This window comes from Varibaculum sp. (assembly GCF_008661855.1).
In the GTDB taxonomy this organism is placed as follows: domain Bacteria; phylum Actinomycetota; class Actinomycetes; order Actinomycetales; family Actinomycetaceae; genus Varibaculum; species Varibaculum timonense_A.
Window position 1 is genome coordinate 57672 of sequence record NZ_RPZY01000055.1, and the last position, 57671, is coordinate 115342.

General features: G+C 50.7%; 57 protein-coding genes and 5 tRNA genes (2 of these 62 cut by a window edge). 20 read left to right on the forward strand and 42 right to left on the reverse strand.

The genetic code is table 11. The features are described from left to right. The 18 genes from rpsM to QZT94_RS07090 form a co-directional block, all read right to left on the reverse strand. Positions 1–146: the beginning of a 30S ribosomal protein S13 gene (gene rpsM / locus QZT94_RS07005; RefSeq protein WP_072510292.1), read on the reverse strand. It extends 232 nt beyond the left edge of the window; the window shows 146 of its 378 coding nt (coding positions 1–146); its start codon is at positions 144–146; the stop codon falls past the left edge of the window. A gap of 119 nt (positions 147–265) precedes the next feature. Continuing rightward, positions 266–379, reverse strand: a complete 114-nt coding sequence (gene rpmJ / locus QZT94_RS07010) for a 50S ribosomal protein L36 (protein ID WP_072510293.1) — start codon at positions 377–379, stop codon at positions 266–268. Positions 380–422: 43 nt separating this feature from the next. Next, positions 423–644, reverse strand: coding sequence for a translation initiation factor IF-1 (gene infA, locus QZT94_RS07015; RefSeq protein ID WP_072510294.1), 222 nt, complete (start codon positions 642–644; stop codon positions 423–425). 188 nt (positions 645–832) lie between these two features. Then, entirely contained in the window at positions 833–1726 is an 894-nt protein-coding gene (gene map, locus QZT94_RS07020) for a type I methionyl aminopeptidase (protein WP_296760843.1), read from the reverse strand. 29 nt (positions 1727–1755) lie between these two features. Next, complete coding sequence (locus QZT94_RS07025) at positions 1756–2319, reverse strand: adenylate kinase (protein WP_270626632.1); 564 nt, start codon at positions 2317–2319, stop codon at positions 1756–1758. Beyond that, entirely contained in the window at positions 2319–3611 is a 1293-nt protein-coding gene (gene secY, locus QZT94_RS07030; protein ID WP_072510297.1) for a preprotein translocase subunit SecY, read from the reverse strand. The genes QZT94_RS07025 and secY overlap by 1 nt, the downstream gene beginning before the upstream one ends. Positions 3612–3844: 233 nt before the next feature. Further along, complete coding sequence (locus QZT94_RS07035) at positions 3845–4486, reverse strand: hypothetical protein (RefSeq protein ID WP_296760845.1); 642 nt, start codon at positions 4484–4486, stop codon at positions 3845–3847. A gap of 365 nt (positions 4487–4851) precedes the next feature. Then, complete coding sequence (gene rplO, locus QZT94_RS07040; RefSeq protein ID WP_296760846.1) at positions 4852–5349, reverse strand: 50S ribosomal protein L15; 498 nt, start codon at positions 5347–5349, stop codon at positions 4852–4854. Beyond that, entirely contained in the window at positions 5349–5531 is a 183-nt protein-coding gene (gene rpmD / locus QZT94_RS07045; protein WP_072510300.1) for a 50S ribosomal protein L30, read from the reverse strand. The genes rplO and rpmD overlap by 1 nt, the downstream gene beginning before the upstream one ends. Then, positions 5531–6220: a 30S ribosomal protein S5 gene (gene rpsE / locus QZT94_RS07050; protein ID WP_270626570.1), complete on the reverse strand. Its 690-nt coding sequence runs from the start codon at positions 6218–6220 to the stop codon at positions 5531–5533. Before rpsE ends, rpmD begins: the two co-directional genes overlap by 1 nt. 15 nt (positions 6221–6235) lie before the next feature. Beyond that, on the reverse strand, positions 6236–6607 hold the full coding sequence (gene rplR, locus QZT94_RS07055; protein WP_072510302.1) for a 50S ribosomal protein L18: 372 nt from the start codon (positions 6605–6607) through the stop codon (positions 6236–6238). Further along, complete coding sequence (gene rplF, locus QZT94_RS07060; RefSeq protein WP_072510303.1) at positions 6608–7144, reverse strand: 50S ribosomal protein L6; 537 nt, start codon at positions 7142–7144, stop codon at positions 6608–6610. A gap of 15 nt (positions 7145–7159) precedes the next feature. Continuing rightward, entirely contained in the window at positions 7160–7558 is a 399-nt protein-coding gene (gene rpsH, locus QZT94_RS07065) for a 30S ribosomal protein S8 (RefSeq protein ID WP_270626566.1), read from the reverse strand. Between the two features lie 60 nt (positions 7559–7618). After that, positions 7619–7804: a type Z 30S ribosomal protein S14 gene (locus tag QZT94_RS07070; protein WP_072510305.1), complete on the reverse strand. Its 186-nt coding sequence runs from the start codon at positions 7802–7804 to the stop codon at positions 7619–7621. After that, complete coding sequence (gene rplE, locus QZT94_RS07075) at positions 7804–8370, reverse strand: 50S ribosomal protein L5 (protein ID WP_072510306.1); 567 nt, start codon at positions 8368–8370, stop codon at positions 7804–7806. The genes QZT94_RS07070 and rplE overlap by 1 nt, the downstream gene beginning before the upstream one ends. After that, the gene (gene rplX, locus QZT94_RS07080; protein WP_072510307.1) at positions 8370–8789 is read right to left on the reverse strand and encodes a 50S ribosomal protein L24; all 420 of its coding nucleotides are present in this window, start codon (positions 8787–8789) and stop codon (positions 8370–8372) included. The genes rplE and rplX overlap by 1 nt, the downstream gene beginning before the upstream one ends. Further along, positions 8789–9157, reverse strand: coding sequence for a 50S ribosomal protein L14 (gene rplN / locus QZT94_RS07085; RefSeq protein WP_024059755.1), 369 nt, complete (start codon positions 9155–9157; stop codon positions 8789–8791). Before rplN ends, rplX begins: the two co-directional genes overlap by 1 nt. Positions 9158–9385: 228 nt before the next feature. Then, positions 9386–9571 (reverse strand): hypothetical protein, encoded by a 186-nt coding sequence (locus QZT94_RS07090; RefSeq protein ID WP_296773320.1) that lies wholly within the window; start codon positions 9569–9571, stop codon positions 9386–9388. Positions 9572–9870: 299 nt separating this feature from the next. On the opposite strand from QZT94_RS07090, the gene QZT94_RS07095 reads away from it, so the two are divergent. Both QZT94_RS07095 and QZT94_RS07100 read left to right on the forward strand, forming a co-directional pair. Next, positions 9871–10059, forward strand: a complete 189-nt coding sequence (locus QZT94_RS07095; RefSeq protein ID WP_270626560.1) for a hypothetical protein — start codon at positions 9871–9873, stop codon at positions 10057–10059. A gap of 49 nt (positions 10060–10108) precedes the next feature. Continuing rightward, on the forward strand, positions 10109–10357 hold the full coding sequence (locus QZT94_RS07100; RefSeq protein WP_296760849.1) for a hypothetical protein: 249 nt from the start codon (positions 10109–10111) through the stop codon (positions 10355–10357). A gap of 24 nt (positions 10358–10381) precedes the next feature. On the opposite strand, the gene QZT94_RS07105 is transcribed toward QZT94_RS07100, so the two are convergent. The 4 genes from QZT94_RS07105 to QZT94_RS07120 are packed head-to-tail and all read right to left on the reverse strand — an operon-like array spanning position 10382 to position 11471. Continuing rightward, the gene (locus tag QZT94_RS07105) at positions 10382–10666 is read right to left on the reverse strand and encodes a hypothetical protein (protein ID WP_270626557.1); all 285 of its coding nucleotides are present in this window, start codon (positions 10664–10666) and stop codon (positions 10382–10384) included. 6 nt (positions 10667–10672) lie between these two features. After that, the gene (locus QZT94_RS07110; RefSeq protein WP_270626555.1) at positions 10673–10912 is read right to left on the reverse strand and encodes a hypothetical protein; all 240 of its coding nucleotides are present in this window, start codon (positions 10910–10912) and stop codon (positions 10673–10675) included. Between the two features lie 24 nt (positions 10913–10936). After that, the gene (locus QZT94_RS07115; RefSeq protein ID WP_296760851.1) at positions 10937–11200 is read right to left on the reverse strand and encodes a Txe/YoeB family addiction module toxin; all 264 of its coding nucleotides are present in this window, start codon (positions 11198–11200) and stop codon (positions 10937–10939) included. A 4-nt stretch (positions 11201–11204) separates the two neighbouring features. Then, positions 11205–11471 carry a type II toxin-antitoxin system RelB/DinJ family antitoxin gene (locus tag QZT94_RS07120; protein ID WP_024059767.1) on the reverse strand — a complete coding sequence of 89 codons (267 nt, stop codon included), beginning with the start codon at positions 11469–11471 and terminating at the stop codon, positions 11205–11207. Between the two features lie 288 nt (positions 11472–11759). On the opposite strand from QZT94_RS07120, the gene QZT94_RS07125 reads away from it, so the two are divergent. Next, on the forward strand, positions 11760–11942 hold the full coding sequence (locus QZT94_RS07125) for a hypothetical protein (protein ID WP_296760853.1): 183 nt from the start codon (positions 11760–11762) through the stop codon (positions 11940–11942). Between the two features lie 31 nt (positions 11943–11973). Here QZT94_RS07125 and QZT94_RS07130 read toward each other — a convergent pair whose 3' ends face one another. From QZT94_RS07130 to argS, 5 genes are all read right to left on the reverse strand, one after another. After that, positions 11974–15963: a ZmpA/ZmpB/ZmpC family metallo-endopeptidase gene (locus tag QZT94_RS07130; RefSeq protein WP_296760855.1), complete on the reverse strand. Its 3990-nt coding sequence runs from the start codon at positions 15961–15963 to the stop codon at positions 11974–11976. A gap of 356 nt (positions 15964–16319) precedes the next feature. Continuing rightward, a tRNA-Arg gene (locus tag QZT94_RS07135) sits at positions 16320–16395 on the reverse strand. A 918-nt stretch (positions 16396–17313) separates the two neighbouring features. Further along, entirely contained in the window at positions 17314–17466 is a 153-nt protein-coding gene (locus QZT94_RS07140) for a hypothetical protein (protein ID WP_296761695.1), read from the reverse strand. A gap of 324 nt (positions 17467–17790) precedes the next feature. Next, positions 17791–18285 (reverse strand): hypothetical protein, encoded by a 495-nt coding sequence (locus tag QZT94_RS07145; RefSeq protein WP_296761697.1) that lies wholly within the window; start codon positions 18283–18285, stop codon positions 17791–17793. A gap of 15 nt (positions 18286–18300) precedes the next feature. Continuing rightward, the gene (gene argS / locus QZT94_RS07150; protein WP_296773321.1) at positions 18301–19971 is read right to left on the reverse strand and encodes an arginine--tRNA ligase; all 1671 of its coding nucleotides are present in this window, start codon (positions 19969–19971) and stop codon (positions 18301–18303) included. Between the two features lie 83 nt (positions 19972–20054). On the opposite strand from argS, the gene QZT94_RS07155 reads away from it, so the two are divergent. The 3 genes from QZT94_RS07155 (at position 20055) to QZT94_RS07165 (ending at position 23552) form a co-directional block, all read left to right on the forward strand. Continuing rightward, positions 20055–20915: a fructosamine kinase family protein gene (locus QZT94_RS07155; protein WP_296773322.1), complete on the forward strand. Its 861-nt coding sequence runs from the start codon at positions 20055–20057 to the stop codon at positions 20913–20915. A gap of 187 nt (positions 20916–21102) precedes the next feature. Beyond that, positions 21103–21648 carry a hypothetical protein gene (locus tag QZT94_RS07160; RefSeq protein ID WP_270626547.1) on the forward strand — a complete coding sequence of 182 codons (546 nt, stop codon included), beginning with the start codon at positions 21103–21105 and terminating at the stop codon, positions 21646–21648. Between the two features lie 140 nt (positions 21649–21788). Next, positions 21789–23552, forward strand: coding sequence for a trypsin-like peptidase domain-containing protein (locus QZT94_RS07165; RefSeq protein ID WP_296761704.1), 1764 nt, complete (start codon positions 21789–21791; stop codon positions 23550–23552). An 84-nt stretch (positions 23553–23636) separates the two neighbouring features. On the opposite strand, the gene QZT94_RS07170 is transcribed toward QZT94_RS07165, so the two are convergent. From QZT94_RS07170 to QZT94_RS07195, 6 genes are all read right to left on the reverse strand, one after another. After that, a complete protein-coding gene (locus tag QZT94_RS07170; protein WP_296761706.1) occupies positions 23637–24731 on the reverse strand; it encodes a hypothetical protein in 1095 nt (364 codons plus the stop codon). Between the two features lie 240 nt (positions 24732–24971). Further along, on the reverse strand, positions 24972–28871 hold the full coding sequence (locus QZT94_RS07175) for a DNA-directed RNA polymerase subunit beta' (RefSeq protein WP_296761930.1): 3900 nt from the start codon (positions 28869–28871) through the stop codon (positions 24972–24974). A 27-nt stretch (positions 28872–28898) separates the two neighbouring features. Then, positions 28899–32387: a DNA-directed RNA polymerase subunit beta gene (locus QZT94_RS07180; protein ID WP_270626544.1), complete on the reverse strand. Its 3489-nt coding sequence runs from the start codon at positions 32385–32387 to the stop codon at positions 28899–28901. A gap of 92 nt (positions 32388–32479) precedes the next feature. Beyond that, complete coding sequence (locus QZT94_RS07185) at positions 32480–32617, reverse strand: hypothetical protein (RefSeq protein ID WP_296761709.1); 138 nt, start codon at positions 32615–32617, stop codon at positions 32480–32482. Positions 32618–32649: 32 nt separating this feature from the next. Continuing rightward, complete coding sequence (locus tag QZT94_RS07190) at positions 32650–34602, reverse strand: ABC transporter ATP-binding protein (RefSeq protein WP_296761711.1); 1953 nt, start codon at positions 34600–34602, stop codon at positions 32650–32652. Further along, complete coding sequence (locus tag QZT94_RS07195) at positions 34595–36385, reverse strand: ATP-binding cassette domain-containing protein (protein WP_296761713.1); 1791 nt, start codon at positions 36383–36385, stop codon at positions 34595–34597. Before QZT94_RS07195 ends, QZT94_RS07190 begins: the two co-directional genes overlap by 8 nt. A 106-nt stretch (positions 36386–36491) precedes the next feature. On the opposite strand from QZT94_RS07195, the gene QZT94_RS07200 reads away from it, so the two are divergent. Next, complete coding sequence (locus QZT94_RS07200; protein ID WP_296761715.1) at positions 36492–37154, forward strand: LytR C-terminal domain-containing protein; 663 nt, start codon at positions 36492–36494, stop codon at positions 37152–37154. Between the two features lie 73 nt (positions 37155–37227). Here the strand turns inward: QZT94_RS07200 and QZT94_RS07205 are convergent, their stop codons facing one another. Then, positions 37228–38709: a solute carrier family 23 protein gene (locus tag QZT94_RS07205; RefSeq protein WP_079985921.1), complete on the reverse strand. Its 1482-nt coding sequence runs from the start codon at positions 38707–38709 to the stop codon at positions 37228–37230. A gap of 222 nt (positions 38710–38931) precedes the next feature. Between QZT94_RS07205 and QZT94_RS07210 the strand changes: the two genes are divergently transcribed. Next, positions 38932–39426, forward strand: a complete 495-nt coding sequence (locus QZT94_RS07210) for a PaaI family thioesterase (protein ID WP_296761721.1) — start codon at positions 38932–38934, stop codon at positions 39424–39426. Positions 39427–39530: 104 nt separating this feature from the next. Here QZT94_RS07210 and QZT94_RS07215 read toward each other — a convergent pair. Further along, positions 39531–39619 (reverse strand) — tRNA-Leu (locus QZT94_RS07215). 273 nt (positions 39620–39892) lie between these two features. Between QZT94_RS07215 and QZT94_RS07220 the strand changes: the two genes are divergently transcribed. The 7 genes from QZT94_RS07220 (at position 39893) to pknB (ending at position 48835) form a co-directional block, all read left to right on the forward strand. Further along, complete coding sequence (locus tag QZT94_RS07220) at positions 39893–40591, forward strand: DUF3662 and FHA domain-containing protein (protein ID WP_072510322.1); 699 nt, start codon at positions 39893–39895, stop codon at positions 40589–40591. 9 nt (positions 40592–40600) lie between these two features. Further along, positions 40601–41095, forward strand: a complete 495-nt coding sequence (locus tag QZT94_RS07225; RefSeq protein WP_270626535.1) for an FHA domain-containing protein — start codon at positions 40601–40603, stop codon at positions 41093–41095. Continuing rightward, positions 41092–42306 (forward strand): PP2C family serine/threonine-protein phosphatase, encoded by a 1215-nt coding sequence (locus QZT94_RS07230; RefSeq protein ID WP_296761729.1) that lies wholly within the window; start codon positions 41092–41094, stop codon positions 42304–42306. Before QZT94_RS07225 ends, QZT94_RS07230 begins: the two co-directional genes overlap by 4 nt. Positions 42307–42369: 63 nt before the next feature. Further along, the gene (locus QZT94_RS07235) at positions 42370–43791 is read left to right on the forward strand and encodes an FtsW/RodA/SpoVE family cell cycle protein (protein WP_270626532.1); all 1422 of its coding nucleotides are present in this window, start codon (positions 42370–42372) and stop codon (positions 43789–43791) included. Continuing rightward, complete coding sequence (locus QZT94_RS07240) at positions 43775–45247, forward strand: penicillin-binding transpeptidase domain-containing protein (RefSeq protein ID WP_296761737.1); 1473 nt, start codon at positions 43775–43777, stop codon at positions 45245–45247. Before QZT94_RS07235 ends, QZT94_RS07240 begins: the two co-directional genes overlap by 17 nt. Continuing rightward, a complete protein-coding gene (locus QZT94_RS07245; RefSeq protein WP_296761740.1) occupies positions 45240–47060 on the forward strand; it encodes a serine/threonine-protein kinase in 1821 nt (606 codons plus the stop codon). Before QZT94_RS07240 ends, QZT94_RS07245 begins: the two co-directional genes overlap by 8 nt. After that, on the forward strand, positions 47036–48835 hold the full coding sequence (gene pknB / locus QZT94_RS07250; RefSeq protein WP_296761744.1) for a Stk1 family PASTA domain-containing Ser/Thr kinase: 1800 nt from the start codon (positions 47036–47038) through the stop codon (positions 48833–48835). The genes QZT94_RS07245 and pknB overlap by 25 nt, the downstream gene beginning before the upstream one ends. Before the next feature lie 48 nt (positions 48836–48883). Here pknB and QZT94_RS07255 read toward each other — a convergent pair whose 3' ends face one another. Together QZT94_RS07255 and QZT94_RS07260 are read right to left on the reverse strand one after the other, a co-directional pair. Next, positions 48884–49075: a hypothetical protein gene (locus tag QZT94_RS07255; protein WP_270626527.1), complete on the reverse strand. Its 192-nt coding sequence runs from the start codon at positions 49073–49075 to the stop codon at positions 48884–48886. Beyond that, positions 49063–49812: a class E sortase gene (locus QZT94_RS07260; protein ID WP_072510330.1), complete on the reverse strand. Its 750-nt coding sequence runs from the start codon at positions 49810–49812 to the stop codon at positions 49063–49065. Before QZT94_RS07260 ends, QZT94_RS07255 begins: the two co-directional genes overlap by 13 nt. A gap of 152 nt (positions 49813–49964) precedes the next feature. On the opposite strand from QZT94_RS07260, the gene QZT94_RS07265 reads away from it, so the two are divergent. From QZT94_RS07265 to QZT94_RS07275, 3 genes are all read left to right on the forward strand, one after another. Continuing rightward, positions 49965–50234, forward strand: a complete 270-nt coding sequence (locus tag QZT94_RS07265) for a cell division protein CrgA (RefSeq protein WP_296761752.1) — start codon at positions 49965–49967, stop codon at positions 50232–50234. 193 nt (positions 50235–50427) lie between these two features. Further along, positions 50428–51420, forward strand: a complete 993-nt coding sequence (gene iolG / locus QZT94_RS07270) for an inositol 2-dehydrogenase (protein WP_270626523.1) — start codon at positions 50428–50430, stop codon at positions 51418–51420. A 161-nt stretch (positions 51421–51581) separates the two neighbouring features. Continuing rightward, positions 51582–52442 carry a sugar phosphate isomerase/epimerase gene (locus tag QZT94_RS07275; RefSeq protein ID WP_270626522.1) on the forward strand — a complete coding sequence of 287 codons (861 nt, stop codon included), beginning with the start codon at positions 51582–51584 and terminating at the stop codon, positions 52440–52442. 295 nt (positions 52443–52737) lie between these two features. On the opposite strand, the gene rpmG is transcribed toward QZT94_RS07275, so the two are convergent. From rpmG to QZT94_RS07300, 5 genes are all read right to left on the reverse strand, one after another. Beyond that, positions 52738–52908 carry a 50S ribosomal protein L33 gene (gene rpmG / locus QZT94_RS07280; RefSeq protein WP_072510334.1) on the reverse strand — a complete coding sequence of 57 codons (171 nt, stop codon included), beginning with the start codon at positions 52906–52908 and terminating at the stop codon, positions 52738–52740. Positions 52909–52976: 68 nt separating this feature from the next. Next, positions 52977–53050 (reverse strand) — tRNA-Met (locus tag QZT94_RS07285). Between the two features lie 29 nt (positions 53051–53079). Then, positions 53080–53152, reverse strand: a tRNA-Thr gene (locus tag QZT94_RS07290). Positions 53153–53239: 87 nt separating this feature from the next. Beyond that, positions 53240–53321, reverse strand: a tRNA-Tyr gene (locus QZT94_RS07295). A gap of 138 nt (positions 53322–53459) precedes the next feature. Further along, positions 53460–55661: a hypothetical protein gene (locus tag QZT94_RS07300; protein ID WP_296761759.1), complete on the reverse strand. Its 2202-nt coding sequence runs from the start codon at positions 55659–55661 to the stop codon at positions 53460–53462. A gap of 227 nt (positions 55662–55888) precedes the next feature. Here QZT94_RS07300 and QZT94_RS07305 point away from each other — a divergent pair, with 227 nt between their 5' ends. Together QZT94_RS07305 and QZT94_RS07310 are read left to right on the forward strand one after the other, a co-directional pair. Continuing rightward, the gene (locus tag QZT94_RS07305) at positions 55889–56806 is read left to right on the forward strand and encodes an ABC transporter substrate-binding protein (protein ID WP_296761762.1); all 918 of its coding nucleotides are present in this window, start codon (positions 55889–55891) and stop codon (positions 56804–56806) included. 16 nt (positions 56807–56822) lie between these two features. Then, positions 56823–57671, forward strand: partial view of an amino acid ABC transporter permease gene (locus QZT94_RS07310; protein ID WP_072510337.1) — the 5' portion only. It continues 114 nt past the right edge of the window; 849 of the gene's 963 nt are visible here — the first part of the coding sequence; the start codon lies at positions 56823–56825; its stop codon lies beyond the right edge, outside the window.

Sequence of the window (57671 nt, forward strand, 5' to 3'; positions counted from 1 at the left end):
ATGTCTTTTACGCGCACATCCGGGCTAACCCCGGTCTCTTCCAGCGTTTTTTGAGCGCGAGTACGCCCAACGCCGTAAATATAAGTTAGTGCTACTTCCAAACGCTTCTCGCGGGGAAGATCAACACCGGCAATACGTGCTGCCATTACTTTTCTCTCCACATTGTTCCCGGAGGCCGTCGCGCTACCTTCCGTTCCCGGCCCAGGCCTCCGGACCTGGGGTCACCATCTATTTCAGAGGTGCCGGTAGCGCGCTGTCATCTCAGCTAGCCTTGACGCTGCTTATGCCGAGGGTTCTCACAAATCACCATGACAACGCCGTGGCGACGAATCACCTTGCATTTCTCACAGATCTTCTTAACGCTAGGTTTAACCTTCATAATTTTCCTCTACGCAGTGGGAATATCCACCGCCAATACTGTTTTACTTGTATCGGTAGACGATTCGACCGCGCGACAAATCGTAGGGACTAAGCTCTACTACCACGCGATCTTCCGGTAAGATTCGGATATAATGCTGACGCATTTTGCCCGAAATGTGCGCAAGCACTTTGTGACCATTCTCGAGCTCTACCCGAAAATAAGCATTCGGAAGTGCCTCTACAACGGTGCCTTCGACCTCTACAACGCCTTCTTTTTTAGCCATTTATCCTTCACTAACCTTGTCCACACAGGATGACCAGCGGGTATAATATACCCTTTAGCCACAAACCCAATAAACAACTTTACGTTAGTAACAGGACAAAGCTAAAGCTGACAGAGGGTTAAATCCGTCACGCAAAGGGCGCTTAGCGCCTGTCTATTTGCAATGTTCACAAAAAGACAACCCTTACCCTAAATCCGTACAGGTTTAACCCCAAAAGGCGCCAATGCGTCCTCGCCACAATCCGGTTGGTTAAGGACACAGATTCCCTCCTCAAGTACCGCAACCTGCGCCTCCCAGTGGCACGCCAATGAGTGATCAATTGTTTTAACCGTCCAACCATCGGCAAGAGTAGTGACCTGATTAGAACCACAAGTCAAAATCGGCTCCACACACAACACCATTCCGGGTTTTATGGCCGCTGAACGTCCCGCAGCCCGAAAGTTAAACACATCGGGCGGCTGATGCATGGCAGTACCGATTCCATGCCCAGTGAACTCTTCAACTATTCCCGCAGTCCAGCCGGAAGTTTCCGCAAAGGCATCAACCTCGTCCTCTATCGCTGCCCCAATATCATTCACCCGGGCACGAGGACGAGCCATAGCTGCTACCCCTGCCCAGGTACTCCTCCGGGTGATTTCCAATAGCTGCTCTTTTTTAGAGGACGTGGGGTAGCTGTGTGCCGAGATTGAGGGTGCTGGCTTCGGGGCTGGTTCTTCCCCGATAATCACCGAAAAGGCAGAATCCCCGTGCCACTGCTTACCATCTTTTTCCAGGTAGCATCCGCAATCAAAACTGACCAAATCGCCAACTTCAAAGGGAATGCTATCCGGAATACCATGCACTACCGTGTCATTTACCGAGATACAGATAGTTGCGGGGTAATCGTAGTAGCCAAGAAAATTGGATTTGGCATTATTATCTGCGATTATCTGCGCGGAAATCTCGTCTATTTCACGGGGAGTAACTCCGGCTTTTGCTGTCTGCCACACGGCCTCATGAATCTGATTAACAACCAACGCTGCCTGGCGCATATACCCCAGCTGGGTGCGATTTTTTATCTCAATCCCCCGCCGAAAAAGCATAGGTGCTTCTTTCTGTCCTTAACGCATCTCTAGCTAAGCTTGGATTTGATGCAATCCCAAACCTGGTCGATAGAGCCGTTTCCGTCAATATTTATCAGCAACTTTGCCTCGCGGTAGTAACGCACTAGCGGCTCGGTTTGTTCATGATAAACCTGCAGGCGGCGGCGAATCACCGGTTCGGTATCGTCAGAGCGGTGTTCAATCTCGGCGCGCTTGAGTAACCTGCCGACAACGTCCTCTAAATCTACATCCAGGTTGATAACCGCATCTAGCTGCGTATCTAAATCCTTAAGAACGCTGTCCATAAAATGAGCCTGTTCCAGATTTCGCGGATACCCATCAGCTAGGAAGCCTCGGCTAAAACGCTCCGATTTCAGCTCAGATTCCACCAGAGAGCTGATTATTGAATCCGGGACTAGCTCCCCCCGGTTGATTAGCTCTTTTGCTTTAATACCTAGCTCTGTACCTTCCTGCATCTGGGCACGCAGCATCGCCCCCGTGGAGAAAGTGGGAATATCTAGCAGTTCGCAAATCCTACGCGCTTGAGTACCTTTACCAGCACCCGGAGCACCCAGAATAACTAGACGCTTAATCATTTGAGGAATCCTTCATAGTGATGCTGCTGCAACTGAGCATCAATCTGCTGTACCGTCTGTAGACCTACGCCCACCATAATCAACAGCGTGGTTCCCCCGAAAGGCAACTGGGTGACTTTAAGCGGAATCAACGCCACAATCGGAACCATAGCGACTATCACCAGGTAAAGAGCACCGGCACTGGTAATCCGACTAATCACGTAGTGCAAATAGTCGGCAGTGGGAGCCCCAGCCCGAATACCGGGGATAAAGCCACCGTACTTCTTCATATTGTCGGCGATTTCCTCGGGGTTGAAGGTGATTTGAGTGTAGAAAAATGCGAATCCCAATACCAACAGCGCGTAGCAAATCAGATACAGCAGGGAGTCGTGCTGGAAATTGTCGTTTATCCATCTAACCCAACCGGCATCGGGTTTACCGAAGCGGGAAATCATTTGCGGCATAGCGAGCAGCGAAGCAGCGAAAATTACCGGGATAACCCCCGACATATTGATTTTCATGGGGATATAGGTGGTAGAACCGCCGACCATCCGCCGACCCACCATTCGTTTAGCGTACTGCACGGGGATGCGGCGTTGAGCCTGTTCCACGAACACGATTGCCAGGGTAATCAGGGCAACCAGGGCAAGAATAACTAGGACTTTCCAAACTCCGCCGGAAGCCCCAATGGATTGCAGGTGGGCGGGCATATTTGCCACAATGCCGGTGAAAATCAGCAAGGACATACCGTTACCGATACCATTTTCAGTGATTAGCTCTGCCAGCCACATGATCAGACCGGTACCAGCAGTCATGGTTACCATCATTATCAGATAGTTAATCGCTGATTCGTCAGGAATGATGGGTTTAGAGGGAGAGCATCCCTGTAGCAACTGCCCGGAACGAGCCATGTAGATGATGGTTACCGATTGCAGCACCCCCAATCCGATGGTCAGGTAGCGGGTGTACTGGGTCATTTTAGCTTTTCCGGCTTGACCCTCGCGGTGAAGATCCTCGAAGCGGGGAATAACCACTCGCATCAGCTGGATAATAATTGAGGCCGTAATATAGGGCATAATCCCCATGGCGAATACGGACAGAGACAGTAGCGCTCCCCCAGAGAACAGGTTCACCAAGTCGAGTAGACCATTCTGTTCATTATTTTTCAGGCAGGCCTGTAGGTTCGGATAGTTCACTCCCGGTGAGGGAATATGGGAACCAACCCGATACAGCGCCATAATCGCCAAGGTGAACAGGAGCTTTTTCCTAAGATCGGGCGTTTTGAACGCCTGTACGAATACGCTAAGCAAACTGCCTCCAGCACTATGTCTTTTAAGGGCATATAAAAGAAGATTCTTTAACCCTTAGTAGCCTACACAATTTTGCCCTCTAATAGCACATGCAAAGCTTAATGCCTGGAATAAGATTCGAGGGTCGTAAGTTTTTGAGGGAATACTGTCTTAGATTTTTAAGGGCAGGTGCAAGGTTAAGTACCAGCGTAGGTGATTGGTATAAAAACTGACGCTAGAGCCTAAAACCCAAGCTAGAGACAACGACCAGAGCCAGCGTTGAAGCTAATATGTACGTGATCAAAGTGATTAGCAGTGACAGAGCCCCGGTTTTCCATCCCCTGCCAGCTGCGTCCAGGCATCCAGATTTTTTGCTTCCAGATTACATATTTCACATTCAAATCTTGGCTGTTACTAATTGCCCAGTTGGCAATGGTGTCTCCCAAAGCGCTTGAAACGGGAACCATCACGTCAAGAGCGAGACCTTTACCGTGATCGCGAGAATCTCCGGGGCGAAAACCACCGATATTGGTAACCCCAAAACGCTGGGAAATCATAGTGCGTACTTGGCGCGGCCAGGCCTGTACCCGGGGATCACCGCTAGGGGGAACACAGTTGGGGGTCTGAGCTTGGGGCAAGGCAGTATCCGAACTGTCGCTAAGAAGGGTGCTGGAAGCTCGCGCGGAACTAGCGTTTACCTTACTGGAAGGGAGCTTAACATCTTCATCAACAGAAACAGCCTGGTTGTAGAGATTTTCCTGCAACATATTGCTGGCTAGTTGAGAAACATTCACACTGGTACGGTTAGCGCCAGCCGAAGGATGAACAGAATCGGCAGCTACTAATCCCAAAGCTGCCATAACCACGATTGGTGCCATCAACCAGGTTTTACGCACTATATCTCCTGAGGGTCATGTCGCCGTTTGTTAGCGCCAACGACATATAACGATTTAGTAACAAATATGTTTCGAGTATAAACGCCGACAGCTACCAGGTGTCAATCCTTGATAAAAGCGAGTCATAAATCACTGCAATATCCCCTATGCCGGGCACTTGCTGGTCGAAAGATAAATTAAATGCTCACAAAATAGGCAAAGCAGAAAGAAAAGTAAGAAATGGGTTTACAACTCCAAATTGAGCATCACCCCAGAAAAATAGTTTCGGGCGGGGAGATTTCCTCCCCGCCCGAAACTATTAATCTAAACAGATTTAGCTTAAGCTAAACTCTTAAAGCTACAGCTCAAAGAGCAGATTAGAACAATTAGTCTTGCTCGCGCTTGCTCAGCGAACCGCCGGCAGCTTCAATCTTTTCTTTAGCGGAAGCAGACCAAGCGTCTACAATCAGTTCCAGTTTCACCGAGATTTCCCCAGTACCTAGAACCTTTACCAAAGAGTTCTTGCGAACCGCTCCTTTGGAAACCAAATCATCAACCGTGACTGTTCCCCCTTCAGGGAAGATATCTTGTAGACGATCCAGGTTCACTACCTGATAGACAGTAGCGAAGGGGTTCTTGAATCCACGGAGCTTCGGTAGGCGCATATGCAAAGGCATCTGCCCGCCCTCGAAGCGAGGATGCACATTCTTGCGAGCGCCTGTACCTTTAGTACCGCGCCCCGCAGTCTTACCCTGCGAACCTTCACCGCGACCCACGCGCTTACGACGCTTATTAGCCCCGGGAGCTGGACGCAAATCGTGAAGCCGAATCACGCCCTCTTTAGTGGTTTCCTCTGCCTCGGTTACCTTAGTATCTTCAGCCATTAACCAATCTCCTCTACCTGCACCAAGTGGGCAACTTTGCGAATCTGACCACGAATAGCCGGATTATCCTGATGTTCCACACTGTGACGAATCTTGCGCAGACCCAGCGATTGCATAACGCGACGCTGATTCTGGTTGGTATTCACCAAACCTTTAACCTGGGTGATTTTCAGCTTACTCATCAGGCATTCACCTCTTCAGCTACCCCGTCAGCGGCTTTCTCCGCCTCGTCCTTTTTAGCCTTTTCAGCTTTCTCGGCGCGAGCCTCAGCTTGGGCACGGAGCATTGCCTCGGGAACAACCCGTTCAACCGGAAGTCCACGGCGAGCCGCAACCTCTTCCGGACGCTGCAACATCTTCAGCGCTGCGACCGTAGCCTGCACGATGTTCAAAGCGTTAGCGCTACCCAAAGACTTGGTTAGCACATCATGAACGCCCGCGCATTCCATGATTGCACGTACCGGACCACCGGCGATTACCCCGGTACCGGGAGAAGCAGGACGAAGCAAAACCACGCCAGCAGCTTTCTCACCCTGTACCACGTGGGTAATAGTGCGCCCAATCATCGGTACCTGGAAGAAGTTCTTCTTCGCGTCCTCCACGCCCTTAGAAATAGCCTGGGGAACCTCTTTAGCCTTGCCGTATCCGACACCGACCATACCTTCACCGTCACCGACTACTACCAGAGCGGTGAAAGCGAAACGACGTCCGCCCTTAACTACTTTAGAAACACGGTTAATGGTAACTACGCGCTCTAAATACTGATTCTTTTCCTGCTCACGACGATTGTCGCGGCGGCCCTTACGCCCCCGGTCTTCGCGGCCTTTGCCACGGGATTCCCGGGAATCGGCGTTTTTATTTTCTTCAGCCATTATTTTCCCTCTCCTCTACAGCTTCAGACCGCCATCGCGGGCACCTTCAGCCACCGCGGCGACGCGACCATGATACTTGTTGCCACCGCGATCAAACACGACAGCCGTGATGCCTGCCTCTAGGGCACGCTTGGCGATACGTTCACCTACCAGGCGAGCCGCATCTACTTTCTTCATCTTTTCGCCTCGCTGCTCCGCTTCCAGAGTGGAAGCTGAAACCAAGGTGTGCCCCAAATCGTCATTGACAACCTGAGCAACCATGTGGCGGTTAGACCGAGTAACCACCAGACGAGGGCGCTGCTCCGTACCATATACGCGTTTACGAACCCGAATATGGCGGCGCTTGCGAGCGACGAATTTGCCTTTACCTTTAGGGGTATATGACATTTACTTACCCGCCTTTCCGGCCTTGCGACGAACGAATTCGCCCTTGTAACGAATACCTTTGCCCTTATAGGGTTCCGGAGGACGAATCTTACGGATCTTCGCGGCGGTCTCGCCAACTAGTTCCTTGCTAATGCCGGAAATAGTGAACGACAAGGCGCTATTCACCTTAAATTCGATTCCTTCGGGAGCTTTAAACGGTACCGGGTGCGAGAACCCTAGCTGCAGCTCAATATCGCTACCGCGAGTCAATACGCGGTAACCGGTCCCCACGATTTCCATTTCTTTGGTGAAACCGTTAGTTACGCCCTCAATCATGTTGGAAATCAAAGAGCGGGTAAGACCGTGCAAAGAGCGAGCCTGGCGAGTTTCTTCTACCCGATCAACCAGGATTTTACCGTCCTCTTCACGAATGGTGAGCGCACCGGTAAAAGTACGTTCCAGCTGACCTTTAGGTCCTTTAACTGAAACATTCAAGCCATCGATTTTTACTTCCACACCTGCCGGTAGGGAAATCGGAGTCTTGCCAATACGTGACATTCCTAGTTCCCTCCCTTACCAGATGTAGGCGAGAACTTCCCCGCCTACGCCTTTGTCTTGTGCCTGACGGTCAGTCATAAGGCCAGAGGAGGTGGACAAAATTGCCACCCCAAGGCCTCCCATGACCTTCGGCAACTGAGTGGATTTTGCGTATTTACGCAGACCCGGCTTGGAAACCCGCTTGCAACCGGTGATTGCCCGTTCGCGCTTGCTTCCGTATTTCAGGGTCAAAGTGAGAGTCTTGCCCACACGGGCATCGGTGACTTCACTCTTGGCTATATAGCCCTCATTTTCTAGAATCTTTGCGATTCCCGCCTTCATTTTTGATGAAGGCATAGACACAGTGTCCAAATGCGCCGCATTGGCGTTACGCAGACGTGTAAGCATATCTGCGATGGGATCTGTCATTGTCATTTTGGGGTTCTAACCCTTCCTCGCTGCGGTTTCTGTTTCAGACCTGCAACGTAGTAGTTTTTACCAACTGCTCTTAGTTACGCCCGGCAGTTCGCCCCGCAGAGCGAGCTCACGCAGGCAAACACGGCAAAGTCCAAACTTGCGATACACCGAATGGGGGCGTCCGCAGCGGTTGCACCGTGTGTATCCGCGTACTTTGAACTTCGGCTTACGATTCGCTTTATTCTTCAGCGCCGTTTTCGCCATTAACGTTCCTCCTTAAACGGGAAGCCTAGTAACTTTAGCAGTGCTCGACCTTCTTCATCACTGTTAGCAGTGGTAACCACAGTGATATCCATACCACGTACACGATCAATCGAGTCCTGATCAATCTCGTGGAACATGGCCTGTTCGGTCAAGCCGAAAGTGTAGTTACCGTGACCATCAAACTGTTTGGGGCTTAGCCCCCTAAAGTCACGGATACGCGGCAGCGCGGTAGAAACCAAACGGTCTACGAACTCCCACATCCGATCGCCACGAATAGTAACGTGAGCGCCGATTGGCTGACCGGCACGCAGCTTGAACTGGGCGATAGATTTACGTGCCTTAGTGACAACCGGTTTTTGTCCGGTAATCGCGGTCAGGTCGCGAATCGCGCCCTCCATTAGTTTGGAGTCATGGGAGGCATCGCCTACACCCATGTTTACGACAACTTTTGCCAGACCTGGAATCTGGTTCACGTTTTCGTATTCAAACTTGTCTTTCAAAGAATTACGGATTTCTTCCTGGTAACGCACTTTTAGGCGCGGAACTAGAGTCTTTTCTTCAGCCATTAGATGTCCTCCCCAGAACGCTTCGCGTAACGTACCCGAACGGTACGCAGCCGTCCTCCGCGTTCTGCCTGTTCCTCACGGAAGCCAACCCGGGTAGGCTTCTTGGTCTTGGGATCAACTAGCGCCACATTAGAGATGTGAATCGGAGCTTCCCGGTATTCGATACCGCCGGTTGCCTGTCCCTGCTGGTTCTGACCTGCGCGAGTGTGGTGAGTGCGGATATTAACCCCCTCGACCAGTACGCGGTCACTGGAACGGTATACCTCAAGTACCCGCCCCTGCTTGCCTTTATCCCCTGGTTTGAGGGCGGGCAAACCTTTTTCAGCGCGGCGCTCGTTGCGCTTAGCTAGTTTTTTCTCGTCACTGGTACGGCCAGCAATAACCTCTACCAGATCGCCCTTCTTAATTTTCGCTCCCATTACAGCACCTCCGGAGCCAGCGAGATAATGCGCATGAACTTCTTGTCGCGAAGTTCACGCCCGATCGGCCCGAAAATACGGGTTCCGCGCGGTTCACCACTGGGCTGGATAATAACTGCGGCGTTTTCATCAAAGCGGATGTAGGAACCATCCTGGCGGCGACGCTCTTTACGAGTGCGCACGATTACCGCTTTAACAACTTCGCCTTTCTTGACATTGCCGCCGGGGATAGCGTCTTTAACAGTGGCAACAATGGTGTCACCGATACCTGCAAAACGCCGCCCGGAGCCGCCCAACACGCGAATACAAAGTAGTTCCTTTGCACCCGTGTTGTCAGCGACCTTTAGTCGCGACTCTTGTTGAATCATCGTGTTCTCCTAAAATCGGGATGCAACACACCCCTTAGGTTGTTTCTTCCTGTTGCCCGGCTATGCCGGCTCCCCAGGTAACCGCGAAAGTGGCAGACTCAAAATGCTCTGCTTTTGCAGCGCACAGGTCTCTGCCGCGGCATTCCAGGGCGGAATGCAACTCTCTTAGTTTAGTTTAGAATCGCAGGTAAATGAAAGTTAGCTCCCCTATTTATGCTGTAAGTTTCCTCACCCACAGACTTCCGGCTCGTTGCCGCGTTTATAAAAGAGCCCGCGGCGAGAAAAGTTGGGGGTAAAGATTGCTGCGTCCCATCTTTCCCGATGCCGGGAAATAGCGGATTGCTTTTTGCTAGGCACTGTTTCCACGGTCGCTAGCTGGTAGCGATATTCGCGTCCGGAAATATAAGTAAACACCACTTTGGAACCGTCTGGCAGATTTTTGAAAGACGCAAACTGCTGGTTGCCGGCGCTATCGGCAATCGCCAGATTCCCGCACTAAAGCCATCGACACCGTCTCCGAAGACCAAATCGTCGGCAAAGCCATGCTAATCGTCTCGCCCCCTATCCCACTTCAGCTAAGTCCGTTAGGGTGTTGCGCGGGGATTAGCCTTTTCCGTCCTCATACCAAGAGTAAATACGCATAAAACTAACAGTAACCCCTGGTAGGCACTATAATTAGTTCGGCAGTATCCATCGGGAAATGGGGATAAGTCATGCAGCTAACCAGACGCAGAAACGTTACCAGAGCCATCCATTCTGCCGAGCTCGAAGGCCAGGCAGTATCCTCTGATTTCATCGATGATGCCAACGAATATATTAAGGAAACTATAAACGCTGACGAATTGGTTGAACGTACTAAGAATCGGATTATGAAAAGAGAGTCAGTGAGCCCAACCAAGTGATAGATGCAAACCACCAACGCCCTGGTCAGAGATTTAGGTACCAGAAAATATGCCTCCACAAGACCAAGAACCCCATCCGGAACACGGTCAGGAAGATCAGCTGACCCCGTACGCTGAGGTCGCGAACTACCCTACCCCGGCAGAAGCTGCGATAGCATTCGCTGACGCTGCGATGAATCTTGCCGATATGCCGGTGACTGACCCTAGAACCCGCGACCTAGTGCGTCAGGTAGCCGAACAATCCCTCAGCGCCGATGAAGCCGTAAAAATTGGTTTATCCGAGATTTTTAACAAGTAACATTATTCGCGGCAGGGATGAGCATTATGCTCGGGCAAGTGATTTGGCAAGCGTAATGCGAACCAGTTCACTGGTAGTGAGTTGCTGCTCTCTTGCTGTCGCAATCAACGCTCTTTTCATGGCTACCGGAATTTTTACCGATAGAGTTTCACTCCCCTCGCTGCTTAAAGAGCGGGGAGAGCCGTGGATGACCTGACTCAGATTTCTTTCGCCTTCCGGAAATGTTCCTTGTGCGTAACCCCGCTCCCAATCATTTAGCTTCTCATCGGTTATTATTTGTCCGTCTATGGCAGCAAAAGCGCTCATCATTGTTCCTTACATCCCTAGTTCTTTAAGAAAGGCTTTGGTAGGAGGGGTCATAGCATGAAATATTCGCCACCTACCTTGGGAGCCAGCATATATACGCTCATGACCCAGGCTCCAATTCTCTGTTTCATATTCCTGAGCGCGCTGTTCAATTTCAGCGTCAGAGAGTTCAAACTCGTTCATCAGTTCGTCAATCGAGGCCGGTGAAGTCTCTGTGGGAATGAACTCAGATTCTCTGTCCTGTTGCATGCTGATTTCCTCACTCCAAGAATCTTATTTATCGCGATAATGAGAGCCGCACTGCCAAATTTCGAGTTGAGAGTTCTTGATTCTGAATACGATTCTATTTTTGTCATCAATGCGGACACTCCAGTAACCCGATAAATCACCCTTAAGCGGTTCCGGCTTTCCGATGGAGTCGTATCCGTTACGCTTAATATCCGTGATAAGCCGATTTATCCGACGTAATGTCTTTTTGTCGCGAGTCTGCCAGGTGAGGTAATCCTCCCAGCCTTCCTCGCTCCACACGATTTGCATGATTTTATTCTTCTATCAGATCGTGCGGAACAAGCTGCTTTCTACCTGCTTCGACCTCGTCAATCGCTTTCTTGAGGCGGGAAAGATTCTCTTCAGAGTAAAAGGGGTCAGCCGAAACCTCAAACGGTATCCGGCGCTCACGACCAACTTTTTTTGCAAAAATCGTGAACGCTGCACTCATTGAAAGCCCGAGTTCCCGGCAGGCGCTTTCCATCAGACGTTTATCGTCTGCCTTAAGTTTGAAATTGACGTTAACGGTGTTGGTAGTCATCTGTATTCACCCCTTTCTCTAAACTATTCTAAGCATAAATAAATAAATGAACAAGAGGTTTACTGTACTATTTATGGTATTTTTATATACCAAATCAGAATTGTGATAAATCTTAGGAATTGGAAAACCGCGTCACCGCTGAATCGCGACCAGGCAAGGAAGATTACGAGGTCTGGACGAAAGGTCAGATAAAATCGGGCATCAGCCCAAAATCGGTAATCGTCAGAACCAAACAACTATCGCCGGGAGAGACAAGGAGCGCTCTTAAAGCAATAGAAAGGAATAAAAATGAAAATCTCCGTTAAGGCAACTCCATGGGAGAACGGTTGGGAATTAGAAATAGCACCTGACCAATACACTCAGGTTGAAAAACTAGCTGACGCGAAAAAGCAAGTTATTGACTACCTGGACACCCTAGACCCCACCCAAGACCACTCGGATTGGGGAATTCACCTTTCACCTAAGGAATAAACTCCCCAATCCTGAAGCGCAGCGCGGCTGCTTACCGCCTGTGCACAGATTTGCGTCTACGGCTAAGCAGGAACGCGCCAGCGGTGCTGAGGGAAGCGAGAAGCGCTAACGCGGCCAGACCCACAGAACCGGTATTAGATAATGCCGGTTTCTTCCCTGCCGTTGCCGGAGCGCTCTGACCCGGTTTAGGCGAGGAAGCACCCTCACCCGCAGGTTTAGTTTCCGGTTTACCGGTACCAGGGTTAGGGGTGGTTCCAGGCATATCTCCACCTGGTTTCGTACCAGGTTCAGTCGGATCGGTACCTGGTTGCTCGTCAGCCTTTACTATCACTTTCACCGTAATTTCTTCACTGCTGCCATCTTCATAAGTAACGGTGACCACTGCCGAAAGCTCTCCTGCTTCCTCGGTACTGGGCGCATTCCCTTTCCACGCAAACTTGACTTTAGTTAAATCGGTTGGAGCCTGCCCTTTAAACGTAATTACCTTACTTAGTTCCGGCAGTTTCTCACCTTTTTTAACCGTGATTGGATCGGCTTGTGGAGTATAGACATCTTTATCGGGAACAGTCTCAGCTGGACCCAAATCTTCCCAGCAGAAGTCGCCCGAGTCCTTCGCTACCCCAAAGTTGTGGGCGCTAGTGTTATTTTCGAAAACATAGCCGTCTTTAGTCTTAGCTATCAGCTCTTTTGCTTGGTTGATTTCCCAAGTGACCTGCTGGGTATCGTTTGGTTTAATCCAAGTTGCATTCGGCTCTGTTTTCCCATTAGCCATCCATTTATTGCAAGGATCGTTCACCTCAGGGGTCTGCGGAATCTTTACCTTGGTCAAGGGTTTAGCATTAACGCTAATATCCACGGTGATTTCTTCACTGCTGCCATCTGCATAAGTAACAGTGATGGTTCCCCTGATATTACCGACTTTGTCCGTGCTAGGTGTCGGCGCTTTCCAAGCGAACTTCACTTTATCTAAATCGGTAGGCATCTGACCGGGAGTATCCGGGAATTTAACCACGTCTTTAAGCTGCGGAAGAGCATCTCCCACGGTTAGGGAAATCGGGTCAGCGAACGGGTGGTACCGGTCTTTGTCACTCACGCGGGTAAACTTAAATTCCCACGAGGACGTAGCGGAGGGTTTAAGGCTATAACCATCCTTTGCCCTGGCGGTTACGATAACCGTCACCGGAGCATTTACATCAGCCTGATTGGGACTGACATTTACTGTTCCGGTCACTACTTTCCCGTCAACCAGGTATTCAACGCCCTCTACCTCAGGTAAGGTGTAGCTGCCGATATATTCATTCCCGCCCTGAGCAAAGTCGTCATCTACACTGCTGGGGGCTTTCGGGATCACATAGGCAGTAAAAGTCCAGGTACCCGTGACGGTTTCGTCTTTAGCTATATTCGTGATTGTCTTAGGTTCCCAGCCCTTGAAGTCATAAATCCCCTTATCGGTCACCACCTGCTTCTTCCCGGGTTGGGACAGGGTCACTGTGCTACCAGCAGCAATATCGGATTGCGGGGTTGGTAGCAGCTTTTTCACGTCCTCGGGGAGGGCGTCGAAATCGTTAAAGCGGTAACTGACCGTGTAGGTCTTGGGTGCGTCTTTATAGATGTTGGTAGCAAACTGATTGGTGTTAGTTTTATACGCTAAGAAAATTGTGCTCTTTAACCGTTCCACCTTTGTTTGCGTGGGCAGTTTGTTGTACCAGCCAGATGGCTGCAGACGATTATTTTTAAGGTCGTCCTCCACAGCAGCATCCATCAGCTCTTTAAGTTGAGCGTAGGTGGTGATCTGCTGGGTCTTTCCCTCCCAATCAATAGTGATTGGTTTTAGGTTATCTTTCTTAGCGATCCGCTCGGCATATTGAGCTTTTTTGAAATCCGCCATAGTGCGGTATTTACCGCCACTCACCTTTGAAATAATCACGTCGTCGCTAAACTGAGTATTTTGCGCAACGTTGTCTGGTTTTAGCTGATTAGACAGGTAGGGAACCATACCCTCGTAGTAGCCGTATGCCGAAAGCATTTCCCAGCTTAGGCGCTTAGTGTGGATATCTCCGCTCATACCGTTAGGATTATGGGGTGCTCCATAAATCGGGGTAAACAGGGGAATCGCATAGTAGCCGTTATATTTAGCGGTACCGGTTACTTTCTTCCCATCAACCATGAGTCGATAGGCAACCGCATTCATATCTACCAGGTCATTGATTGTTTTAAGATTCTTAGCCTCATCGACACTGATATTTTCAAACTTTTCATCTTTCTTTTCATCTTTGCCGGACAAGGTGGCTTTATTGAATAGCTTTGCTTTGGTGGCATCGTCTTTGGATAAAGCTACCTCAGCTTCTAAATAATCCAGGGTATAGATTAAATCCATCTGGTTGCCGTAATAGGTTTTCAAATCATCGGCTGTCTGGAAACGATCAGGGGTTTTATTGCCGTAAGGGTTTTGATCGCTGCGATCAAAAATCTGGTTGAGGTCGAAGTTTGCCCCTTTATCAGTGGGATCGTTCTGATGCCAAGGCTCGAACACACCCCGAGTAATCAGTTCGGCACTCGCCCCGGAGCGCTGACCATATCCGGCAAAATGAACTTGATTCGCCATTTGGTGCGTGTGTTCGTGAGCATAGGTGGTCAGCCCGCGATCATCTAGACCATTGGCTAACCAGTAGTGAATCTGCCCGCTATTAATGTCGGCCACTCCATCTGCCTGCGTGAAAGTAAAATAGTAGCCTAACGGGGTCATAAACTCTTTAACTCCGCTGGCAACCCCAGCACCCTGTTTAGGCGACCACCGTTTTGCAGCAGAAGTCTCATTCGGATTCTTAATCTGCTGGTTGTCCCATACGCGGCGGTTACCCACAAGTTGTGCGCGTTGTTTATCCTCTTTTGCTAGGCGATACCAAAAATCCAAATAGTCGGCTTGACGTTCAGCGGCGTATTCAACCTTGTTGTCAAAAGCCTCTAGTTCTTTCCTATAGGCATCTGGATTAGCATCTTTGAGTGCTCGATTTACATAGGTGTCGGTCAGACCGTACATGATGGACTCCACTGTCGAAGCCACATACAGAGAGTTTTCTGACACGTTCAATAGGGCAAGTAGCTCTGCCTGACCGTTGGGTTCCCCCTTGAGCTTGTCGAATACCCGATAGGGAGCAGTTGGGTTTTCTTTCGACTTCTTTTCATAAATTACTGCTTTAGAGGTTTTCCAAAACCAATCAGCAGGGTTTTTACCGGTCTTGGCTACCTGGTCATTTAGGAAAGTCCCTAAATCGGTTTGGTCAGCTATCTTCCCACCTAAAACATCTTTAAACAGTTTAGGAGTAGACAACATTTTGCGCTGGTCGGCGCTCTGCTGCCCAATAGCTTTGACTATATCCAGGGGAGCGTATTCTTTCCCGAAAGCATTATTTTGCGTCATCAGCTGGCGAGCAACCGTAGCGCCCTCTTTTATGTTGAAACCATAGTTACGTTGCAGATAGGCAGCGCCAATCAGGAAACCAGCAGTATCGTTTTTAATCGCGTTTACATAGTAGGTGACGTCTTTATTCTTCCCCGCAGCAGCTACCTGGGAATCTGCTTTTATCATTAGCGGGAGGATTGTTGGCAAATCCTTTTTGATTTGGTTGAATGCGCCCTCCATATCGGAAGCGAGTAAGTACTCTTCTTGGAGCGCCTGGAGTACTACCTCATCCGGGACATCGTTAAGGGTAGGGTACTTATCTTTATTGTCCTTCCAAATCTCTGTCTTTTTACCAAGCTTTTCAGCCAATGTAAAACGGGTCTTTGCAAGTTTGTCCCTGATGGCTTTATCGCGAAAACCAACTTTCTGGAGGTCAGCGAGAACCTGATCTACCACTTGCTGAACCTGTTGCTCTCCTAAAGCGTCTGCGGCATAAGCACGGGAGACAGCCACCGAACCCGCAATGGTGAGCGTTAAGGCGGTTGCTAAGGCTAAAGCCAATAGTTTAGATAGGCTCTGCGCGAGTTTTCCACGGAATGGAACAGAATAATCCCTCATAATTCCCCACTGCTGTTCGACGCAATATTTTCAACCAATAAAGACTTTTGTATTTACTTACGCAAGTATCCCCTAGCGACCTTGGGTGATGCAACAAATTCTCGGGTTTTAACCCGAAATTGTTAAGAACAGCTCACTGCCATTGACCTAAGCGACTTAAACCAGTTAAGGGCGAGCTAGAGACCGGCGAACAGCGAGCGTCAGACAAACACCCCTATAAGGAATAGGCCAAATCCGGTGACAAGCCTTTAACAACGACGCTAACCGTATCAACACAGCCCGGAACTAACCTACTATGCTTCAAACGGAGAATTGGGAAAACCCCGTCACCGCTGGATTGCAACGAGGACGGGGTTTGGCGCGCTCGACAGGATTCGAACCTGCAACCTTCTGATCCGTAGTCAGATGCTCTATCCGTTGAGCCACGAGCGCATTTGCCGTTGCCTTAGCAACTACCCTAGTTTAAGACAGAGCCAATAAGCCCTCCAAATTAGCGACAGCTTATTTAATGTGATTCACACACTCGATTTCTAGAGCACAAAACATATGGATGCGGGGAATAGTTATATGCCGAAGGACAAGATTTCAAAATACAAGGGGTGCGGGCGCTAAATATGTGGGAGTAATGACAGGAAAAGCAGGGGGAAAGTTTGATTCGAGTAGGTGCGGTGGGCATAAGAATTCGGAAAACGCCGCCACGTTTTCAAAAATTCTTGGGCAGGAGGACAAGCTTTCCCCTGCACCTGCAACTTCCAGACACGTAACCAGGCAAGCACACCCAGCTGAGGAGCATTATCACGCTCCACAGACAAAAGCACCCTCCCAATACCGGCAAAACACCCCAATAACGACCACAATTCCCCTCTCGGGAGGGCGCAACTGCACCGGGAGGGTCAAAACGTCACCAAAAAAGGGCGCGGTAGGCGAGAGAAGCGGAAGCACTGACAAGAAGGGCGGGGAAAAGTTTCGTCCAGGCAGATGTGGGGAGCAGTTTCATGCCGCGGGGTAGACACCCTAGCCACCAAGATTCCCTAAAATCGGATACCTGGTAATAAATCTAAATTTCAGTAAATCTTAGGGCGTTAAATCCGTGAAAATGCAAAGCACTTTTCACGGATTTCGGGGCACGGCGGGTAAATATGCGAAAGTAATGACAGAAGTGCGGGGGAAAGTTTGATCCGAGTAGGTGCGGTGGGCATAAGAATTTGGAAAACGCCGCCACGTTTTCCAAATTACTTGGGCAGGAGGACAAACTTTCCCCCGCACCCACAGTTTTCAGACACGCAACCAGGCAACCGTGACCCCAAGTGCAACATTCCCACCCTCCTGATTTCAGGCATACGCGCCGTTTCACCCTCCCGAGACAAAATCACCCTCCCAATACCGGCAAAACAACCCAATATCGACCACAATTCCCATCTCGGGAGGGCGCAACCGCACCGGGAGGGCGAAAACGTCACCAAAAGAGGCGCGACCGGTAAAAGATACGAGAGGGACGAACACTAAATCATCACCTGCAAACCGGATACGTCCTCATTCCAACCGATTCCAACAATCCCTCCAACCGGTGAAGCCGGTCACGAGGCCCCCGGAGTGCTTTTACCAAGCCAGCCCCGCAGCGGTAACGGAAAGCGCAGGGGCAGATTTATGCCGAAGGGTAGACACCCTAGCCAGCAAGATTCCGTAGAATCGGATACCTGGTAAGAAATCTAAAATTCTGTAAGTCTTAAGGCGTTAAATCCGTGAAAATACCAGAGTATTTTCCGGATTTCGGGGCGCGAGGCAAAATCTGCCCCAGCGCGGTAAATTTCGGCAACTCCACGCAACCTAATCAGTAACGAACTGCATAAACAGCTCATTTAAGGACTGGGCGTCCTCATCGGTTTTGCAAATAACCAAAATAGTATCGTCACCTGCAATGCAGCCGAGCACGGCATCAAACCACGCCATATCGATTGCGCCCGCGAGCAGTTGCGCGCCCGCCGCCGGGGTGCGCAGCACTACCTGGTTATGTACCACTGCAGACGATACCAGCAGGTCTTGACACCATTTAGCCAGCTTTTCATTACCGGGATCTTCTTGTCCTCTCCGCACTCGCACCGGATAGGGTTCGGGCAGCATATAGATAGTTTTCCCACTGCTAGCGCGCACTTTTGTGGCACGTAAAGCTAGTAGATCGCGCGACAGGGTGGCTTGGGTGGTAGGGATTCCTCGTTCAGCTAGGTGACTTAGCAGCTGTGACTGACTGGAAATCTCATGCTGGCTGAGAATTTCGCGAATAGCTTCCTCACGTGCAGTTTTAGTAGTTGGTACTGTCCCCATGCCTTTATCTTTCCGCTACATACGCTCGGGAGCTACCACGCCGCAAAGCTCTAAACCATTTGCCAACACTTGCCGCACGGCCTCATTCAAGTGTCGGCGCGCCACGTGAGCGGCGGTTATCTTTTCGTCAGAGCGGGGTATTACTCGGCACTGGTTGTACCAAGTGTGATAGTCGGCTGCCAATTTCTCTAGATATCTGGGAATCCGGTGAGGTTCGCGTTCGTTAGCCGCCAGTTTAAGTTCTGCCGGGTATTGTGCCAAGATGCCTAATAGTTCGTTATCGGCAGGGCTAGAAAGCGTTGAAGCATCATATTTACCGTCAGCTAACACTCCTGCTTCGTCTGCGTTGCGCCCTACTGAACAGGTGCGAGCGTGGGCGGATTGCACATAGTAGACCGGGTTCTCATTTGAATGTGAACGCAGTAAATCTAAATCTATATCTACGGTGGAATCCATTGATACTCGCACCAGCGAATAGCGAGCCGCGTCCACTCCTACCGCGTCTACCAGGTCATCTAGGGTGATTACTGTGCCGGCACGTTTGGACATTTTTACTTCTACGCCGTTTTCTTTCAGATTCACCATCTGCCCGATAATTATTTCTAGGCTTTCTCCTGGCTGTCCCCCGAATGCGGCACACATGGCGTACATACGGTCGATATAGCCATGATGGTCGGCTCCTAGAATCAAGATTTCTTCGGTGGCTCCCCGGCGCTGTTTATCCCGATAGTAGGCAATATCGGCTGCAAAATAGGCGGGGTCGCCATCAGATTTCAAAATAACGCGGTCTTTGTCGTCACCATATTTTGTGGACTTTAGCCAGGTGGCGCCATCTTGCTCATAGATTACTCCGCGCGAACGCAGCTCTTCTATTGCGGCGTTTACTGCCCCGGAAGTGTGCAGCTCGTCCTCGTGGAAGAAAACATCAAAATCGGCTCGGAAGCTGTGTAGGCAGTCTTTAATTTCCTGGAACATCAGACCGGTGCCCACCTCGCGGAAGTATTCTTCCACTTGGGTCTGGGTGCGGTTTTCCAGTTCTATGCCTTCTTTTTTGGCTTGCTCGGCAACCCTGTTAGCTATGTCGAGGACATATTGTCCGCCGTATCCATCTTCGGGCACTTCTGTTCCTTGCCAGCGCGCCACTAATGATTTAGTGAAACGGCTAATCTGTGCTCCGTGGTCGTTGAAATAGTATTCGCGAGTAACTTCTGCCCCGCAGGCTGCCAAAATCCGGCAGAGGGTGTCGCCGACTGCCGCCCAGCGTCCTCCGCCTAGATGGATGGGACCGGTGGGGTTGGCGGAAACATATTCCACATTGACATGTTTTCCGCTCAAATCTCGACTGTGACCATAGGTTTTCCCGGCTTGCAGGATTGTGCCTACCAGTGCGCCCGCCGCTCCTGCTTCTAGCCATATGTTTACGAATCCCGGACCGGCTACCTCGGTTTTGGTGATTCCTTCAACCTGGTCGAGTTGGGAGGTAATTTTGGTGGCGAGGTCGCGCGGCGCTATCCCGGCTTTTTTGGCTAATTGCATGGCGATATTGGTGGACCAATCACCATTTCCTCGCGAGCGGGGTCGTTCCACTTTTACGGTGGCAGGAATGGTATCTGTGGTTAAGCCGATTTCTTCGCTCAGATTTCCTAGAATCTCGCGGATTAGGGCGCTTAGTTCTTCTGGAGTCATGCTTTAAGCCTAGACTGCCGGGCGTATTTCCTGCCAAATCTGGCGAGTTAGCCCACATCTTTGCTGGCTGGCAGAATGGGAATATGACTGACCAGGTTTACCATAAAGTCGATAACCGCCACCCGGAAGCTTTGGAATTGGAGGAGCTGGGGGTAAAGTGGCTGGCTGAGCCGATGTGTCGCGGCGGGGCGCACGTGGTGCTGGTTGCGGATTCTGGGCGCGGATACCTTGATACTGAGCTGATTCCGCAGGCGGCGATTACTCCCCAGGCGGCGCGTTCATTTGGGGCTGCTTTGGCGTTTACTCATGCGGGCGGGGCGGATTGGTATGGTCAGCCGCCTCTAGGCTATTCAGGTCCTGGTTTTATGGGACGTTCCAGTTTGGATTTGATTTACGAGGACGATGGGCGAAGCTGGGGAGAGTTTTTCGCGGTTCACCGGATTATGCCGAATCTGCCACCTGCCCTTGCTAATGGCTCTATTGATAGGGCGGGGGCTGCGGTTTTAGAAAAGCTGGCGCAACGTTTGCGCGACGGGGTTTTTGACGTTCCCGAACCGGAGCTGGTGATGTCTCGAGCTTCACGTATTCATGGTGACCTGTGGACTGGGAATATTATTTGGGCTCCCTCTAGGGCTTTAAAGCGTTTTCCGTCTTTGGCGGGACGGGGAGATAACCGGAATTTACCTCTTCCCGAGGTGGTGGGGGTGCTAATTGACCCGGCTCCTTCTGGTGGTCACGCGGAGTCGGATTTGGCTGCGCTTGGGGTTTTTGGGCAGCCTTATCTGGAGGAAATCTACCGGGGCTATAACCAGGTTTCTCCCCTAGCTTCCGGCTGGCAGGAACGGATTAATCTGCATCAAATCCATATGCTCGCGGTTCATGCGAATCTTTTTGGTGGCTCTTATGGATCTCATACGGTGGATTTGGCGCGTCAATACTTATAGCTCTTGGTTATCGCGGTGCTTTCCGCAGTTTTGTAGGTTTTCCGGGAGGGCGATGGGGCGTAGATTTTGAACGTGCGGGTTGATTCTCTGCTCGGTGTTTTTTAGGTGTTTAACTGATTAGGGACTTTTTGATTTGCCGTTTTGGCGCTCATGTTAGGTACAAGAAAAACAGGTTAGGCTAGTTTTCATGAATCATATTGTTGCTTTAGTTATGGGCATGGTTTTACTGGCGGGTTCGGTCTGGATTCGGCACGGCAGCGCGAGGGCGCGTTTTTGGGTTCCAAAGAAAAGGAAAGATATTTCTCGTTCTGGGATTCTAATAATTGATGAACGTTGGGTGTTAGTGTTTTTACCTGCCCTGGGTCTTTTTTTCTTGATGATTGGCGCTATACTTCCGGCTTATGCATTCGGTAAACCCTGGAGCTACCTGTTTGTTACTTTATGTTTGTTTGGCGCGATTGTGGGGTTAATAGGAATGGTTTGGGGATTGACTAATCTCTACTATCCTGAGAGGCTACGACCGGCTTGGCTGCGTGAATACTACCGTCTCCTGGGTTATTCCCCTTCTCGCGGCTTAACTCTGGCTCCAAAGTGGTATCGCGAGCACCTCCAGGATGGACACCTAGAGAACCCGCGACTTCGCACCGCTCAGGGTAAAACAGAGCCTACTATCGAGAGCGCAACTAAGAAACAGTCCAAGAAAGTCAATCGCAGTAAACGTAAACCGCACTAAGACACTGTCGCTAAAGTTAGCTTGTTTTATAGAATCTATGAGCGATTTTAGCCATCCAGATAACTTCCAGAAATCATCCAGATATAAGACAGTTCTTAGTGTCACTATTGGGGCATAGCGAGAATAGGAGATTGAAACTGATGACCAATAAAAATAATTCGAACTGGCCTCAAGACCCGAATCAGCCGATTGATAACTGGGAAATGGATGACTGGCAAAGTGCTGGTTGGCCAGGTGAAACTCAAAGTGACACTCAAAGCGACCACCCTAATGTGTCGGCAGTAAATACTTCGATACCAACAAGTAATACTGCTGCTAGCACCCTAGGTGACCAGGAGGATTCCCCGGCAGCTATGCCTGAGCTACAGGGGAGAATCACCAGTGTCCAGCCAGGTTCTACCGGTTTGCCGGTAGAAGATAACAGAACCGCTGCTTATCCTTACGCCACTCCTAAGGAAAGCGACAGCCACCAGGGTGCTCACATAGCGTCCTATGAAATGTCCGCAGAGCCCGAAACAAATAACTTCTTGAACAATGGCTTTGGGCGAGAGGCGCAAGCGCCCTCTGTTTCCGAAAATCAATTCCCGCCCTCCTCCCCTTATGAAAGCGCCCACACCACCTTTGAGGGCAGTTTTTATAATCAAACTCCTTACCAGCCCGCTTCGGTGGCAGGACAGTTCCCTCAAAGTGGGCAGGGAACTTGGGAACCCTCCCCGATGCCGGAAAAGAGTAAGGAAAAGAGCAAACGCGGACCTGGTTGGCTGGCAACTATTGCGATTGCAGTTACCGCCTCGCTGGCTTGCTGGGGATTAGTAGCTTATATGAACGCCGATAACACCACCTCTTTGGGAACTTCCCAGAGTAAAATCGCCACTCAAGCACCAGTGGTACAGGCCAGTGGTAAAGCCACTGATTGGGAAACGGTAGCAAAAACTGTCCAGCCGTCCGTTGTGGCTATTCAGGTAGCTTCTGGGAGCTCAGGGGAAACCGGCTCCGGGGTTATTTTTGATCAAGCGGGACACGTAATCACCAACTATCACGTAGTGGCAGCGGCGATTACTGGAAATAGCAAAGTGCAAATCACCTTACATAACGGCAAAATTTATGATGCGCAAGTGGTGGGGGCAGATGCTTCTACTGACCTGGCGGTTCTAAAATTCACTAACCCTCCAAAGACGCTAGAGATGGCTTCACTAGGTAGTTCCACTGATTTGCGGGTAGCACAACCAGTAGCCGCGATTGGTTCTCCGCTAGGACTAGAAAACACGGTAACTACCGGCATTATTTCTGCCCTAGACAGACCGGTGGCGGTTACTCAATCTTCAGGGGAGAAACGCTCCGGGATTGAGATTCCGGGACTAAATGAGCGCTCGGGAAGTGGCCAACAAGTTGTAACTAACGCTATTCAGGTGGATGCGGCCATCAATCCTGGTAACTCAGGTGGTCCGTTATTTAACGCATCTGGTCAAGTAATCGGGATTACTTCCTCAATTGCTTCTTTGGGCTCGAATAGTTCCGGTCAATCCGGTTCGATTGGTATCGGGTTCGCCATTCCGGTGAATCTGGTTAAAAACGTGGCAGATCAAATCCTTAAGACCGGGAAAGTTACCCACGCCGTGTTAGGGGTAACTATTAAGACCGGAATAGCAAAAGTAGCTGGGGAATCTCAAGTAGGAGCAGCTGTAGAGCAAGTGGTTCCTGGTTCGGCTGCCGACAAGGCTGGACTAAAGAGTGGCGATTTGATTACCAAGATTGACAAGCACGATATTAGTTCTGGAACAGCTTTAACCGGGTATGTACGTTGGTATAAACCAGGTGACCAAGTTACTTTAACCTTGCTGCGTTCCGATGGGGAACATCAAATTAAGGTAACTTTAGGGGCTGAATCTACGCTCCAGAGATAACTGCTGATTTTCTGGACATAAATAAATCGGGGGGTATTTCCCATGGGAAATACCCCCCGATTTATATGCAGGTATTCACTTATTTTAAGAGGTAAAAGAACGGAAGAATCCGCCTACCCAAGAGAATACTCGCACGAAGAACACGCGTACCTTAACTACGAAACTCTCAGATTCCTCTGCATTATTATCAGGGGTAACACTTGGTTCTGGTACTGCGGTGGGAGGAGCATCTGGAGTTGGTGCTTCTGTGAAGGTCGGCTCCGAGGTAGAGATAGTTGGTTCTGAGCTGGGCGTGCTGCTGGGCTCTGGTTGAACTTCCGGCTCCGAAGTAGGCTGCGGGGAAGTAGTTGGTTCTTGAGTAGGCTCAGCCGAGGGAGAGGGAGTACCCGGTTCTTCACTGGGCTTGTTGCTGGGCTGCGCAGAGGAATCCGGAGAAGGTTTGCTAGTTTCGGACGGCACTTCCGGTTGGGTTGGTTGGGTAGTTGGCTTCGGGTCTTCACTAGGTTTCGGAGAAACCGAGGGCTCCTCACTGGGCGGAACCGGTTGCGAACCCGCGGGGTATCCCAAATGCCGTTCCAGACCTTGCAAGGCTAAAGCCACATCCGCATCTGTAATCGGGTTTTTGAAGTCTTTGACCCCTGCCATACCGGCGGCCATTAAATCACCCTTACAAGTATGGTCTACCCCTAAAAGATGTCCCAGCTCATGGGCAACGGTCGAAACCTGGGTTAGCCAGCCGCTGCGATCGAGACGTAGGTACAGAAGCCGTTGTGCAGCATAGGCAGTACCGATAGCCTTACCCTCGGAATAAGGAGAATCGATTACCCGTACCGGGCGATTAGCCATCGAGTCCACGAATTGGAAGGTAATTTTTCCGCCACTGCGTTCGGTCCACATCTTGGTGGCGGCTTCAATCTCCGGGCGGAATTTAGTGTTCCCCAAGTACAGCGACAAAGTATAGGAATCGGCACTGGTAGCACCAATCAAGAAAACATCCAGGTTACTAATTGGTTGCCCTTTGGCGACCTGGTTATGCATTACCCGGCATTCTCGCACCGTGGGTGTCCGATCAGCTGCCTGCACATTTTGATTACCAGAAACCGCTAGCAGTCCTCCTAGCGCCAACCCCACCATAGTTAGGGTTCCTAATAGGACATTCTTTTTCCTCGTCATTGTCATAGTTAAATACTACTAAGCCAAAAGATTAAAGCAAGGTGAAAGTAATATCCAAGCTGAGAACTTCTTCATATCTACCTTATCCTTGAAAGCTTCAATAAAAAATTACCCTTAGTAGCTAATCAGACAGCCACTTCTTATGGGTAATAGCTCCTCTTCATAGCATCAAGATGTGCAGCTATAAATAATCGGGGCCTGACTGTGAAGTCAGGCCCCGATTAAACAGCTTCCTAGATTAGAAAACTAAAGATTCAGACCAAAAGAATCCTCAAAATTGATTCCTGCCAAGAAATCATCGTCTATTTCAGGAACTTTGAAATCGTCAGCAGACCAACCCATCTTGGACATTGCTTCCTCAGTGGGCTCCACACTGGCATCACGGAACATGGCCAGACCGGTACCCGCCGGAATCAACTTACCAAGAATAACGTTCTCTTTCAGACCTACCAGCGGATCTTTCTTATGATTCATGGCCGCGTCAGTGAGCACCTTCGTAGTCTCCTGGAAGGAAGCCGCAGACAACCAGGAATCGGTAGCCAAGGAGGCTTTAGTAATCCCCATCAGTTCCGGACGAGCCGCAGCTGGCTCCCCGCCCTCGGAAACCACTTTGCGGTTAATCGAGCGGAAACGAATCGAATCCACCAAAGTACCCGGCAACAGCTCGGTATCACCCGACTTCAACACGGTTACCCGCCGTAGCATCTGACGGACAATCACCTCAATGTGCTTGGAGTGAATATCCACGCCCTGCGAACGGTAAACCTCTTGAACTTCATTCACCAGCTGCCTTTGAGTAGAGTTCACACCCAAAATCCGCAAAACTTTCTTCGGATCCAAACGTCCCTCAGTCAGCTGTTCGCCAACCTCCACATGGTCACCGTCAGAGACAATCAGCTTCATCCGGCGCGGAGCGTCAATAATCAAGTCATCTTGACCATCATCACGCACCACTACCAACTGACGAGGCTCACCCGGTTCATCAACAATCTTGATACGCCCGGCAGCCTCGGTAATCAGGGCTTCGCCCTTGGGGGTACGAGCCTCGAAGAGCTCCTGCACACGCGGCAGACCCTGGGTAATATCGGCTGCGCCAGCCGCACCACCGGTGTGGAAAGTACGCATCGTCAGCTGAGTACCCGGCTCCCCAATCGACTGGGCAGCGATAATCCCCACCGCTTCCCCAATATCGACCCGTTTACCAGTCGCCAGAGAACGCCCATAACAAGACGCACAAGTACCGGCCTCAGATTCACAGGTCAAAACCGAGCGTACCGGAATCTCGGTTACCCCCGCCTCAATTAAGGCATCAATCTTCTCGTCACCAATATCGGTTCCCTTGGCAAATACCAAATTGCCATCCGCGTCAGTAACGTCCTTGGAAAGAGTACGTCCATAGGCAGTGGTTTCTACGATGTCCAGTTTATAAACCTTGCCATCTTGAGAAACACCTCCAATCGGCAGTACTAGACCGCGGCGAGTACCACAATCCTGTTCGCGCACAATAACGTCCTGGGACACGTCCACCAGACGACGAGTCAAATAACCCGAGTCGGCAGTACGTAGCGCGGTATCGGCCAAACCTTTACGCGCACCGTGAGTAGCGATGAAGTATTCCAGAACCGATAGACCGGAACGGTAGTTCGATTTAATCGGCTGCTCAATCAGTTTCTGCTTCGGGTCAGCCACCAGGCCACGCATACCGGAAATCTGCCGAATCTGATCCCAGTTACCACGAGCACCAGAAGAAACCATCCGGTTCACCTGGTTACGAGCCGGGAAGTTCTCCCGCATTGCCTGGGCAACTTTAGCAGTACATTCGGTCCACAAATCCACCAGTTCGTTATAGCGATCCTGGGCGGTAATCAAACCTAAATCTGCGTCCTCCTGTACCTTGGCAGCTTTCTCGTCATATTCGGCTAGAATCTCTGCCTTTATCGGGGGCTCTACCACGTCAGCGAAGCCGATGGTAGTACCCGACCAGGTTGCCCAGTGGAAACCAGTCTCTTTCAAAGCGTCCAGTGAGGCTGCCACATTACCTTTGTCGTAACGTTCCGCCAAGGTATTGACAATCCGGGACAAACCTTTCTTGTCTACCTGCTCGTTTACGAACGGGTAAGAAACCGGCAGTGCCTCATTGAAGAAGCAACGCCCAATCGAAGTCTCGAACTCTACCGGATCGCCCTCTTCAAATCCTTCCGGAGCCTGCCAATCCTTTGGAGGAACCGTACCCGGCTCGAAACGAATCAAAGCGGTTGCGTTAATGTCCAGACGGTTCTGGTCATAAGCCATAATCGCCTCCCCCAAAGAAGAGAACTTGGGGGTAATCGGGTTTCCGTCCTCGTCGGTGGGAACCGGTAGTGCCGGATCCGGATCGGAGGTCAAGTGGTAAATACCAATCACCATATCCTGGGAGGGCATAGTTACCGGGCGACCATCAGCCGGCTTCAAAATGTTATTCGAAGACAGCATCAAAATCCGTGCCTCTGCCTGTGCTTCCGCACCCAGCGGCAGGTGAACAGCCATCTGGTCACCATCAAAGTCCGCGTTGAACGCGCCACAAGCCAGCGGGTGAAGCTGAACTGCTTTACCCTCAATCAAAATCGGCTCGAAAGCCTGAATACCTAGGCGGTGCAAAGTAGGAGCGCGGTTCAGCAACACCGGATGCTCGGTGATTACCTCATCGAGCACGTCCCACACCTGCGGACGCTGGCGTTCTACCATCCGCTTCGCGGCCTTAACGTTCTGAGCTTCTTGTCGCTCAACCAGTCGTTTCATTACGAACGGCTTAAACAGCTCCAAAGCCATCTGCTTGGGCAAACCGCACTGGTGCAGCCTGAGCTGCGGACCTACCACGATTACGGAACGACCAGAATAATCAACTCGCTTACCCAATAGGTTCTGACGGAAACGCCCCTGCTTGCCCTTGAGCATATCGGATAGGGACTTCAACGGACGGTTACCCGGACCAGTCACCGGACGACCGCGGCGACCATTATCGAAAAGGGCGTCCACAGATTCTTGCAGCATCCGCTTTTCGTTATTAACGATAATCTGGGGAGCACCCAAATCCAGCAGCCGCTTCAAACGGTTATTACGGTTAATCACCCGGCGGTATAAATCGTTCAAGTCAGAGGTAGCAAAGCGACCACCGTCTAGCTGCACCATCGGACGTAGATCCGGAGGAATCACCGGAATCCGGTCAAGCACCATCGAATCTGGGTTGTTCCCGGTCTGCAGGAAAGCCGAAATGACTTTCAAGCGCTTTAGAGCCCGAATCTTACGCTGTCCGGTACCGGTTTCCACTTCTTCTTTCAGCTTTTCAGCTTCAGCCTTGAGGTCGAAGTCCCGCAGACGCTTTTGGACTGCCTGCGCGCCCTTGTCGCCCTTGAAATAAATGCCGTAACGCATCTCCAAGTCGCGGTAAAGCCGCTCATCACCCTCGAGGTCACCTACCTGTAGTTCCTTGAAGCGGGTGAATACCTCGTCCCGACGAGTCAGTTCCCGATCGAGCTTGCGCCGCATCTGAGTAACCTCTTTATCGGCGATTTTACGAACTTTTTCCTTTTCAGCGTTCTTGGCATCATTGGCTTCTAAGGCTGCCAAATCTTTTTCCAGTTTTTCCTGGCGGGCAACAATCTGCGCCTCGCAGCGTTCAGTTAAACGCTGTTTTTCCAGGCTAAGCTCGTTTTCCAGATTCGGTAAATCCTGGTGGCGAGCATCCTCATCGACCTCGGTAATCATATAGGCCGCGAAGTAAATTACCTTTTCCAGGTCTTTCGGTGCTAAATCCAGCAGGTAACCCAGACGGGAGGGCACGCCCTTGAAATACCAAATATGGGTAACCGGGGCAGCCAGTTCAATATGACCCATACGTTCGCGGCGCACCTTGGAGCGAGTAACTTCTACCCCGCAGCGCTCACAAACGATGCCTTTGTAACGCACCCGCTTGTATTTTCCACAAGCACATTCCCAGTCTCTAGTAGGACCGAATATCCGTTCACAGAACAGACCGTCTTTCTCGGGCTTTAGGGTACGGTAGTTAATTGTTTCCGGCTTTTTGACTTCGCCAAATGACCATTCCGCCACAGCATCAGCGGTCGCCATGCCGATATGTAGTTGATCGAATTTATTTGCATCCATAATCGACTCTTACCTTCTTTTCCCTGCTGCCTAGATTTCTTCCAAAGAAACATTGGGGTTTGGCCGCGAGCCAATGTTAATCCCCAACTCTTCGCTGGCGCGCTCAGCACCGTCATCGTCTTCAGCCAGAGACACTACGTTATCTTCAGCGTCCAAGGCTTCCACGTTCAGGCAGAGGGAGCGCATTTCTTGTATGAGGACGCGGAAGGATTCCGGAATGCCAGGTTGCGGAATATCTTCGCCCTTGACAATCGCCTCATAGACCTTTACACGACCGGTAATATCATCAGATTTCACGGTCAGTAGTTCCTGTAGCGAATAGGCGGCGCCGTAGGCTTCCATCGCCCAAACTTCCATCTCACCGAAACGCTGGCCACCGAACTGGGCTTTACCACCCAAAGGCTGCTGGGTAATCATGGAGTAAGGACCGGTGGAACGTGCGTGAATCTTGTCGTCTACCAGGTGGTGCAGCTTCAGCATGTACTTGTACCCTACCGAAATCGGGTAGGGGAACGGTTCACCGCTGCGCCCGTCAAACAGGCGGGCTTTGCCGTCTGCGTTAATCAGGCGATCGCCGTCAGCGTTCGGACGGGTGCAACCGAGCAGACCGGTCAATACGTCTTCTTGTACACCGTCAAACACCGGGGTAGCAACTTTTTGACCAGCGGGAGCCGATAGCCCCTCCTTGGGGAGTTTCTCAATCCACTTGGCGCCCTCTTCAGCCAGCAAGGAAGTATCCCAACCTTGATGAGCAATCCAGCCTAAATGGAATTCGAGGACCTGACCGATATTCATACGTCCCGGCACGCCCATTGGGTTCAAAATAATATCGACCGGGGTTCCGTCCTCTAGGAAAGGCATATCCTCAACCGGCAAAATCTTGGAAACCACACCTTTATTGCCGTGACGACCAGCCATTTTATCGCCGATAGTAATTTTACGGCGCTGGGCTACATAGACCCGCACCATCTGCTTTACCCCAGGAGGTAGTTCGTCATCATCGTCGGTGAACTCACGTACTCCGATCACGATTCCAGATTCACCATGAGGCACGCGCAGAGAAGTGTCCCGCACCTCGCGGGCTTTCTCACCGAAGATGGCGCGCAGCAGACGTTCTTCGCTGGTCAGCTCAGTTTCGCCCTTGGGGGTTACTTTCCCGACCAGAATATCGCCGGCTTGAACCTCGGCGCCGATGCGGATAATACCGCGTTCGTCAAGGTCAGATAGGGCGTCTTCGGAGATATTAGGAATATCGCGAGTGATTTCCTCTAAACCAAGTTTAGTTTCGCGGGCATCGATTTCGTGTTCTTCAATATGAATCGAGGTGAGCACGTCATCTTGGACTACTCGGCGGGAAAGAATAATCGCATCCTCGTAGTTCAGACCTTCCCACGACATATAGGCAACCAGAAGGTTCTTACCCAAAGCCAGTTCGCCATGATCGGTTGCCGGACCGTCAGCGATTAAATCGCCGACCTCTACCCGATCCCCGGCTGCCACCCGTACATGCTGGTTGTAGCAGTTACCGGGGTTGGAACGGTGGAATTTGTCCAGCTTATAGGTGAAGTAGGTGCCATCATCGCACATGAGCTGTACATGTGCTGCATCAGCTTCAACAACTACCCCGGCGTGTTCGCTAACAATGGCTTCGCCGGCATCCATAGCGGTACGCCGCTCCATACCGGTACCTACTAGCGGAGCCTCGGTGGTTAGCAACGGAACCGCTTGACGCTGCATGTTAGCCCCCATGAGGGCGCGGTTAGCGTCATCGTGTTCTAGGAACGGAATCAGAGCGGCGGCGACTGAAGTCATTTGCCGGGCTGAAACGTCCATGAAGTCTACTTCGTCGCGGTGAACTTCTTGCGGGTCATGCCCGGCAATCCGGCACAGAACCAGTTCTTCCGCAAAGGAACCATCATCGTTTAGCGGTGCGGAGGCCTGGGCAATGTTGTATCCAGATTCTTCATCGGCGCTTAGATAGTGAACCTCTTCAGTTACCCGACCATCTTTAACTACCCGATAGGGGGTTTCGATAAACCCGAAGGAGTTTAAGCGTGCATAGGTAGCCAGCGAGCCGATTAGACCAATGTTCGGACCTTCCGGAGATTCAATCGGGCACATCCGGCCATAGTGGGAGGGGTGCACGTCACGAACTTCCATGCCGGCGCGGTCACGAGAAAGACCGCCCGGACCTAGCGCGGATAGACGCCGCTTGTGGGTTAGACCGGAAAGCGGGTTGTTTTGATCCATGAACTGTGACAGCTGTGAAGTACCAAAGAACTCTTTGATGGCGGCCACTACCGGACGGATGTTAATCAGTGACTGCGGGGTGATGGCCTCCGCGTCCTGGGTGGTCATGCGTTCGCGTACGACCCGTTCCATCCGGGATAGCCCGGTGCGAATCTGAGCTTGAATCAGTTCGCCAACTGCGCGAATCCGGCGGTTACCGAAGTGGTCAATATCGTCAGTTTCGACTCGCAAATCAACGATTTCGCCGTCCTCGTTAGTGGCGGGTACCGTTTGGTCACCTTTTTGCAGTGCCAGCAGGTATTTGAAACCGGCAACGATATCATCCAAAGTCAGAGTGGAAGAGTTGATATCTGAGGTAAGTCCCAGTTTCCGATTCAGCTTGTAGCGACCTACTTTTGCCAGGTCGTAGCGCTTGGGGTTGAAGTAGAAGCCTTCAATCAGGTTACGACCGGCTTCGGCGCTGGCAGGTTCGCCGGGGCGAATCTTGCGGTAAATATCTGCCCGAGCATCATCGGTGGACTGAATGTTATCCGAGTCTTTTTCCAAGGTGGAAAGCATAATCGGATAGTCTTTGAACTCTTCGCGGATTTCTTGGGCGCTCATACCGAGGGCGCGAAGGAATACCGTACCTGACTGCTTACGCCGCCGGTCAATACGGATGCCTACGTTTTCCCGCTTGTCGATTTCTAGCTCTAACCAAGCACCCCGGGACGGAATGAACTTACAGCCGTAGATGTCCTTGTCTGAGGTCTTGTCGGCAACTTTCTCGAAGTAGACACCGGGCGAGCGCACCAGCTGGGAGACGACTACCCGCTCGGTGCCGTTAATAATGAAGGTTGCCCGCGGAGTCATCAGCGGGAAATCCCCCATAAACACGGTCTGAGATTTAATCTCGCCAGTGTTTTCATTCATATATTCCGCAGTTACGAAAATGGGAGCCGCATAGGTGTAATCTTTGGCTTTACATTCTTCAATGGAATACTTGGGGGGCTCGAACTTGGGGTCGGAGAATGATAGCGACATTGACCCCGCAAAGTCTTGGATAGGGGAAATCTCTTCAAAGACTTCCTCTAGACCGGAAAGCAAAGGCAGATTGTGATGCTTAGCTTTCGCGTTTTCTTCTTCAGCTTGACGCCACTGCGGGGTGCCAAGGAGCCATTCAAAAGATTTCCTTTGAATGTCTAGTAGATTCGGGGGAGCCATAACTTCCTGTAGTTTCGCAAACGACAGGCGAGAGGGCTTATTGGCAGATGCGGTTTCAGCAGCCAAAAGGATTCCTTTCGGACGACGTAACTTAAGCGCATATTTCTAGGTCTCCGCCCCATTCCGGGAATGGTTGCTTTCGGATTGCCTTGCGCATTTTAGAGGCTAATCAGCAGACCAAACCACATCGGGCTACGGTAAACGCAAGTATTAATGGTAGTTTGAAACTTATTCGGATGCCAGATAGAGGGCGAGGACGTGCGCATTTTCACAGCTTTGGCGGAGGTGCGGGGCACATCAATTTCCTCCGCCCTCAAATTAGGGTGTTTTAGATTGATGGCAATGACTGTGTGCTCGCTGGAGCTGGCTCTATTGGCAGGTTAAATTGGGCTGCTTTCTCGTGGGCAACTAGCTTGGCAAGTTCACCCTCTTGCTGTAATAGTTTTCCCGCTTCTCCCTGCTGTACTAGCTTTCCCTGCGAGAGCACCAGTACCTGGTCGGATTGTTTAATCTGACTTAGGGTGTGGGTGATTTCAATAATGGTCACTTCTGGACGCTTCTGCCGTACTCGGTGGCGAATTCTTGCCGCTAAAGATGGCTCCAAATGGGCGGTAAACTCATCTAATACCAGCACCGGGGATTCCTTCAACAGTGCCCTGGCTAAAGCCAGTCTTTGCCGCTGTCCCCCAGACAGACCGGTTCCCCTTGAACCCAGGCGAGTGTTTAAACCTGCCGGTAAATCCCGAATCATCTGGTCTAGCTCCACGATTTTTAGCACTTCCCAAAGCTGGGCGTCATCTGCTTTGGGACTGGCTAAACGCAGATTTTCGGCGATAGAGGTCGAAAAAATATGTACCCGCTGGGTAACGTAAGAGATTGCCTGGCGAATAGCTTGCGGATCGATTTGCGATAGGGGGCTGTCTCCTAAAAGAATTTCTCCGCTATCTACATCCCAATATCGCAGCAATAAGCTAGCTAGAGTGGATTTCCCGCTGCCAGTAGCTCCGCAAATACTGGTCCACGAACCGGCAGGAACACTAAACGAAACCTCTTGGACTACCGGCGCGGCTCCCACACGCTCGCCCTTTTGCGGATAACTAAAGGACACGTCCTTAAAAATAATCGGAAAAGGCTTTTCTTCCAGCTCTTTTACTCCGCCTCTAACCTGAGGGGGAGTGTGCGCGAGAGTCCAAACCCGGCGCGCAGCCGCGAAAGAGTTAGCTAAGTTAGTTGAGAAATCTTCCACTGAACGACAAACATCCCACGAACGCAGCACCGCAAATAGCACCGCCACCAAAGAGGGAAGGGTATCAAAACTACTACTAGCTGGCGCTGCCACTAATATAATCAACAAAAGTGCCAGATACATCAGGGTTTGGGTAAATGCTCTGCGCACAGCAAAAAGTGAGTTCACTACCCGCGAGCTGGCGCTAACAATCGACATATAGCGCTCTAACTGAATAATTCGGATACGCTGCAAACCGTATCCGACGACCTCGTTAATCCCGTTTACCGAATCCGTTACCGTTTGCGCTACTTGACCTTTCGCTTTCGCCGCCAAATCTGCCCCCTGGTTTCCTTCCCCGGTTCCCAGCAGCAGAAGAATCATTAAAGTCGCCAGGTAGATGAGGAACAGCAGAATACCGCTCAGGGGATTAACCATCACTGCGGTGAAAACAGAAACCCCCAGTGGAATGACTAAAGCATTAAATGCCGGAACCAGAGTGTGCGCAAAAAACACTTCAATCCGGTCAATATCGCTAGTAACCCGGGTCAATAAATCTCCACTTTTTGCTTCCACCATTAAGGCAGGAGCCTGTGGCACTAAAGCTAAATAAATTTCGCGACGCAGCAGCTCTAACGCTTTGAATGCCACATAATGACCAGCGAACTGCTCCAGGTAGCGGAAAAGTCCTTTCAGCGCTGCCAAGACGGCCATTACCCCTATGGTTATCCAAAGATAGGAAAGGGGGAGCGCACCCCCGGTCGCAACCGTCAAGGCTGCGAAGCTAACTCGATACCCCCCGAAAGCTACCAGCGCAATACCCAAACCTTGGTTCAACAGGGAGGATGCACCCGATAGGTAAAGGGGTTTAAGCACCGGACGAGTAATGCGTACTAACCAGCTGATTAGCTGAAACGTCCCCACTTTTTTGTCAGCTGCTAAATAATCTTCGTTATCCTTTTGCCCGCTCAAACCGGGTTTACCAGACAGGAGAGCAACTTTGGCAGGGCGTAAGCGTTTTAAGAACTTCCAGCTCTTTTTGCCGTTTTTATTCACTGCTCACCTCCCGCAATGCGCCATCTTTCAGGTAGAGGACGCGGTCGGCGTATCTCAGGGAGCTGGCACGGTGCGTGAGCAGCAGAAGGGTTTTTTCCTTAGCTATTTCCGCGAGCGCCTGAATAATAGCTGCTTCAGATGCTAAATCTATCTGCGAAGTTGGTTCGTCTAGCAGTAATAAATCTCGCTCGGAAAGCAGGGCTCGCGCTAGCGAAAGCCTTTGCGCTTGCCCTCCCGATAGGGCGTAGGCGTCCTCCCCTACCGCAGTATCTAGCCCTTTCGGGAAAGACCTCACTTCTTCTTCCAGTTTTACCTTTTTTAGGCAATTCCATAGGTGCTCTTCGCTGGCTCGCGGAGCTATCATCATCAAATTGGAGCGGATTGTGCCACTGAAAACCCAGGTGGTTTGCTGCAGCAAGGCTGAACGCGCCCTAAACCAGTCACGATTAGTCGGCGTTAAAGACTGCCCTTGCAGGTAAACTTGACCGCTATTTGGCAATAGGTTGCCTTTTATGATTTCGATTAGGGTCGATTTTCCCTCTCCGGAAGCTCCGCAGATTGCCACCCACTCTCCTGTTTTCACCGTTAAGTCAAGATTTTTAAGGACGGGCTTGCCGCCAGGGTAAGCAAAGTTAATCCCTTGCATCTGGATTAGAGGCAAGGCAGGGTCTACAGCGGAAGTGACACTTTGATTCGAGTTCACCGGTGGCGCAAGTTTTGAGTTCGCGGGCGCTTCGTCCTCCGATTCTGCCTCCCGTCGGGATAGATTGCTATTTTCTGAGGATTCCAAACCCCTATCTGGGGCTATTTCCGGGGCTGCTAAGGAGGTTTTGGAACCTAAGAATCGACGCACTAGACGCTGATTTGCCCTCCCCGACATCCCGATATAGAAGAAAGCACCGATATTGTTCATTGGTTCTAAAAGCAGCAGCGTAAGCCCCAACATAGAAACCATCGGCGCTATCAGGCCAACTCCGGTTCCCCAAGCTCCTGACAGTATCCTCCAAAGGCAAAGAGCAAATCCACTCGTCAGCAACAGTAGATTAAAACCAATATCAATAACCAGCAGGATTAGCTGATTTGCAGCCAGCAGGCGCATAGTAGAGAGTCGGTTTTTCTCTCCGGCAGCGGCTAGTTTTTTCCCTTGAATCTCGCTCGCTCCCACTAGGGTAAGGGTTTCCAGGCCGGAAATAGTATCCAAATAGGCTGCGGCCAGCTGGTTACGTTGCCTGCGAGATTTACCTGATACTTTGCGGGTCAGTTTGGAGAAAACAAAAATAATCAGGGGAACTAGCGGGACAAAAGCTAATAGAACCAACGCACAAATCGGGTCAATAAATAGTGCCATCAACACTAACACCAGCGGTGGGGTAAGCATTGAACCAATCATGCTACCCAGGAAGCCTTGCCGGTAGCGCTCAATTTTTTCCGTCCCCGCGGTCATCATGTCGATTAGGGAACCTACCCGGCGTTGGGCAAGAATTCCCGGTCCGATGCGGAAAATATGCCACAACAGCCGGGACTGTAGCGCTCCTTGTTCACTTAGCTGGCAGCGCTGCTCAATCGCTACTCGCAGACTCTCACATCCTCCTACCCCGATGGCAAGGAAAAATAGTCCCCCTAGCTGCCCCGATATGCTCTTGCCTGAAAACGCCTGTGCCAGGGTATAACCAAGCAGAACCGTAAAACCCGCCGCCAGTAGAACCGAAACCAAAGTAAGCATCACAGAGGTAACAATCGCTACTATCCCTGCGGGACCAGAAAGTGAGAGTTTCTTCGCCATGTAATCCTCTAGTTCAGTGGGTTTTCTGGCTTAACCTTACTAGTTTTAGCGCCCAGACAGTACCCACCTAACCGCAGCTACCCCTAGGAGAGGTAAAGTAGCAAGCATGAATCAAACGCAGGTAAGCCCCAGCAGTACCCCAGATGCTAAACAGTCAAAACTGCAAGCAGAGCCGGAAAGCTCTAACCCGCTGGATAACTTAACTCCTTATCAGCGCTATGTTCGTCGCCGTCAGCAACGAGAAACCATGGTTTTTACGGTTATCGGTTCGGTAATGACAGTTCTGTTGGTGATTTCTATCCTGGTGGGATTTGGAATTGTCCCGTTCCCTTTCTTTGATGATTTCAAACAGGCTCCTCAATACGCGCAGGCAGGAGACACACCCTGCCCTACCTCCGATAAAGCATTCCCTTTGGACAAGATGGAAATCCATGTTGTTAATGGCACTGATGTTTCCGGTTTGGCTGGCAAAATCTCTAAAGGACTAAAGGCTCGCGGCATCACCGTGAAAGATACCGGAAATATCAGTTCGGGTTCTTATGAGGGCAATATCCGCATCGTTACTGGTCCTACCGGTGTTAATGTGGCATACACTTTGGCGCGCGCCTTTGAAGATGCGGAAATCATTATGGATCCGCGCCCCACTCCCGATGTAACTGTAACTATCGGCTCTCAGTATTCAGATATGGTTACTCCCGAAAAGTTCAAAGAGATTGCTAGCAAAGACCTTGAAAAGATTGACGGCTGCAAACTCGTGCAAATCGCCTAATCAAAGTCAAGGTCAAAGCTAAAAGATAACCCTCCCCTGTCCTTTCCGACAGGGGAGGGTTATCTTAATTCTGTTAATCTTCTACCGAGGACGCTACCCGCTTTTCATAGGAACGTGACTTTAAGTCAGTTCCGGCGGGAGCAGATGCCGGAGAAGCCTGTTCTAGGAAAGTACCCCGCACTTTCGAGATTGCCCGCATCACATGGTAAATGATGATTGCCCCGAACGAGCCTAAAGCGATTCCTTCAAACGTGGCTCCACCAGCTACCAAAGTGTAGTTAGCGATTGCTAAAACCATTGCGACTGCCGCAGTATTTAGGTTCACCGGGTCAGCAAAATCCACCTTGTTTTGTACCCAGATACGAACCCCCAGCATCCCAATCATTCCGTAAAGTACCGTGGCAGCCCCGCCTAACACCCCGGCGGGAATGGTGGCAATAGCAGCCCCGAACTTTGGCAGTAAAGATAAGGCCAACGCGCCGCAGGCAGCAATAATATAGGCAACCGTTGCATAGACCCGGGTTGCAGCCATAACTCCGATATTCTCGGCATAGGTGGTGGTTCCTGAACCTCCACCACAGCCAGCCAGTACGGTAGCAACCCCATCTGCGAGTAGCGCCCTACCGGTTAAATCATCAAGATTCTGTCCGGTCATCGCGGATACCGATTTAACGTGACCAATGTTTTCTGCAATCAGCACTAAAACTACCGGCAGGAATAGTCCCAAATACTTTGGTTCAAAAGCTGGAGCATGGAAAGCCGGTAATCCCACTACTTTTGCCGCTCCGATAGCTGCAAAATCGACCTCTTCGCGAACAATTGCGCAACCGTATCCGACCAGCACTCCAATCAGGATAGACAAGCGCCCAATAATTCCTTTGAAAAGTACGGTTACCAGCAAGATAGTCACAATAGTGACCGTGGCGGTAATGGGAGCCTGTTTAACGTTATTCCAGGCACTGGGGGCGAGGTTGAAACCAATCAAGGAAACAATCGCGCCAGTAACAATCGGAGGCATCAGTTTGTCTATCCATCCTGACCCCGCAAAATGCACAATCAAGCCAACCAGGGCTAATAGAATACCAACCGAGATAACTCCGCCTTGAGCCAGAGACTGCTTTGCTCCGTCTAGAGGAATTCCCGCTTGCGGGTCATACATGGTGACAGCCCCGATGGGAGCGATTAACGCGAAAGAAGACCCCAAATATGAGGGGAGGCGACCAGCGGTGATAAGTATGAATAACAGCGTGCCACAACCAGTGAAGAACAAAGTGGTTGAGGGGTCAAATCCGGTTAATAGTGGCACTAGAAAAGTAGCGCCGAACATGGCAACGATATGTTGCATACCGATACCGGTAGTACGCGACCAGCTTAGCCGCTCATTGGGCATCACCACTTCGCCCGGCGCAATCGTACGTCCATCACCATGTAGTTTCCATAGGGAGGCTTTAGTAGCTCCGGCTCGACTTGTTTTCGTGGTTTTGGAACTCTTATTGCTTAGCTCAGCAGAATTGGAGTGTTCTTGATTTGGGGAAATCTGATCGTTAGTAGACATTTTGCCTCTGTTACCTGTAGAGATTGCATATTTTCTGGACTGCACCTGACTTTAGGTTATTGCCCGGCAGATGCCGCTTTGAAAACTATCAATCTGCGTATGTACGGTCAGGATACCAGTGTATTCCCGCAAGGCGCGGAGATAAAATCACCGCAAAAGCACAGGCAACAGACCAGGGGTAATAGTTAATCTTGTCTCAGCACAAACAATAGAATGAGGATTATGCATAAAAAATTGGTTTACCGCGATGAAGTAGACACCCCGATTGTGCTACCGGATTTCAATAACCCCACCCAAACTTCTCAGTTCTTTCTTTCCCTACCTGATGTTTCAGCTAGATGTCCCTCTGCTAAAGCTCAACTTATCGAATCAATGGGGATAAGCTTTCACCACCTGGGTGGGCAGGTAATGATTTGTTCGATGCCGGTAGAGGGAAACCGTCAGACTTTGGGGGTACTGCATGGCGGATCGAACGCGGTACTCGGGGAAACTACCGGCTCTTTAGCCGCGAACTATGTAGCACCTGCCGGAAAGCACGCGGTTGGTTCCAATATTTTTGTTACTCACCACCGTCCGGCGCTTGCGGGTAGGGTGTTTTGCGTTGCGACCTTAGCTCAAAGCGGGCGCACCCTAGCAACTTATTTTTTAAAGATTTTTTCCGAGGACGGCAAACTTACCGCTTCCGGCACCCACACCTGTGCCTTTGTGGATGATTAGGACGAGTTAGCGCAGAAGACTGATTGCGGGGAGAAACCTTAGAACCAAAGGGAGGGTTCTTAGCCTAGATACCACCCTATTCACCCTGGTCAAAGCTTAAGACCTGGTGCGCAAGGGGGGACTTGAACCCCCATGCCCGGTAAAGGGCACACGGACCTGAACCGTGCGCGTCTACCAATTCCGCCACTTGCGCTTAGGTTTAACGTCACCGGACGCTGAACCACGAATAGAAATCTACCCCGAAACTAAAGACCGGAGCAAGCCCACAGACAAAAGGCGTTACGTTTCACAAGAAAAGTTGCGCATTTTCATCTATTTGCCCTGCGATAATACTTATTCACCATTTTTCTATTAACCTTGAAGTTAGGTGTGTCTACCGACAAATGATTTTACCGACTCTTTCTGTCAGTGAAACCACCCGGCAACACCACCTATAGAACTGTTATTTACAGGAGAGGACGAAAATATGGGAGTGGTTGACCGCTTCGAGAAAGCCGTATCTCAGGGGGTGAACGCCCCCTTTTCGAAGATGTTCGCCAGCTCGATTAAAGCCGTAGACATAAAGACGGCAATCCGTGAAAGTATGGACAACTCTCGCGCCACCTTGAACGATGGTCGGGTAGTAGTACCGAACGAGTATCAAGTTCTACTTAATCAAAAAGACTTCCAATCAGTAACGGATGCTAACTCCCAAGTGTTAGCGGAAGAGTTAGCTCAAGACGCAACCATGTATGCCACCGAACAGAGCTACGTGTTTGTCGGACCGGTAGAAGTGGCTTTTTCTACCGGTGACCAACCGTTAGGGGAACTACAAATCGATAATGCTATCCGGCGCGGCCCGGCCGCGCCGGTCACAACTGCCAGCGCTAGCCCCTCCCACCCAATTATTGATATCGAGGGGCAACAGTGGCTGCTAACCGAACCAGTAACGGTGATTGGCAGAGGATCCGAAGCTGACATTGTGGTACATGACCCGGGAGTATCCCGCCGTCACCTGGAACTGCGAATCACTCCCCAGGGGGTAATCGCCACTGATTTGGGTTCAACTAACGGCTCCTATGTAGAAGGTCACCGTATCAGTGCAGCCACTCTCCTAGACGGTAACGAAATAACTATCGGTCGCACCCACCTGCTATTTTGGACATCAAGTGTAGATGAATACTAGGTGGTAACTGTGGCAGTAGGACTTTTATACACTATTTTGCGATTCGGTTTCGTAGCCCTATTGTGGCTGCTGGTAATCGGAATGGTATTAGTGCTGCGCCGCGATATTACCCTGGCCGCTTCTGCTAGGACGAAAACCCCATCCTCTCGCGTACGTCCCTCCCGCGCTAAGGACGCCAAAGAATCGAAGAGCCGGAAAAAGACAGGTATCACTAAAGCACGTTACTTAGCTTTCACCGGCGGAACTTTAGCGGGAAATCGTCTCAAATTGGATGGACAACCCATCTTGCTAGGGCGCTCTGCGGATTGCACCGTTCCCCTGCAAGATTCTTATGCTTCCAACAGACACGCCCGCATTTACCACAACGACGGGCAATGGTTTATTGAAGATCTCAATTCAACCAACGGAACGTATATCGACAGTAAACGCCTCACCGTTGCCCAGCCATTTAAGCCCGGCATGACGGTGCGGATTGGACAAACAACAATGGAGTTAACTAGATGAGCCTCGGATTCAAATATGCCGCCCTGTCCAATATCGGCAAAATCCGCCAGTCTAATCAGGATTCTGGCTATGCCGGCCCGAATCTGCTGGTATTAGCAGACGGAATGGGTGGTCCGGCCGGTGGCGACATAGCCTCCTCAATCGCTATAGACCATTTACGTGGTCTAGACTGCCCAGCCGATAATCCCGAACAGGCACTCGACAGCTTGCGGGATGCAATCAACGAAGCTCATCAGGAGCTATGCGAACGCTCTACGCAAGACCCAGCTCTCGCGGGACTGGGAACCACCTGTATAGCGATTCGCCGCAGTGAAAACGACCTGACCATGACCCATATCGGGGATTCACGTGCCTACCGGCTGCGCGGCGGGGAACTGCGACAAATGACTAACGATCATTCTTTTGTTCAATATCTGGTTGATACCGGTCAGCTCACCCCTGACCAGGCTGAAAACCATCCGCAACGCTCAGTTCTGCTGAGAGTATTGGGAGATTCTCAAGAGGACGTTACCCTGGATGAATCTCATCCCGAGTTCACTGTTGGCGACCGCTGGTTACTATGCTCAGATGGTTTATGCGGATTCGTCTCCGGTCAAACCATCGGTAAGGTTCTCTACCGCAGCGAGAGCCCGAAACAAGCCTGTGAATCATTAGTGGAACTCGCCTTGAAAGCAGGCGGTCCTGACAACGTTACCTGCGTAGTCGCCGAAATTGTCGAGAATCCCGACCAAGATGAGCCAGAAGTTGTGGGGGCAGCCGCCACTGACCGGCTTCAACAGGTGCGTTGCCAACACGATGAATCGATGCCGGTCGCGGAATCCAGCAATCCCGATGCCCTTACCACTGATTTAGATTCCCCCGCTTCGTCCTCCGGAAGCAGCATTTCGTCCTCTAAAACTAGCGCCGAGGACGAAACTGCGGATTCTGTTTTGGAGCAAGCGCAAGCAGCGGTGCCGACAGAATCATTAACCGATAAGAATTCGGCTCCTAAATTCCGTTGGGGCAGAGCCATCGGAGTGATTGTGGGGATAATCGTCCTGATTGCTCTGTTTGCCTGTGCGCTATGGTATGGCTTGTCGCAACGTTCCAGTACGTCACTACCTGAATCAGCAGTCACGGTTTCGCAAGTGAGCCTACCTGCCACTTCCGCACCGCTCGTTGAAACCTCAACGACTGCTGGACAAGCGAAAACCCCAGCTATCTCCATTTAAGTTAGCTGCGACCAATTACTGTTTCCAACAAGAAATATATGCATAGGAAAGGAGGGAAAGCCGTTGTCAAGAATTAAACATCCCACCGGTCGCCTGGCCGAGATGCTGCTAATCATCATGGCTTTAGCATTGTGTTTTTTAGGGTACTTATCGATAAACGTTAATCGCACCGGCGCTCTCCCCACCTCCTTTATCCTGCATATGAGTGTTTTAGCGGCATTTGCGCTGGCAACCCACTTCGCAGTTCGTTTCCTAGCTCCCTATGCCGACCCTCTGCTCCTCCCTGCGGTTTTAGCGCTAAATGGTATCGGTTTGGTGATGATTTACCGCCTCGATTTAGCATACGGTCCAGATTCCATCTTCTATATTGGTTTCAAGCAGGCACTATTCACACTGCTAGGCGTAGTGTTGATGATTATTACGCTGGCTGTGGTTCGCGACTACCGCAAATTACGCAACTACACCTACCTTTCGATGTTGCTAGCCATCGTATTACTGCTACTTCCCCTAGCCCCGATTATTGGGCGCACTATTAATGGGGCTCGCATCTGGATAAACATCGGATTTTCTATTCAACCTTCCGAAATAGCCAAAATTTGTTTAGCGATTTTTTTCGCGGGATATTTAACTTCCCGCCGCGATGCTCTTATCCAGGGAGGTAAATCCCTACTGGGAATGCGTCTGCCACGTCTGCGCGATTTAGGCCCCTTAGTAGTGGTTTGGGCAGCCTCGATTATGATTTTGGTTTTTGAACGCGACCTAGGTACTTCCTTACTTATCTTCGGGCTATTTGTAGCAATGCTTTATGTGGCTACTAATCAAACTTCCTGGCTTCTAATCGGGGCAATCTTGTTTACCCCGGCAGTTTTCATTGCATCTCGCCTTTTCTCGCACGTCCAGGCACGAATCGATGTCTGGCTGCACGCCCTCGAACCTGAAATCTACTCCCGCACTATTGGAGGCTCCGGACAGCTAGTTTCGGGACTGTTTGGCATGGCAGATGGGGGAATCATCGGTACCGGTTGGGCACAGGGGTCTCCTTCTCTTACCCCTTTCGCCAACTCCGACTTTGTGTTTGCCTCCCTCGGTGAGGAACTGGGATTAACCGGGACGCTCGCTATCCTTGCCCTGTATTTAGTGTTTGTGGAACGAGGGATGCGCACCGCCCTCACAGTTAAAGATGGGTTTGGAAAACTTCTGGCAACCGGATTTGCTTTCACCATTGGATTCCAAGTATTTGTGGTGGTCGGCGGGATTACTCGAGTAATTCCTTCTACTGGGCTAACTCTGCCCTTCGTAGCGGCCGGGGGTTCTTCTCTGGTAGCCAACTGGGTAATTTTGGCGTTACTGCTACGAATCTCTAATGAAGCGCGCCGACCGGCTTCTCGGGAAAGCGGAGTTATCGACACTGCCGAACTAGAAGCCGTAATTGCACGTCAGCAGCATAAACGAGCGGGAGGTGAAAGTCTTGAATCTACAGATTAAAAGACTTTTCCTGGTCGTTTTCATTATGTTCTTATCGTTAATGCTGGCTTGTACCTACATCCAGTTTTTAGGCGCAGATTCTCTTAACGCAGACGGGCGAAATTCTAGAGCTTTTTACCGTTCAAAATATATTGAACGTGGCCCAATCATGATAGCCGATACGGTGGTAGCTTCTTCTAAACCAACCTCGGATTCTCAGGGATACCGCCAACGCTACCAGCGTTCCTACAACGAGCAAGCATCACTGTACTCCAACCTGATTGGCTATTTATCCCCCGGAGGCAACGCTACCGGCATCGAAAAACTGCAGAATTCCGTACTAATGGGAGAAGCCTCCAGCCAGGCTCTATCACAGGTCTTGAAATATGCGGCTGGAGAAAACCAAAAAGGTGGCGGAGTTCGACTCACTATAAATCCCCAGATTCAACAGGCGGCAGCCTCCGCCCTAGGGAATCGTAAAGGTGCAGCCGTTGCCATAAACTACCAGACGGGAGCGATTCTAGCAGCAGTTACTAATCCTCGTTTCGACCCGGCTCCTCTAGCTAGTGGCTCTGAAGGACAGTCTCAAAAAAACTTAAAAAAGCTGCAAGCAGAACCGACAAAACCGATGTTAGATCGCGCCTTACGCGGAGAGTATCCCCCCGGTTCTTCCTTCAAAATTATTACCGCCGCCGCCGCTTTAGAACAGGGGATTCGCTCCCCCGAGGGCGAGGTAGATGCTCCAGTATCGGTGAAGCTTCCGGGTTCAACTGCCCGCATATCAAATATTGAGTCTACTAGCTGCGGAAACGGTCATCCTAGTTTCTCTTATGCCTTTGCATTATCCTGCAACACCCCTTTCGCTAAGATTGCTCAAGAACTGGGATATCAGGTACTCAAAGATAAAACAGAAGCGTTCGGATTTAATCCTAAAACCGCTTTGACGGTTCCGTTACCGGTGCAAAAATCCTATTTCCCCTCCTTAGACCCCGGGGTTGCTTCCACGATGATGACCGGCATCGGACAGTTTGAGGTTCGTACTTCTCCCTTAATGATGGCGAGCGTAGCCGGCGCAGTAGCTAACGAGGGAACCCAGGTTCGCCCCTACCTAGTTTCCGAGGAACTCGGATCAGATGGAAAAACTACTAGGCAGTACCGTTCCGGTGGCACTCTCGGCAAACCTCTTTCTAAGGAAGTGGCGCAACAATTACGCCAAATGATGATACAAACCGTCAAGGAGGGAACCGGAAAGCCAGGTAACGTTTCGGCTATAGAGATGGGAGCAAAGACCGGCACTGCGCAGACCAGCGGCAATATGACCCATGCTTGGTATGTGGGCTGGGCTAATACCCCCGACTATCCCCTGGCCTTCGCGGTGGTAGTCGAAGGTGATAGCGCTAATCCGTCTCCCCATGGCGGACCGGTGGCAGGACCGGTGGCTAAAAGCATGATTCAGGCGGCGATTAGTAATGACTGATAGTCCCGTATTGTATGCGCCACCTAGAGCCAGTGAACAGGAAATGGCAACCCCTATTGACCCGGTTGCTACTTCTACCGGCCAGGATTCTTCCGCTCAAAAAGCGGTTGCCGCTTTGAAAGTGGGGATGAAGATTTCCGGGCGTTACCTGCTGCTTTCTCGGCTAGCGATTGGGGGCATGGGGGAAGTTTGGCAGGCTCTTGATGAAAAAACCAGTGAACGTTTGGCCTTAAAAATTTTGCGTCCCGAGCTGGCAGGTAAAAAACTTTTCCTGTCCCGGCTGCGGATTGAAGCCTACAATGCTTCCCGGGTACATCACCCAAACCTGGCGGCGGTACAGGCTTCTGGCGAGGACGCCGGGCTGGGCTGGATTAGTATGGAGCTGGTCGATGGGGTTTCGCTAACCGAAATCCTAGACCGCCAAAATATTTTAGACACTGATTTTCTCCTCTCGGTGCTTTATCAAACCGCTGATGCACTGGCGGCGGTTCATGCTGCCGGAATTGTTCACCGAGACATCAAGCCTGGGAACATTATGGTCACCCCCTCTGGGGTGGTAAAACTTACCGATTTTGGGATTTCAAAAGCGGCAGGACAGGTTAATTTAACCCAGGTTGGAATGGTGATGGGCACTGCTCAGTATCTTCCACCGGAACAGGCTATGGGACAGCCTGCAACTCCCGCCGGCGACCTTTATGCCCTCGGAATTATTGCCTACGAGGCTTTAGCAGGTAAAAGACCTTTTACCGGGGAAAAACCGGTGGATATCGCGTTTGCGCACGTTAATAAACCTGTTCCCCCCCTACCGCAATCAGTACCAAATGAGCTGCGAGAACTGGTTATGGAGTTGCTGGAGAAAGAACCGCAGCGCCGTCCCGAAAGTGCTTGCGCCTTAATGAACCGAATAGAGGCAGTACACACCGCGCTCTTAAACCCGCCAAGCATCGAGGTCGCCACCGAAGAAGAACCACAGGTCAGCCCCCTCAGCTCGCCAGAAACAGAGTCCTGCCCGCCAGCGACCTATCTTAGCGCTGAGGAACTTAGCATCGAATCAGATATTGAGCCGGCAGCGCTTACGCCCGCTCCGGATGTTGAGGAATCCAGTTCCGTAGCTGCGCCTGATTCTCTTAACAACCAACCTCCGGCTAAAGCCGTTCCTAGGGAAGAGGACGGCTCCGAAATGCTCTATCTTTCTGGAGGCACAGTACCAGCTCCGCAACTCCTTCCGCCTTCGGTACCACTTCCAGAAAACACTTGGCAGCAACGAGTAAGGCTGCGTGAACGGCCTCGCGAATTTGCGGCGCTGATTCCTCCGGTTTCGGCATCTCGTCCTCATTCCCAAATGAAACGTTTACGTGCCATCCCGCAAGTTCTTGGCTGGGGTAAGCCCGCTACTCGTCCTCGGTACGCTGCTCCTGCCCCACCCGAAAAAGAACAACCGCACACCTCGCTAGCAGCTCCTTTAATCTCTTGGAGTAAACGGATAGAGTCCCAGGTAGGTCTGCGGGAAACAGATCCCCTGGCAGCTCAAGTCGCAAAACTACGTCGCCCTTATGACCAGATTCAGATTTTCAGTAAACAATGGTGGAATCAAGATATTTCACGAGCTCAACACGGACGACTAACCAGACTACAATCTCGACAACTAATCGCTTTAACCCTGGTTTTGTGGTTATTGCTAACCGCTCTTAGCCTGGGAGCCTGCCTGCTATCTACCGCGGGCACCACCTCGACTGGAGCTACCCAACAAGCTACCCAAATGATAGTTTCGGAACAAAAGGAAGAGACATGGCTCAATCTCCATACCGTATAGGTTCAGGACGCTACGAAATCCGTTCCCTTATAGGTCGGGGCGGAATGGCCGAGGTACACCAGGCCTATGACACTTTGCTGTCGCGCATTGTCGCTATCAAGATGCTGCGGGTTGATTTAGCGAAAGACTCGGTGTTTTTGGCACGCTTTCGCCGCGAAGCCCTGGCATCTGCTTCCTTAAATCACGAGAACATCGTTCAGGTTTACGATACCGGAGAGCAGACGGTAACCACTCCTGATGGTACTGAAGTCCACGTCCCCTATATCGTAATGGAGCTGGTAGAAGGGCACACGGTGCACCAGCTCCTTACCGACGGACAGCCGGTTCCCATTAACGAGGCAGTTGAGATTATGTCGGGGGTGCTAAACGCCCTCGAGTATTCCCATAAACGCGGCCTCGTCCACCGAGACATTAAACCTGGCAACGTAATGCTTACCAATAGCGGAAAAATCAAGGTTATGGATTTTGGGATTGCCCGTGCCTTGGAAGATTCCGGACAAACCATGACCAGTACCGATGCGGTGGTGGGTACCGCGCAGTACCTGTCCCCCGAGCAGGCGCGCGGTGAAACCGTAGATACCCGCTCCGACCTGTACTCTTGTGGTTGTATGTTATTTGAGCTACTTACCGGGAGAGCGCCTTTTAAGGGCGATTCTGCGGTTTCGGTAGCTTACCAGCACGTTGCCGAGATGCCACCCTTGCCCTCATCTATTGCCGCAGATATTAGTCCCGAACTGGACCGCATGGTGATGAAATCTCTTGCTAAACGTCCTGAAGAACGTTATCAAGATGCGGCGGCTATGCGTTCGGATATGGTTAGAGCAGCTGCCGGGGCAGCAATTTCGGCTCCCGCTCTGCCCCCGCTGCCGGTTACTACCCCAACTGAGGGGTTTGTACCGCCACAAACTTCCTATGCTCCCCGGCAATGGTCGCAGGTTATGGAGGATAGCCCTGAGGAAAAGGAAGCGGAAACCGCTTCCAAAAAGAAGCGGAAAAAGACTGTCTGGGCGGTTATTATCGGCCTTTTGCTGACAGCTGTACTGGTCGGCGCGGTTTGGTGGTTGATTGCTTCCAACAAGAACCAAGAACCAGAGCAGGTCACCATTCCAAAGAGCATTATCGGTATGAGCGCGATTGAAGCCCAACGCACCTTAGATGGTTTGGGGCTAAATATGGAGCAAGGAACCGCTATCAGCTCTGACACGGTAGAGAAAGGAAAGGTGGCAGCCACCGACCCTAAGCCAGGTTCTAAGCTAGATAAGGGCTCTACAGTCACCATTCAGCTTTCATCTGGAGCTGCCGAAATTACAGTTCCCGATGTTTCGGGTCAAACTCAAGATGCAGCTAGAAAGACTTTAGAAGATGCGGGACTGCGAGTAGGCTCCGTCAAGTACGAGGACGACTCCAAGGTAGAGGCTAATCGCGTAATTCGCACTACCCCGGAGGCAGGCAGTTCCGCCAGCGCCGATGAGGAAATTATCTTGGTATTATCCTCTGGCTATGTTTCGATTGATTCTACAAAGGTAGTAGGAAAATCCCAAGATGAGGGACTAAAATACCTGGCTACTTTGGGGTTGCAAACTAATACGGTTACCGAGGAAACCAATAAAACCCCTAACGGTCAAATCATTTCAATTGAGCCTAACGGTCGGGTAAAAGTTGGTACTTCAGTCACTGTCAAAGTAGCTAAGACCCCTGCACACTCGCCCTCTACTAGCGCCTCACCCGAGCCGTCGAACAGTGAAAGCCCAGAGGGTCCCGAACCCAACCAGTAAAAGATAGCCCTATCTTTATTTACCGGTCTTGGATAGGACGACTATAGGTTAAAGAGAATTGGTAGGGGCATACCCCAGAGGGCTACTGTCTACGGTAGTACCGGTTAAATCCAGGGTTTGGGAAATCCAGGGGAACAGCCACCAAAAACAAGCCATCACGATTAGAGCGATTATCAGGATTACCTGCAGAAATTTGAGCCATTTAGGACCGGGAAGTAAATCCCAGATTAACCCGCACATGCGTTGCCTCCTCCTGCTAGTTCTTTGGGAACCCCACTGGAACGAGGAACCCAGTGGTCAAACTTTAAGTGAACAATGTAGCGTTCCCAGTTCCCATATTCGGGGTTACAGGTGGTCATAGTCATCAGGCGTTCGGTGGGTTGTTTTCCGGGCTGTTCTGGAACCGGGAGAATCACATCTGATTGGGTCGGGAGGACAATTTTGTGGTTAGTGACCTTGTATACCAGCCATTCACCGGCAGTTTCCATGATTACACTGTCACCGGCCTTTAGTACATCAATACGCCGGAAGTTTGAGCCGAACGAGCGCCGATGTGCCGCTACCGAGAAATTACCTATCTGCCCTGGCAGAGCGGTGCTTTCGTAATGCCCGGCAGCTCCGGTATTTAGAATCAATTGGGTGGTGCTTTCCTTTACCGGCACAACCATATAGTTCCATTTGGGAACGTGCAATGCCCCCAGGGTTTCGCCCTCTTGCTTAATCCCAATACTGGGAGGGGCGCTGGTACGTTCATCTTTAGAGATGCGATTAGGGCAGGTTTTAGTTTGTTTTTGGAAGGTGGTTAATGCCTGATTATTGTAGCTTGCCACCTGCCAGTCTGTTACGAACACGTCCCAAAACGCGAATAGTCCAGCCAGTAATCCCACTATTATTAGCAGTTCCCCAAAAGCTCCGATGGGGTCAAAGCGATGTCGCCTTGCGGTCTGTGTCCGCGCATTCTTGGTTTTATTGCTCATGTTCTTCCGAAAGTTGTTTATCTAGCGTGGGGACGGGGACGTGTCTTCATCATAGACTTAATTTACCTGAAAACAGACTTAACTAGGTCTACAGAGACTTTCACACTAGAATGAACCTAGCTAGTACTATCGCATTTTATGGAGGTCACCTCGTGCCGGAGTCACGTAAACGTAAGGACGCTAAGCCCCCCCGCTCCCAACAGCCAGAGGAGTTAAATAAGTCTTGGGCTGCTGACATGAAACCGTCTCCGCGTTGGTGGGCTCCGTTGTCGGTCGCGTTAATGCTGGTTGGACTGCTACTGGTGGTTGTCTATTACATTTCTTCTTCTGCCTACCCAATCCCTAACGCCGGTAACTGGAATCTAGCTTTGGGGCTGGGGGTAGCTTTTGCCGGTTTCTTGATGTTGCTTCGCTGGAAGTAACCTCGCGAGCGTTTTCCCAGTATTTTCCTCATTTTAAAGGACGAGTGTCCTTTTTACAGCGGCTATGCTCTGAGAATGCTTAACGTTTTTTCGGGTTTAGTGTTTACATTCTTTGACCGTTACTCTATTCTTAATAATGTAAGGACAAAGAAATGGGAGATTGTCACTCCCCCTCACAGAACAGAGTTGTTTTATGTTGAAATTTGGATTACTGGGAGCGGGACGAATTGGTCACGTTCACGCTAAAACCCTTTCAGCCAGTCTGGACGCTTCCCTAGAAGTAGTTTTCGATGTGCGCAAAGATGCCGCCGAATCCCTAGCTGCTCAATACGGTGGGCGGGGAGTTAGCGATGAAAATGAAATCTGGGATAACCCTGATATAGATGCAGTCATTATTGGTTCTCCCACCCCTATGCACGTTCCTCACATCATTGCGGCAGCTAAATCTGGTAAGGCTGCTCTTTGTGAAAAACCGGTTGCCATGGAAACTGCGAAAGTAGTAGAGCTACGTGAGGCGCTGAAAGGACTAGATCCGACGGTTATGCTCGGGTTTAACCGGCGTTTTGACCCCTCATTTGCTCGGGTAAAAGAGCTAATGGATAAGGGGGAAGTTGGGAAGGTCGAGCAGGTCACCATTATTTCCCGTGACCCGGCTGCTCCCCCTACTGACTACATCAAAGTCTCAGGCGGCATCTTCAAGGATATGACCATTCACGATTTTGATATGGCTCGTTTCCTGCTTGGAGATATCGACACCGTGACTACCATTCCGCAAAATCTAGATAGTGAGATTGCCGCCTGTAACGATTATGACGCTGCGGTTATCGTCCTCACCGCTAAATCTGGGGCAGTAGCCACTATTATCAATAACCGTCATTGCGCGACCGGATACGATCAGCGTCTAGAGGTAACCGGCCATGATGGACAACTAAACGCTGATAACCAGCGTCCCACCACGGTTTCTCTATCGAAAGATAGCTATTCTCTCTCCCGCGAGCCTTATTTGGACTTCTTCCTTACTCGGTACGCTGACGCCTATGCGGCAGAGCTAAATCATTTCATCTCGATAGTTAAAGAGGGCGGCAAGCCCACTCCCTCTATCGAGGACGGAGCCCAAGCGCTACTACTGGCAGAAGCGGCAGAGAAATCTGCACGTGAGCAGCGCCCCGTAAAGGTGGGGATTTAACTCGCCTAGCTGAGGGTAGATACCTCTTTGAGGTTTTCGGCAGGAAAAACTGTATTTGATGAGCACGCATAAATAGGACGTGCAGTAAGCGAACATAGCAACAACAAGCTACTAGGTGCGCAATAGGGGCGTTACCTTAATACATAAACAATGGAGGAAATATGAAGATTGCGGGAGCTCCTATTTCTTGGGGCGTATGTGAAGTTCCAGGTTGGGGATACCAGATGAGCCCGGAACGGGTTTTAACCGAGATGAAAGAAATTGGGCTAACTGCTACCGAGTTTGGTCCGCAGGGCTGGCTACCGATTGAGGCGGAGGCAAGGGCAAAGGAGGTTGGCAAATACGGTCTGAAGCCGGTAGGTGCTTTCTTCCTGGCGATTATGCATGACCCCGAGATTGACCCCATTCCGGCGGTAAAGAAGGAGCTGGAAGCCTTTAAGATTGCCGGAGGGGAATATCTGATTTTGGCGGCTGATTCCGGTCGTGACGGTTACGATGATCGGCCTGTTCTTGACGAGGCCGGTTGGAAGACTTTATTCGGAAACTTGGATCGGATTAGCGATGTTTGCGCCGAGGCTGGGGTTAAAGCCTGCGTTCATCCACACTGGGGCACTATGATTCAAAACGATTGCGAGATTCGCAAGATGCTAGATGAATCAAAGGTAGCGCTCTGTCTGGATACCGGGCATATGGTTTGTGGTGGCTGTGATCCCGTGGCAATCGTTAAGGAATACCCCTCTCGCACGGTGATTGTCCACGCTAAGGACGTTCACAAGGAAATGACCGACAAGCTGCTTCCCGGTGAGATTACCTGGTCGCAGGGGGTTAAAGCCGGTATGTTTGCTCCTATCGGCGAGGGCGACATTGATTTTGGCGTCATTGTTTGCGAACTCAATAAAGCTGGTTTCGATGGGTACTATGTGCTTGAACAGGACATCATGATTGATGAGGAGCCTCCCGCCGGTGGAGGTCCGAAAGCTAATGCTGAAAAATCCTTAAAAGCATTACAGAAACTGGCTTAACGCCTGATTGGGGCGAAGTTAATCCCGTTTTCATAGTTTTGGGGGGCGCAACGGTAGTTGCGCCCCCCAAAGTTTATTGTTAAGTTAAGCTTTTTTACCAGCGACAATAAGGTAAATATCTATTATCAGCTCACTGCTGACTGTAGTAATAAACAGATACCTTGTTATCTTTTAGCAAAAATCTAGGTTCAACGATTAACAGCTATTGCAGCCAGCTACTAGCATTAAATGTTGAGCTAGAGAACCCGGCTTTTACTGTTATAAGAAGCTGAACGTAAATATAGTATCTGGAATACTAACGAGTCTCTTTATGGGCAGTAGACTTACGGCAACGCGGGCAATACTTCATCAGTTCCAGACGATCCGGATTATTCCGGCGGTTCTTCTTGGTGATGTAGTTACGCTCTTTACATTCACTGCACGCCAGAGTGATCTTAGGACGTACGTCGGACGACTTGCTGGCCATTGTTACTTACCTCTATATCTCGAGCCGCCCCTTCAGCGGCAGTTTCCGTTTCAATCGAAATTGAAAAGTAGCGAGGGCGGGGTTCGAACCCGCGACCTCACGATTATGAGTCGTGCGCTCTCACCAACTGAGCTACCCCGCCGCTTGAGGGCTTGGTAAATCAAACCCTAGAGCCCCGACAGGGACTTGAACCCTGGACCTTCTCCTTACCATGGAGATGCTCTACCGACTGAGCTATCGGGGCAATAGTGAACAATCTGCACTCTGGTGCGACCGAAGTCGCTCCCACATATTTTGTCACTTTGCCACCAGGTTGTAAAACCTGGCAACGTGGCGGGTGAGGGATTCGAACCCCCGAAGGCTACGCCGGCTGATTTACAGTCAGATCCCTTTGGCCGCTTGGGTAACCCGCCCTGTGCACTCAGGCACCACAAAAGACTATCAAACCACCTTAGGCATACAAAACCCGAACCAGGAAAGTTACCCACTTCACCGAAATTCGCTAGAATTTTATGGCTTTCCTGACTTTAAAGCCCCCCCCCTATTTCTGCCTATTGTTTATTGCCCGTATTTAGTAGCAGCATTGCATTCAGTGCTGGAATCGTAAATAATCCCGCACATACCAGGATTAACGCCCCAGAATCATTGGTAAGGGCGGCAAGTATCGCAGTTAGTAACACTCCCTGCCCAAAACGACACGCACCGGGAATAGTGCGCAGCGGGGTAAAGTTGGAAGTAATCCTGGCAAAAAACAAAGAATTCCCCCGAGATTTTCCGCGTTTATGTGCCAAAACTCCTAAAACAATTACCCCTATTGCCAGCGCCATCAAGATGGTAAACACTACCGACCCACCGAAAGTGTTAATCATTGCTTCAGCTTTACGCCTAACAACTATTGCCCCTCCCCCGTTTGCGACCTCGGAAATAAAACGTCCAAAGTGGGTGCGCGCCCTCGGATTAGCGAGATTATCAACTAGGACGAATAGAGTTGAGGACAATAGGGCTACTCCCATTAGGGAAAGTATTTTCAAGATTGTCACCCGTTTACCTAGAACCAGGTTTAGGGTGACCCCAACTCCCACTATCAAGGCTAACGGACCACCTACATCGGCTCCCAACCAGGGGAAACCATCTATTATTACCGCCAGCGCCAGCAGCGAGAATCCCATAACAAAATATCGTTTACTGCGCACAGGAAAGCGCTTTACCAGGGGAGAGAGGATTAAACACTCTAAAGCCAGAATGGCTGAGAACAAGAAGGAGTATTTGTTGTTATTAAGCCCATAGAAGCGGGTAGCTGAAGTTGCCGGCGAGGAAAACATAGTAGAAATCTGGTCTGGCGATCCAGTTAAAAGGCTCACCAAAATCCAAACGATGATAAAGCAGGCAGCTACTATCACCGGCGCCGAGTATCGCAGGAACTGGATTTTCTTGGCAATCAGACTACCTAGCGCTAGACAAAGAGCAGCGAGGATAAGAGCAATCATGATTACTATCCAGAAAAACTGCAAACTAAGCAGCGGAACCGACATTTTCAACGCATTGGCGCTAAAGTTACCGCCAGTCGCCCCTAATAGTTTTGCCGGGATATTGGCCGCTAATGCGCTAGCAGGCCCGAGCAGACTGGCACTTAGACACAGGTGCACCCCCACCAATTGCTTACCTCGCGTAATAGGTCGAGACATTCTGCGCTGCAATCCTATTAACAGAGCTATGGAAAGCAGCAAAGCTACCCCGATTAGGACGATGAAACGAGCTTGAAGGATAGTTGCCTGGTCAGCGCGCAAGGACTGATTACGAAGCCAGTCAAGATTACCGCTCATCCCATAGTCGCGCCCGATACTAAAATTTCCCCCTATTAAATAATTCGCATCATTAACCCCATTGGCAACCAATATTTGTTGAGTGAAGTCCACAGTGGAAGTTAATCCCAGTTGCCGGGTAGAGGACGAGCGAATAATCCCAGGTTTGTCCTTTGGATTGCGTACGAACGCCATTCCCAGGTGGGGGTGAGCAGAATGATCGGCAACATCTAGCCCGAAAACTAAATCTGAATCTTTAGCTGCCTGTAAACCAGCGGTCAAAGCCGCTAGCACCTGACTACTTTGGGCTTTTTCCACCCTATCCGCCCCTGGCAGACCATCAGCAGGAGTGGCATTTAAAGAGGTAGGAGAAACTTTTATGTCTCTACTAGCAGAAACCTGCCCCACATCAACAATGGTCACTTCCGATTTTTCCATGACAGTTTTAATTTGCGAAGCAAAGTTAGAAAGATCAGCTCTTGGGCTATAGTTAGCAACTTGTCCAGAAGTATCCATGGCAGCAATTGCAGCTCCTAGCCCAATCGCATACACCTGTTTACCGTGTTCAGCTAGCTTTTGTCCCAAAGTTCCAGGAGTGGCGCGGTCATTTTGTTGCCGGGCATCTTTAGCCCATTCTTTTATTTGCGTACTCGAAAATGTGCCGGCACTCAGCTCAGGGACATCAGGGCAATGCCCGCTGCTTCGCCCTTCGGTAGCAGTTAGCCGCATCCCGGTAGACAAAGTGAGGTATCCATCGAGAGGACAGGTGGTTTTAGCTGCATTATGGCGAATCAAGTTAGCGACACGGGCAGAACCTAGCGCATCCAGGAACTGCTTCCCCACTTTTTCTTGCGGGTTCACGTCTGACCAGGAAAGACCGGAGGTTATGAGGACGAGGACGCGCGGATTTTCGCTTGCCTGCGCACCCAGCGGGGACAGCAATGTCATCACTAAGGACAGAATTACCAGGAAAACGACCCGCCACGACCTGCGGGAGCAGTGTTCATTCACGTCCCTAGCATAGCGGGCTTTTCCTACCGGGGCGCACCTGCCGCCCTCTCCCTAAAAATCTCAATACTCGTCCTCAAAGAGATACCCACCACAGATAACCCGAAAATGTTTGCATAATTATTCATAGTGTTGCATACTTTCTAAAGACGTTAGAGATTGGAGATATCATGAAACGTAAACTAGCAGCTCTCGCCGCCATTTCACTCGCCTCCTTTGGTTTAGCAGCCTGTACCTCCGGGAGCGACGATATCGCCGGGCAAAACACAGACCCCGGCGAAAAAGGCTTCGACGTTTCCAGCATCAAAGCAGACCCGGAAATCCAAAAATTAGTACCCCAAAACATTAAAGATGCCGGCGTCCTCAAGAATGGAGCCTCCACCGATTACGCACCCGCCGAATTTAAAAAAGAAGACGGTCAAACCCCGACCGGATACGACGTTGATATGGTTAAAGCAATAGCGAAAGTGATGGGGCTGAAAGAGGGGACCACCACCCACGCCGAGTTTGATTCCCTCCTACCTCAAATCGGAAGCAAATTCGATATCGGCGTTTCTGCTTTCACCGTCTCGAAAGAACGCGAAGCCCAGGCAAACATGATTTCCTACGCGGAAGTTGGCTTCTCATACGGCGTGTCCAAAGGTAATCCCCAAAAATTCGACCCCAAAGACCCCTGCGGCAAAACCATCGGGGTACAAACTGGGAGTGCTCAGCATGAAGCCATTGAAGCCCTCTCTAAAAAGTGTACCGACGAGGGCAAAAAAGCCATCACCATTAAACCTCACAAACTACAGACCGAGGTCACCCAGAAGGTAGTAGGCAAACAATATGACGCCACCTTGGCCGACTCCCCCGTAGTTGGCTACGCAGCTAAAATGACCGGCGGACAAATCGAACAAGTTGGAGAGCCTTTCGACACCGCCCTACACGGGGTAGTAGTCGCCAAGAATAACGAGCAGTTAGCCAAAGCCGTCCAGGCAGCAATCCAAAAACTCATGGACGATGGCACGCTCAAAAAAATCTTCACTCTATATGGAGCTCAAGACGCTCTCAAAGATAAAGCCGAACTAAACCCCGCCGTGGACTAGCGTTAAGGTTGTAAACGTGAACGGTCAAAAATACAAAGACCAAGTGGAGCTCAGCTGCCCGCGCCCAGTATTCTCACTGGGGCGGGCGCTCTCCGCCATCATCGTAGCGATAGTGGCCGCTATGATTATCCACGGTCTTATCTCTAATGAAAACTATCGCTGGGACATGGTGGCTAAATACCTTTTCCACCCATCAGTTGTTCGCGGTGTCCTATATACCCTGCTACTAACGGTACTAGCCATGCTAATCGGGGTAACCCTCGCCGTAACCATGGCGATTATGCGTAAATCCACCAACCCGATTATGAAAGCGGTTGCCTGGTTCTATATTTGGTTTTTCCGGGGAACGCCGATTTACACTCAGCTAATCTTTTGGGGACTAATCCCCACTCTCTACAACAAACTCTCCCTCGGCATCCCCTTTGGACCAGAGTTTTTCCAGTTCGACACCGCCACCATCCTAAATGCGGGGGTAGCAGCGGTATTGGGCTTAGGACTTAACGAGGGCGCATACCTGTCTGAGATTGTTCGTTCCGGTCTGAACTCGATTGACCCCGGACAGGCGGAAGCTGCCAGCGCTTTGGGGATGCGGAGAGGACAAATCATGCGCCGAATTATTTTGCCGCAAGCAATGCGAGTAATCGTACCCCCAACCGGCAACGAAACTATTTCCATGCTGAAAACCACTTCACTCGTACTCGCAGTACCCTTCACCTTAGAGCTCACCTACGCTGCCTCGACGATTGGAAATCGAAATTTCCTGCCTATACCACTGCTGATTGTGGCAGCTATCTGGTATTTAACTATTACTTCCATCTTGATGGTGGGGCAAAGCTATATTGAACGCTACTACGGGCGCGGCTTT

What these genes read in the sequence shown, in the direction of transcription:
- QZT94_RS07205 (WP_079985921.1), bottom strand. Translation starts at nt 38,709, where the DNA reads ATGTCTACTAACGATCAGATTTCCCCAAATCAAGAACACTCCAATTCT.
- rplR (WP_072510302.1), bottom strand. Translation starts at nt 6,607, where the DNA reads ATGTCATATACCCCTAAAGGTAAAGGCAAATTCGTCGCTCGCAAGCGC.
- rplF (WP_072510303.1), bottom strand. Translation starts at nt 7,144, where the DNA reads ATGTCACGTATTGGCAAGACTCCGATTTCCCTACCGGCAGGTGTGGAA.
- QZT94_RS07120 (WP_024059767.1), bottom strand. Translation starts at nt 11,471, where the DNA reads ATGACTACCAACACCGTTAACGTCAATTTCAAACTTAAGGCAGACGAT.
- QZT94_RS07230 (WP_296761729.1), top strand. Translation starts at nt 41,092, where the DNA reads ATGAGCCTCGGATTCAAATATGCCGCCCTGTCCAATATCGGCAAAATC.
- QZT94_RS07155 (WP_296773322.1), top strand. Translation starts at nt 20,055, where the DNA reads ATGACTGACCAGGTTTACCATAAAGTCGATAACCGCCACCCGGAAGCT.
- QZT94_RS07170 (WP_296761706.1), bottom strand. Translation starts at nt 24,731, where the DNA reads ATGACAATGACGAGGAAAAAGAATGTCCTATTAGGAACCCTAACTATG.
- iolG (WP_270626523.1), top strand. Translation starts at nt 50,428, where the DNA reads ATGTTGAAATTTGGATTACTGGGAGCGGGACGAATTGGTCACGTTCAC.
- QZT94_RS07105 (WP_270626557.1), bottom strand. Translation starts at nt 10,666, where the DNA reads ATGATGAGCGCTTTTGCTGCCATAGACGGACAAATAATAACCGATGAG.
- QZT94_RS07110 (WP_270626555.1), bottom strand. Translation starts at nt 10,912, where the DNA reads ATGCAACAGGACAGAGAATCTGAGTTCATTCCCACAGAGACTTCACCG.
- QZT94_RS07260 (WP_072510330.1), bottom strand. Translation starts at nt 49,812, where the DNA reads ATGAGCAATAAAACCAAGAATGCGCGGACACAGACCGCAAGGCGACAT.
- QZT94_RS07275 (WP_270626522.1), top strand. Translation starts at nt 51,582, where the DNA reads ATGAAGATTGCGGGAGCTCCTATTTCTTGGGGCGTATGTGAAGTTCCA.
- QZT94_RS07245 (WP_296761740.1), top strand. Translation starts at nt 45,240, where the DNA reads ATGACTGATAGTCCCGTATTGTATGCGCCACCTAGAGCCAGTGAACAG.
- QZT94_RS07210 (WP_296761721.1), top strand. Translation starts at nt 38,932, where the DNA reads ATGCATAAAAAATTGGTTTACCGCGATGAAGTAGACACCCCGATTGTG.
- QZT94_RS07195 (WP_296761713.1), bottom strand. Translation starts at nt 36,385, where the DNA reads ATGGCGAAGAAACTCTCACTTTCTGGTCCCGCAGGGATAGTAGCGATT.
- QZT94_RS07160 (WP_270626547.1), top strand. Translation starts at nt 21,103, where the DNA reads ATGAATCATATTGTTGCTTTAGTTATGGGCATGGTTTTACTGGCGGGT.
- QZT94_RS07100 (WP_296760849.1), top strand. Translation starts at nt 10,109, where the DNA reads ATGCCTCCACAAGACCAAGAACCCCATCCGGAACACGGTCAGGAAGAT.
- QZT94_RS07305 (WP_296761762.1), top strand. Translation starts at nt 55,889, where the DNA reads ATGAAACGTAAACTAGCAGCTCTCGCCGCCATTTCACTCGCCTCCTTT.
- rpmJ (WP_072510293.1), bottom strand. Translation starts at nt 379, where the DNA reads ATGAAGGTTAAACCTAGCGTTAAGAAGATCTGTGAGAAATGCAAGGTG.
- rpmG (WP_072510334.1), bottom strand. Translation starts at nt 52,908, where the DNA reads ATGGCCAGCAAGTCGTCCGACGTACGTCCTAAGATCACTCTGGCGTGC.
- QZT94_RS07165 (WP_296761704.1), top strand. Translation starts at nt 21,789, where the DNA reads ATGACCAATAAAAATAATTCGAACTGGCCTCAAGACCCGAATCAGCCG.
- rplX (WP_072510307.1), bottom strand. Translation starts at nt 8,789, where the DNA reads ATGGGAGCGAAAATTAAGAAGGGCGATCTGGTAGAGGTTATTGCTGGC.
- QZT94_RS07070 (WP_072510305.1), bottom strand. Translation starts at nt 7,804, where the DNA reads ATGGCGAAAACGGCGCTGAAGAATAAAGCGAATCGTAAGCCGAAGTTC.
- QZT94_RS07130 (WP_296760855.1), bottom strand. Translation starts at nt 15,963, where the DNA reads ATGAGGGATTATTCTGTTCCATTCCGTGGAAAACTCGCGCAGAGCCTA.
- rplN (WP_024059755.1), bottom strand. Translation starts at nt 9,157, where the DNA reads ATGATTCAACAAGAGTCGCGACTAAAGGTCGCTGACAACACGGGTGCA.
- QZT94_RS07255 (WP_270626527.1), bottom strand. Translation starts at nt 49,075, where the DNA reads ATGTGCGGGTTAATCTGGGATTTACTTCCCGGTCCTAAATGGCTCAAA.
- pknB (WP_296761744.1), top strand. Translation starts at nt 47,036, where the DNA reads ATGGCTCAATCTCCATACCGTATAGGTTCAGGACGCTACGAAATCCGT.
- map (WP_296760843.1), bottom strand. Translation starts at nt 1,726, where the DNA reads ATGCTTTTTCGGCGGGGGATTGAGATAAAAAATCGCACCCAGCTGGGG.
- QZT94_RS07115 (WP_296760851.1), bottom strand. Translation starts at nt 11,200, where the DNA reads ATGCAAATCGTGTGGAGCGAGGAAGGCTGGGAGGATTACCTCACCTGG.
- rpsH (WP_270626566.1), bottom strand. Translation starts at nt 7,558, where the DNA reads ATGACAATGACAGATCCCATCGCAGATATGCTTACACGTCTGCGTAAC.
- argS (WP_296773321.1), bottom strand. Translation starts at nt 19,971, where the DNA reads ATGACTCCAGAAGAACTAAGCGCCCTAATCCGCGAGATTCTAGGAAAT.
- infA (WP_072510294.1), bottom strand. Translation starts at nt 644, where the DNA reads ATGGCTAAAAAAGAAGGCGTTGTAGAGGTCGAAGGCACCGTTGTAGAG.
- rplO (WP_296760846.1), bottom strand. Translation starts at nt 5,349, where the DNA reads ATGGCTGAAGATACTAAGGTAACCGAGGCAGAGGAAACCACTAAAGAG.
- rpsE (WP_270626570.1), bottom strand. Translation starts at nt 6,220, where the DNA reads ATGGCTGAAGAAAATAAAAACGCCGATTCCCGGGAATCCCGTGGCAAA.
- QZT94_RS07200 (WP_296761715.1), top strand. Translation starts at nt 36,492, where the DNA reads ATGAATCAAACGCAGGTAAGCCCCAGCAGTACCCCAGATGCTAAACAG.
- QZT94_RS07220 (WP_072510322.1), top strand. Translation starts at nt 39,893, where the DNA reads ATGGGAGTGGTTGACCGCTTCGAGAAAGCCGTATCTCAGGGGGTGAAC.
- QZT94_RS07125 (WP_296760853.1), top strand. Translation starts at nt 11,760, where the DNA reads ATGAAAATCTCCGTTAAGGCAACTCCATGGGAGAACGGTTGGGAATTA.
- QZT94_RS07095 (WP_270626560.1), top strand. Translation starts at nt 9,871, where the DNA reads ATGCAGCTAACCAGACGCAGAAACGTTACCAGAGCCATCCATTCTGCC.
- rpmD (WP_072510300.1), bottom strand. Translation starts at nt 5,531, where the DNA reads ATGAGTAAGCTGAAAATCACCCAGGTTAAAGGTTTGGTGAATACCAAC.
- QZT94_RS07145 (WP_296761697.1), bottom strand. Translation starts at nt 18,285, where the DNA reads ATGGGGACAGTACCAACTACTAAAACTGCACGTGAGGAAGCTATTCGC.
- rplE (WP_072510306.1), bottom strand. Translation starts at nt 8,370, where the DNA reads ATGGCTGAAGAAAAGACTCTAGTTCCGCGCCTAAAAGTGCGTTACCAG.